This window comes from Thiomicrorhabdus sp. 6S3-12 (genome assembly GCF_017571475.1).
Classification (GTDB): domain Bacteria; phylum Pseudomonadota; class Gammaproteobacteria; order Thiomicrospirales; family Thiomicrospiraceae; genus Thiomicrorhabdus.
The window spans coordinates 115,343-173,013 of sequence record NZ_JAGETW010000006.1 but is presented as its reverse complement, the minus strand read 5'-3'; the positions used below and the strand labels follow the sequence as shown (position 1 = coordinate 173,013).

The following is a 57,671-nucleotide window of genomic DNA, read 5'->3' as shown; positions in this document are numbered from 1 at the left end:
CTTCAACAGAAGCTCGAAACTTCCTCTTTGAAGCATTAGTAGCTGCTAAATCACATAACCCTGAAAAAGGTATCGAAGCAATATTAGATGCGTTTACCGACACAGGAGTTTCTATAGAAAAAACAAAGATATGGATTGAGTGTAAAAGAATCTTTTCAAAGAAAAAGCTTCAGGCCAATATAAAAAAAGCTTCAAAACAATTAATAAGTCATATTGGTAGAAATATTGGAACAAGACATAAAGGTGTGGTCGCTATTGAAGTAACCAAGTTAATTAATCCAGCAAACGATATTCTTGTAGCCGAAAATGATTCAAAACTAAAGTCTTACATTGATCAAACTATGGACTCTTTCATCCAAGAAAACTCTGAAGTTTGGGAAACTATTTATAAAACTAAAAACAAAAAAATCATCGGAACAATAATTAAATTTTCATTCATGGCTAGCTCTGAATCCAGAAACCTTCTTGTTCACTCATCTCAATGGGGAGTAAATCCACGTCCAGGGATTTCTGATGACGATAAAAATTTGTTAATAAAACTAACCAATAAAATGAATGAACGTTAATAAATTTCAACCTAACATTACGCTTAACTTGACCTCGCTAACGAGCAGCCAGTTAGCTTAAACTTTAGATTTCAAATAAAATATGCAGTTACCATCAAATTACGTTCTCGACAGGGAGGCAATTAAATTAAATGCCTATCGACTTATTTGCCATTTTTATGCAAATAAAGAAATTGCCCGGCATTGCGATCCTGATACAAGAGATGATGCCATCGCAAAACTAGAAGATAACTATTTCTTTCGTGAAATCAGTAGACTCTTACTTGAGGTGGCAATATCTATTCGTGTGCTTGACGATCAAATGAAATGCCTTCCAAATGGTTCTGAGCTCCGATCTTCTTATGAGTCAGCTATGAAAGCTGTCAACAAACACTACCAGTGCATGATGTTTGATGAAATGAAACTCAGAGAAGTGTGCAATAAAATTATCCATGCAGATGTTGTCGAGCCTCATATCCAAGAAGCGAAAAATGGTGGTCATGAAATAGACCACCACAATTGGTTAGGGTGGTCGTATGCTACAGAAGAATCAGGAAACAAGGATATTCCAGAGCCAGAACCTATTAAGTGGAATCATCTTACAAACAATATTCGGCTTGGTGGAAGACATCACAATGAACAATGGTGGCACCTGCTTGAGGTTCCAACCTTTGTAGGAGCTATTGGTGAGCTATTGGCATAAAAAGCTAACATTAAAAACAGATTGTTAATTAAAAATATGGAAATAATTTAGGGCAGTACGCACTGCGGAGCAGAATCCGGGCGGCACTAACTTTAAAAGGGAGGTGCCTATGGAAAAACAACTGTTAACAAAAGCCGGTTTTGAAACCGCCCTGGTCATCACTGGATGGCTTGCATTTTTTAGTTCTTATTTGTTCCCTGAGTCTTTACCCACAGCAATAGCTCTTCAAACTGCCGCCAGGGTTCTGCCCTAAGTTATTTTCACTCAATGTTTAAAATTAACATAACAATACACTTAATGACCGAGCTAAAGCGTGGCCGGTTAGCTTAAATTTATTCAGACCGTCGCAAAACTGACCTAACCAAAGCCTTCTCAAAGTAGCTAATTCGAACCTTAATAAGGTTTGTATCCACGCCAACCAAAACCATTGAATAAAGGCTTTTGAAGAGTATGAAAGAATGAGGTATCCATCTAGATATCCCATTGTGATTCAATCGGATACCCTCCCCCACTTATATTAAACTCAAGCCTAAGCAATTGGCTTCTATATGACCCTATTCCCCAAATTCAGGGTAGAGCGCCATCAACCCTATATATACCTATCTCGTCCACTTAATAACACATCATCAAGGTCAACGGTTTAACCTCAACTGCTTTAAATTTGTTCGAAGGCTATATCACTAACGCAGATTAATTTTTTCTAGCTTTAAATTTGTAGCGATCATGTACTCTTGAGATACAGCAAGCCTATTCGTATTAATAAATTCTGCATGCGCATTCAAACTGTCCGATGTAGTTAAGGCCTTTTGACTCGAATACTTCATCGGATCAGACACTAGAGTTTTTTTATCGAGCCTATCTCTTAATTCCCCCAAGTCCGGCACTAACATTGAATCAAGGTCTTTGTGACCAATCGCGCTCAATCCAACAGGGTCAAAGTCAAACAAGCCAACCCTTTCACCTTTAAATAGCCCTATCAAGCTCACAGAACCTTTTAACGAGTAACATCCTGCCATCCCCCTAAATATCAGCATGGAATGATTAGAGAGCATTGATAACAGGTTTGAATAGTGAATAGCGTTTAAGAATACAGCTAAATTTTCAACAACAATCACTTCTTTCACATTGAGAGATAATGCCTCTTGCACAGTCAAATCTAAAGCTCTTCCTCGCGGCAAATTTTGATGATTTAGACTGTAATTCCGTTTCGGGAATAAGGCTAAAACATGTTCATGGGTGACAGCATTACTCGTTATCTTTTCGTTACCAACATACTTAGATGCTTCTATCCTATCGTCAAAATCGGATGAAAGACTTTCTATTGGAAAACCATTAGCTATAAGGTAACTCTCTAGGTATTCAATATCCTTTATGCCAAATGAGGCGATATTGCTTTTTACTGAGCCAATTCCGGTATCTTCACAAAAGCCTATCAACCACTTAGCCTTACTCTGATAGGACATCCTTTTTGCGATAATACTTTGAAGGGTTTTTAGCTGTTGTTGATTAAACATGTTGAACAGGCTTATTAGAAAATTGAGTCTTTACGTCTGAAACAATAAACACATCGGTTTTTTCACAAACAGGTTCTTTGATTAGCAATAACTTAAATTCATAGCTATCCATATCCTGTTCCAACTCCCCAAGCCAGTTAACCATTTCATACAACCATGAACGTACATCAACCAATGTAGAAAGAGAGCTCGTGGACTCCCAGTAATCTCTTAAAGAAATCTCAGAACCTCCACAATTAAACAGATATGCGACAAAAACTTGTTTTTCTTGCTCGAATTGAACTTCAAACAAATCCTCTGCTTGCTCTATCGGTTCATCTTCTTGATACGCAACATAGTCTTTATTCTGTTCTCTATTTTTAACCTGCTCTCTATTCAGCTTTAACTTAGAAGCAATATCTCTGAACCTGCTTTCTTCATATACCGATGGGGATATGGCATTAAAGTGCGCTACTGGAATAATACCGTTCAATTCAACCTTATGAAAAATCTGTGGCAAGCTGTTCACATCGACAAATTCCACATCTAATTCAATTGCCTTGTTCTGAATAGCTGTTAACAGGCGATTAAGCTTTTTGGTTCGGGCTTCGATTTTTCTGAATGATATATTGAGTTTTTGGATTTTTAGGATGACCGTTCGCAAATACCCACGCAAACGATTAAGCTTTTTATCCAATTCAACCATAACCACATCCATATCCGAATTAGGGTACGGCAGCAATCCGGTAAGGTTACTGAACTGAATCCGGCTTAAACGACCTAATATCGATTCTGTAATGGATAAATAATGCTGTGATAACCGTGTTTTGGCTTCAATGGTTTTGACGTTGCCAAATTCATTGCTTACCTGATAATCCGCCTCTCTGATTGCTACATTTAGTTTCGATTCTAGCTGTCGGATATGGCGGTAAATTTGGCGCTTATGATTCGTTACTGCATCATCATCATTACTCAATGAATCAAAGAAATTGGCGACGTAAAAAGAAAGCCTTTCCAGCCATTCAGCAATGTCGGGTGTTGTATCGGCTTCATATCGACTTGAACCAATCGCTTTTTTCAGAAGTTCATAGTTTTCACCCGGGTAAAAATAACCATCTTCAACCTCATCAACAACGCGGGCGTTTTTTAGCAACCCAATATTTCTAGGCAAGTCGGTTCTTTCTAGCGGATCTAATTCAACATAATCTAAGTCGGATAAAAACTGTGCATTTTGAGCTATCGCTTCCCCAAGCAACTTAATTTCGGATGGATTCATTAAGCCAACTCCAATGAACCTTGCTCATCTTCAACATCATCTAGCAATTCAGGCACTTGAATCTCTAGCACACGTTCTACTAGAGCTATATGGTACGCAAGCTTACCTGTATAGGTGTAGTGGCTACCAGAATCATCAGAAATAATAATCCCCTCGGACTCCATAAGATCAACAACCGTTCTCAATCGTTCACTATGCGTACTTCGGTTACTGGCCTTTTTGAAAAAAGCCTTGCTGGTTAGCTTTACAAGATCATTGGCAAGAGTATCATTGTTTTCGATGGTCGATAAAACACTCCCAAAATAGAAGTCATGCTCAATATCGGGATACTGGTCTTCACCACTAGCCTCCATAACCAGCTTCATAAACGACAAAAATGGTTCTGTCGTATTGAAAACGTGCTGTAGTTCCCTTCTTATAGCGGAGGCATCCGGCTTAAAGTTTAGGTCGTTATAAACGGCATACCAGTAGTCTTGGTATTCAGAATGCGCCAAAGTCATACCTTGATAATGCAGCGCATCATCTACACTTTCGCGCCCTATCTCAGTTTTCAAGTAAGCCACGGCATCGGGAGCTGTAACGGAACATAATACTTGCCCGTTGGTTAGCTGACGAATCATCAACGTATCATCACGCATAGTTTTATCCCTCCCGTACCGATTGAATATGGCTCAAGATAGCTTCTTGGGCTGAAATACGGCTCTTATCGCTAAACTTGTGAATTCCACCTTTTGTTTTAATCTCATAAAAGTGATTAAAAATTTCGACCACTTTAGGGTCTGCCTTTGGAGTAGCTCCGAAAAGCTGGACTTTTTCCTTCTCAAGAATCTTCATTAATTCATGGGTGTTATCAGGATGTATTCGGCTTAACTCGTCAACCGACCAAAGCAGTACAGCACTGTGATTTTTTTGGATTACGTTCTTAATCGCCACATAAAGTGAAATAAGGATTAAGAAACTCAATCCTTCACTTGAAATACCCTCAAGCTCTCGGTCATTTACCGCTTCTCGCCAACGGTCGGCATTGGAGTTTTTGACTCGTACCGATACTTCAATAAATTGCGATACGTCCAACCCTGATTTTTGTTCGGCAATATCCCTGACAGCATTGGCAATCACATCAAAATAGACATCTGATGGTGACTCATGCTCTGCTAATAACTTCGCTTCATTAAAGGCGCTGGCAGCTTTTGCCAATGACTTCCTAAACGGCAATCTTGATAAACTAGAGTGAATTTTAACTTCCAATTCATCAATGTTTTCAAATTTGGTTCCAGATTGATTGAATTGTCGGCTGATTTCACGGCCTTTTAAGGTGATTCTGCTTTCTGTTTCAGTTAGTTTTTCATCCAGACTCACCAACTCTTGTGACTTGGCGTTAAACACCTGCTTGATGGTGTCAATCTGCTCAACAAGTGTTCCGCTCATAAGGTGACTAAGAGAAATGGTTAAAACTTTCCAGTTCTTATCAGTATCTAGTTCGTCAAACCCCTCCTGAAGTAACAAGTCCTTACAAAGAGTAAATAACTCTGGATACTGCCTAAATCCGGTCATAACTCGTCTAAACAAATGCTTACCGTTATTATCGTGTTCACCAATATCGTGAAAAATAGATTTAACCTGTTTTTGAAGCCTGTCCGCGGGTGGGGGCGTGTCGTTATTTTCCTTGGCAGGAATGCTAGACAAATACCCGTCCAGTAGTTGGCGTAGTGTAATCACTTCATGGCTGGCAAGTTGTAGCGTCTTATTCAATTCTGTAAGCTTGGTGTTGTGTTCTTCAGACGCCTTTCTAAATTCTTCTGTAAGTTTTTGGTGTTCACCTACTGTTTTACTCAGATCAGATTGGGCTTTATTGAGCTTTGTTTCCCATTTTGACAAATAGATATACTCACCATCAATCCATGCAGAATAACGGTCATACTCTGCTTTTGCGTCTGTTGCTTCTTTTAACTTGTTCGATTGTTCCGCTATAGACTTTCTACAAGCGTCAATTTCTTCAACTCGTGCCCCTTGTTCAGTTAGGTCGTTACGTTTTTTTGTTTCCAGTTCTGCTATTCTCTGTTCTAGTTCTTGGCGTTGTTCAGATTCGTACTGGAGCAAGGATTCCTCTTTCAGTCTAATTCGCTCGAATGACTCATCTAACTTGCTTGTAGAATCCTGCTTGACCTTTTTCTTGGCTGATTCGTAATCACTTAATAGAGTGTCCTCTTTCTCTTGGCATTGTTTCAACAACACCTCTTGGTCACGTTTGCGTTGTTTGGCTTGTTCTTGTTGCTTACGGGTTTCGGTTTTAATATCGATTTCAGATTGGTTGAATCGTGTCTCTAGCTGTTCTATTTCTAGGTTAATCTGACCCAATTCAACCTCGGCAGCACTGAACTGGCGATAAAGGGTACTGGCTTCCTTATCCAACTCGGTGCGTTCTTGAGCAAACTGGGTAAGTTTGTCATGTGTTTGCTGCTTGTCTTGCTCTAGTTTGGATTGTTCACGCTCCAACTCTTCTCTATCTAAAACCTGTTGCGGAGGTAAGTGACTGGTATCAATATCAAAGCCAAGCAATCCGTTATCGTCACCATTGATTACTAGCTCTTCTTTAACAGGAGTCTTAAGAAGTTCCAACGTCAAGGCTCTTGATGCGACGCTGGCTTTTTCAGGGCTTAGATTCGCAATTTTGAAGAACAACATGGAATCTACATGACGAAGCGACTTCTTACAGTCTTCGATTGATGTACCAAGAGTACCCAAGTGTTCTTTCAGACGTTCTTGACTAGCTTTGTTTCTGTCTATTTTTACGGTATTGCTGTGGCGCTCATCCCGAATAGCTGAAAGCAACTCTAGGCGCTCGGATTTAGCAGCTTGTTTCTCAGCCAGATCGCTACTTATTTGCTTGTTATGAGTAATCAGGCGATCCAATTCAGAAGAGGATGGATAGGAAATTTGGTGCTCCAGCTTCCCAATCTCCACTTGAATATCGACCTTGGATCTGTTGTTCTGCAGTTGATTCTCTTGGAAACTGGTGCCCAAAACTTCAAGATCTCCCTGCTGTTTAGACTGAATGTCCAGCCGAACGGATTCCTCTTTGGACTTTTCGTCGGATAATCGCTCTTTCTCCGAATTAATACGCTCGTTAAACGACTCTTTTAATGCTTCTATCTGGCTTTGATACAGCCGGTCTATCTTATCGAACGCACCTTGTAGGCTATCTAATAGCTGATTTAGGGATTGGATCTCTGTAGTTAGCTCACCAACCTTCTCACCCTGTCTACGCTTATCTTCGATCCCTTGCTCTTGATAGGCCTGAAAATCAGTTATTAACTTGGTTACACGACTTTGAGCATCTAAAACATCACCTCTTAACTGGCTAAGAGTCTCGTTATATTGGCGATTGCGCTCATTGTATTTACTTTCGTAACTTGAGAAGTCTGTGATGCGAGTTTCTATTTCGCCCTTGATGCGAGATAGCAAAGATTCTTCTTCATTAAACCGACTTAAAGCCTGATGCTTTAATTGGCCCAAATCTCTTTCGAGGTTACTAATGGCACGACTAAGTACGGACAACTCCCTGACCTTCTCCTGATGGGTCAAAAAGCCTTTTGTTTGGCGAATAATTGTAGCTTGCTGTTGAAGTTCTTTAACACTAGTTTCTTTAGATAATTGCTCTTGCACACCACCGTCAAACACTTCAATTTCCTGTGCAATAAGTTCTTTGATTGATTGAAAACTAGGGCTACTACTGATAATGGATACCGCTACTTTTTCCGAGCCGGCAATTGACTCATTTTTTTCACATAATGAGAAACGTTGTTTTGCTTCATTAATGGTTCGTGCGTCATTTTGGCTTAACGGCAAACGTTTAGCCGACTGGATGATTTCGCGGTACTGGGCGGTGCTGAATCGTTTTTTATAAACCGAAACGCCATTATTGATTTGCAGATGGTTCCGAAGATTATCTACTTTCACAAAGCGGTTACGCTCATCTAGAAAAAGTTTGTCGCTAAATGCAGACTCACAAAACAGGTAATAAAGATTTTCACCATCGGGGGAGTGAGCCACAACCAACTTGCTTTGATTATTTTTCACATATTCAAAAACAATGTAGCTACTGTCAGTAGGAAGGTAGCGACCGATAAAGTTATCACTATGCTTCTTTGAAGCCTTCATAACATCTTTAGGACGCGCTCCAAAAAAAAGTAATGGGAGAATTAATGTGCTGGTTTTACCCGCGCCGTTGCCGCCTTGCAGGATTGCTCCACCGTCAACATCAAAGATGCGAATCTTACCGTTACCATTAGGCCAAGAGTTAACCAATATTACTTTTTTTAAGAAATTCACTTATTTGCTTCCTTTAAAAATAGCCACTCATCTTTAGACTCTTTCTAGAGCTCAAATCAGGTACTCGCCCCTCCCCAGAAGTTTAAGTCAAACTTTATCCTATATATTGATTAGACAATTTCACCAATTTTTTAAAGTATGCTTTTCAAACACATTTAAAGATGCGGTTATCAAAACATCATCAACTTTTACAAGCTTATAAGCTCCCGCTCTCTCTTCAACTTCCTGAAAGAGTGAACTCATACACATAATGTAAATATTCCTAGCTGAAGTACTATCTTTCTCTAGTTCAAGACCATTAGCCAAAGCAAACAGTAATATAGATATTGTATTAGGGCGTTCTCCGAATTCTTTTCCAGAGAATATGTTTGGTCTAGCGTTCCAAACATTTTCAATAAGATTGCTGGCAACTTTATCTTGCTCTCCATTAAACTGACTAAACGGATCATGAGCCACTAAAACTTTTGAAAGCAATTCTTCAGCTTGAGATTTTTTATACGCAGACTTAATAGAACCAAACATACCCTACCCCATCAGCATTATTTCTCATTTAGTATAACTTTAAAATTGAAAAAATAAGCAATTATGATTATTCTAAATAAATTAAAAAGAATTTGGATTGACTACTTCTACCCCGTCCGGACGATAATTTAACTATCTTTCGTATAAAGATTTATAGCGAAAATAACCGCCCCTACCGCCTTATTCTTTCGTTTTAAAGAGTTTTTAAAACCGCTTTCCTCTTCCTAAGAACGCGGGATAAATCTAGCTATTTACTAATAGATCTTTAAAGATTAGAATAGTCTATAACTTACTTAGTTTTTAATTAAGTACAGTAAAATCAACACGTTTGGCCGACGTAAGCAATAGGCATACCTCGCAGAGGCAACACTCAAGGCACTTAAAAGCCATGTAGCAAGAAGGGCAGCATTTCCATAGAATTAAAAGCTGTCTCCCAGTTATGCAATCCAAAGCTGGTGATTCTTGAATAAATTATTCAGGTATCACTATGTCTAAAAATACCCATCAAAATTTAAAAACAAGCTCAACAAACAACGACCTCCCAGACATTGTTGAGTCTGAGATTGAATTCCTGTTACCAAAGGAAGTCTCAGCCATTCTTCGTGTTACAGAAGATACTCTTAAAAACTCACGCTCTACAGGAACGCTCTTTGGCTTCCCTGCCCCTAAATTCATCCAAGCGGGAAAAAGAAAAATCCTATACAGAAAAGAAACTGTTATGGATTGGGCTCATGAACACTTAAAAGAAATAAAGATGGTTGGTGCAACCCCTGTTGACTCTGAGCTAAAGACGGGAGGTGATGCATGAAATTACAAATCCCAATTGGCAAAGGTGCAAAGAATCCAAACTTTGAAATTCAAAATCTCAGCTTTGAAGAATTTGCAGGTGCTTTCCAGAAAGAAAACTTGATTGAAGGTGTTGAAAAGAATAATCAACCTTGGTTTATGTGTACCCCTGACTGGACTGAAAAAATCAGACAGAAGCAATACATAAGCCCTGATGCTCAATACCATATGATCATCATTGATGCTGATAGCCCGCTGGAAGACGGAGGGAAAATGCCAAGCGTGTTAGAAGTCTATAAAGCATTACAGAAGCATGATATTAAAGGATTTGTATATAACTCCTATACAACTGATAAGGATAAATTCAGAATTGTAGTTCACTGCAAGCCTGTTCATCATTCACAGCTAGAATCGGCTACTAGAGGTTTATATGAACAGCTCAACCTTCCCTTAAAATGGGCGTATGAAAATAGTACATTGGCTAGAATTTGGTACTTTGGTGGTAGTAACAAACCAGATTCATATCAATTTGAATATCATGATGGTGAGATATGGGAGCCAACCTATATCAATGATCCCGCTGTGCAATCAATAGCCCCAAACCTAACTTCATCCAACGAACCCGCGAGGAGTGGTCAGGGAGAATTAAGCCCTGCCAACCAAATTCTAGCAGGCTCAGATTTGCATAATTCCATTAATAAGTTAGGGATGAAGTTAGCAAGAGAAGGATATAGTGAATCAGCGGCTCAAGCAATGATTGAAGGCTTGATGAACCAAAGCTCAAGACGTGGGGAGGATTCATGGCGGGAACGGTTTGATGATATTCAACGATCAGTATCAAGCGGGTTTGAGAAGATTAAGAAGCCTTTACCACTGCCTCGATATGAGATTCAAGCAAGTAATTTCCCTACTACACTCCTACCGACCAATATTGTTAAAGCAGCAGAGGCATTACACAAATTTACTTTTATGCCAATGTCTTATTGTGTCAGAGGAATGTTTCCCGTCATTGCTAGCGGTCATGGAAATAGTGTTTGGGTACAAGAAGACCATGGATTAATAATACCAGTTAATTCTATTGAGGTAATGACTGGAAGAACGGGATCCTACAAATCATCATTTTTCGATAATTTAGTTAAACCTTTAGTTGAGCGTGAACGAGACTTAAAGAAAAACTTTAGAGATGGCGTCCATGCTGCTGAATCAATGAAAAAAGCAACTAACAACAAAATCAAAGCTCTTGAAAATAACTTAGGGGAGGAAATCAGCAAAGGACACAATGATAAAGCTATTGAAAAAATTGCTTTAGAGATTGCTCGATTAAAAAATATGACATCTAAGGATATGCACGAACCTGTCTTATATATCCAAGAATCTACAGACCAAGGCATGGCCGAAGAGTGCCATAGGCAAGGGGGAAGCATCATGATTGCAACGGATGAAGGGGATGAAGTATTCAGCAATTTATTAGGTAGATTTGAAGCAAATCAAGCAAACATCAGTGATAGTTTTCTAATCAAGGCTTCTCAAGGCGGTACATATAGCAGAACAAGAAGCAAAGGTAATGCTGGGGGTAGTTTTAAAATTGATAGTGCTGTTGCTAATGGAATAATCCTTGTCCAGCCGGAAAAGTTAGCACCTTTTTATACTGATGAAAGAGTAAGGAGTAAAGGATTACTAGCACGTTTCAACATCACAAATGAACCAGATATGATTGGCCAAAGATTTATTGATGTTGAACGAGGTAATGGCCTCAACGTCGCTTCCATGACTGGCTATTACGATGTTGTTAATGACCTTCTTGATAGAAGACTTCAAGGAAAGGCTAGCCCGCTGGGTTGGTTGAGTGGTGATAAGGAAAGGATGGTTATGGAATTAGACAGTTCTGCTCAAAAACTGCGGAATGAAATATATAACCAGAATGAAAAGCTGCTTGCAGACAAAACAATTAATGAAGAGAGAAATAAAGCAACCAGTAGAATAGTTAAGGAAGCTGTAATTCTTCAGGCAATGGATGGCAACTATAGCAAGACTTTAAAGCCTCAATACCTTGAATCAGCTTATGAACTCGATAAATATTCACAAGAGATGAATGCAAGGACGACAAAAGCATATCAATCACATTCAGCGATAGAAAAAGCCAGAGATTTCTTACGATTGATAATATCAACTGACCAAAAACTTTCTTATTATCAACAAAATGGCATCAATTTAGGAGCGCTTAAGAAAACCCTCAAGGACAACAGCAAGTTACGAGGTCATGAAGATGAATTTATGCTCGTTCTAACTGAATATCAATGGGTGACATACACAAGCACCAAGAATGGTAGAGGAGTAAAGTTCCTTATCAACTTTAACCGCCGTGATGTGGTGATTGAGCTAAATAGTGATTTGAGAAATTGATTCTGTTTTGATTGTGTAGGAGAAATAGACCCGTTTAATCGGGGGGCTAAAATAAGGTTTTTAGAGAGAAAAAGTATATATCTATAAAATAGACTATCTTATATATACCTTATCCCCCCGATTAAATTTAAACCTCGAGTTATACACTAAAAAAACAATATCCCTCCAGAAAAAACGCGGGTATTTACCCCCCCCTCTTAACCCAACATAATCACACAACCTATTGATTTTATTACCTTTTATTAAAATTAAAGTTTTACTTATACTATAGAATTTAGTATAATTATCTTATAAATCAATAACTTACATTATTTTCAAGGTAAGTATTATGAATACCGGAAACACGTTAGCTAATGAAGTAAAAACATTAAATACTGCTGATGAAGTTCGTGCAGTAATGATTCAAGGTCTTTCTACCTTTGTTCATGATTACATATTGGTTCTTAAAGGAGAGAAGCAAGACTTTGCATGCCGCAATGCATTCGCGATTAATAATGCAATGGATTTAATCCAGCACTTATCCCGATCAGCCAGCGACCTTAAAAAACTGGAAGCAGAAAATACACAAGAAGTATTAAAAGCACTCAAAAGTGGAAAAATATCACTTCATGATGCCAAGTGGTTAATGGACATCCTTAAAACAGAATCTGACATTACCGATCTGAAAGAATTGGTAAATGCTTTGAATGCCGCAAACCCATCAATAAGTTGATAAAGAAAGATGAACAGAGCAGCAGCAATCAGCAAGGCAAGAAGCATCCTAAGTCAGAAGGCATCCAATCAGGCTATCAGCCTGTTAGTTGATAAGAATACCAAGACAGTCACATTTACTTTTTAAAGCCCACCTCTTACGCGGGCTTCACATTGCAATTAACTAATATCCACCGAATGAGTCCAGTGACCAATGTATAAAGGATAAACAACGATGACACAAACAATCAGAATTCCTGACTTCATCAGAGTTCCCCATATGCAAAAAGGGATATATGACATCCACCCTTTACTTAGAGGCTTCTCAGAAGAACAAGGATGGGTAATCCAGTACAACGCCCACATACACACCCCCAAGATGATTTGCTTCTTACTATATTGTGCGGGAATGCCATCTCTAACCAAAGAGCAGATTAATCAACTTAATGTATATCTGCCTATTGCACGAAAAATTTGGGTAGTAGAATTCAGGGAGGAACTGATGAAGGCTGGAATAGCTATTCCTAAAAGGCTAGACAAAGCACTTAATGATATGACTAATTATCCCGTAAGACTAGGTGATGGTTTAATGAAAGAAGAATTATTTCAAAAGTTTTGCTTGGATAATAATGATTAATCAGGGATACCTAGAAGAATACCTAAGCAGAAATAAAAAACGCCCGACTTAAAGGAAAACCCTTTAAAATCAGGCGCTTAGAATAATGGCGGTGGACTAGGGATTCGAACCCCAGGTAGGCTACTAACCTACAACGGTTTTCAAGACCGCCGCCTTCAACCACTCAGCCAGTCCACCTTGTCTTGATGGGTGCGTATTATAGAGTGCTTACGAAGATTTGCAAGGCAATTTTGTCATTTTTTACTAAAATATTTGGATATTTTTTTAAGTGCCGTCCGCCATGAAAAAAGACCTTAATAAAAACAGCCACTTAAGCTTTTCGGAACAGGTTTATCAATTACTGCTGGATGTTCCCAAAGGCAAGGTTACAACCTATGCCGCTCTGGCTCGTGCTCTTGATAGCCGTGCCTATCGGACTGTCGGCAGCGCCATGGCTAAGAACCGCCTGCCGTTGATTATTCCCTGCCATAGAGTGATCAAAAACAACGGAGAAATCGGCAATTATGCCTTGGGTAAAAAGACTAAAGAAAAGCTGCTTAAGCTGGAAGGAATCGATATTAAAGAGGGTAAAGTACAGGATCTGGAACAGGTACTGTTTGTTTTCGGCAAATAAAAAGCCCGACTGATTCTCAGCCGGGCTAATCATTTCATTCAAAAACCGCTACGGATTACAGTGTTTCAATTCCGCCCAAATAAGGACGAAGCGCCGCCGGCACTGTAATCGAACCGTCGGCATTCTGGTAGTTTTCCAGAATAGCAACCAACGTACGACCCACAGCCAGACCGGAACCGTTTAAGGTATGCACCAGTTGCGGCTTGCCTTTAGCACCACGGAAACGCGCTTTCAAACGACGCGCCTGGAAATCTTCGAAATTCGAGCAGGACGAGATTTCACGATAAGCTTCCTGCCCGGGCAACCAGACTTCCAGGTCGTAAGTTTTTGCCGACGAGAATCCGATATCACCGGTACACAGAGTGACGACACGGTATGGAAGCTCGAGCTTCTGCAAAATGCTTTCCGCCTGAGCGGTCAGTTCTTCCAGTGCTTCGTGCGATTTCTCCGGATGTACCAGTTGCACCAACTCGACCTTTTCGAACTGGTGCTGACGGATCAGACCGCGCGTATCGCGACCGTAGGATCCCGCTTCGGAACGGAAACACGGAGTGTGCGCGACACATTTACGCGGCAATTGATCCTCTTCGATAATTTCATCGCGGAACAGATTGGTTACCGGCACTTCGGCGGTCGGAATCAGATAAAGATCACGGTCGTTGGTATCATGCTCTTCGTTTTTGCTGATCTTATAAAGATCCGCTTCGAACTTCGGTAGCTGACCGGTTCCACGCAAACTGTCCTGATTGACCATAAACGGCACATAAACTTCTTCATAACCGGCATTGGCATGCTGATCGATCATAAATTGAATCAAAGCGCGTTGCAGGCGAGCCATAGAACCTTTCAGCACCGAGAAACGGGAAGAGGTGATTTTAACCGCCGCATCATTGTCGAACCAACCGCGTGCCTCGGCCAGATCGACATGGTCTTTGACATCGAAATCAAATTGACGCGGTTCACCCCATTTACGAATTTCGACATTATCGTCTTCAGAATTACCGACCGGAACCGATTCATGCGGAGTATTCGGAACACCCGCCAGAATATCATCCAGCTGCAGCTGAACTTCATCCGCCTTCTGTTCGGCTTGCTCAAGCTGGGTTTTAAGATCTTCAATTTCCGCCAAAAGCGGCGCAATATCCTGTCCTTGCGACTTTGCTTTACCGATCTCTTTGGAACGACTGTTTCGAAGTGCCTGTAGATCCTGGGCTTTAACCTGCCACTCTTTACGCTGCGCTTCCAGCGCTTCAATCTGCGCGACATCCAACTCATAGCCGCGGGTTTTCAGCTGTGCGGCGACATTCGCCAAATCACTTCTTAAACGTTTCGGATCTAACATTTATCTATCCTAAGTAAAATTTCAAACAAATCATTTTCAAACCGAATGCTTCCCAAAGCTTTCGCCGCTAGGAAGCCAAAAACTGTCTACCGCCGATTATGCCAAGCCAGACTGCGCTCAAGGTCAAAATCAGACTGAGCGCCATATTCGCCACTGCCTTGGTCATTTCGCCGACCTGAATATACTGCATCGTTTCATAAGAAAACGTCGAGAAGGTGGTAAAGGCACCCAAAAAACCAACCAGAATAAACGAACGCCATTCATTCGACAGCGACCATTTATCAATCAATAAGACGGCCAGCAAGCCCATGGCAAAGGATCCGGCAACATTTACGGCCAAGGTTCCCCAAGCGAAGTCCCGCCCGAACCAGAGATACACCTGATGCGAAACGGCAAAGCGTGCCACTGCACCGAGAGCACCGCCTGCGGCAATCGCCCACCAACTCCAAATACTCATAAGATCCCCTTTGCCGTTGATTCAGTTCAGTCTCGAAACCGGTTACCCTTCTCTATTTACGGCGTTTATAAATCGCTTGCTGATTGAGGTTTTGCAGATGCCTCATTTTAGCGGAAATTTTTATCTCCAAGCCTCTTTCTACAGGCTGGTAATAGCCTCGCTCTTCCATCTCTTCCGGGAAGTAACATTCGCCGGCGGCAAAGGCTTCCGGTTCATCGTGTGCATAACGATATTCCTTGCCGTAATCCAGTTCGGCCATTAACTTGGTCGGCGCATTGCGCAAATGCAACGGCACCTCGTAAGATCCGTGCTGTTTAATGTCTTTCAATGCCGCCTTATAAGCCATATAGACAGCGTTCGACTTCGGCGCTACCGCGAGATAGGTTGCCGCTTGCGCCAATGCCAGATCGCCTTCCGGTGAGCCGAGACGCTCATAAGCTTCGGCGGCATTAACTGCTACCTGGAGCGCCTTCGGATCGGCATTAGCAATCTCTTCGGAGGCCATGCGAATCAACCTGCGGGCCAGGTAACGCGGATCAACGCCGCCGTCCAACATACGGGTCAACCAATAAAGTGCCGCATTCGGATCGGAACCGCGCACCGACTTATGCAGGGCAGAAATCTGATCATAGAAAGCTTCGCCGCCTTTATCAAAACGTCTTAAGCCGCCTTGAATGACTTCTTTGGCATGAGCCATCTGAATATTAGCCTGCAGCCCATTATCTTTCGGTTGCCAGTCGACAAAATCAATTACCTGCTCGAGAAAGTTCAGCAGACGACGCGCATCGCCATCGCTGGCACCAATCATCATTTCCGCCGCTTTCGGCTCGATACTCAGTGAGACCTCTCTACTCTCCCCTTCGGCGGACATTTCTTCACTAAAGTCCTCCTGCAATCGGTACAGCCCCTTTTGCAGAACTTCCTGTAACTCCTCTTCATCCAGAGAACGCAAGACCAAAACCTTAGCGCGCGAGAGCAAAGCGTTATTCAATTCAAACGAAGGATTTTCCGTCGTCGCGCCGATAAACACAAAGGTTCCGTCTTCGACAAAAGGGAGAAAGGCATCCTGTTGCGCTTTATTGAAACGGTGCACTTCATCCACGAACAACAGAGTTCCCTGATTGAATTGCTCACGCTGCATCTTGGCCTGCTCAACTGCGGCACGAACCTCTTTAACGCCGTCAAGAACAGCCGAAAGATTGATAAACTGCAGATCGGACTGTTTAGCTAAAAGACGTGCCAAAGAAGTTTTACCGACTCCAGGTGGTCCCCAGAAAATCAGCGAATAGAGTTTTCCCGATTGCAGCATTCGCGTCAGCACGCGGTTTTTACCGAGCAGATGACTCTGACCGATATAATCATCCAGCGTCTGTGGTCGCAGACGATCGGATAAGGGTTGATACAAGGATTTACTGTTCACGCGGGTCACGATAGTTGACTTCAAAGTCCGTTCTGAACCGGCTCGCCGATCAGATCCGCGCCTTTCGGCAGAGTAAAGCGAAAGTTATCTTCGGCCAGCGGCTGATTGATCTGAATATTGCTGAAAACGATTTTGGTCACTTTGTCCGGCCCTTCATATAGCCAAGCTTCCGTCATTACGCCATCCTTCAGACCGATCTCGATGCTCTGGAAATAGGTCCCCTTTTTCGGCTCAAGGTTATACCAGTTCATCCCCAGACGCTCTCCGGCATCGATAATTTCAAATTTCTCTTCGATTCGTTCATCGTACAGCAACCAACTGAGTGGAATATCCGCTTGCACCTCGGCAATAGGACGTACGGTGACCTGCATCAGATCCTTATCCCAAACCCAAAGATTAGCCCCATCGACGACAATTTTCTGTCCGTCCTTCGGGGCATACTCCCAAACCAGCTTGCTCGGACGGGACAACTTAAAATGCCCTTTCTCGCTTTTCTGGTTGAACTGCAGATAATCCTCTTCCTGCAGCGTCTGAGAGAAATCCGCCTCAAAAGTTTTCAACTGATTGACAAAATCCTGCAACGGATGAGCATACGCCGGTACGGCAAGAAACGCCGCTCCGAATGCCAGGGTTTTCAGCAAGTGTTTTAACATCTAATCTTCCTAGAAATCTCGTTATTCGCGCAGATGGTCACCTCCGACCAATACTTCACGCTGGCCACTGGAGGTTTTCGAAGTTGAAATCAATCCGGAACGCTCCATCGCCTCGACAATTCGTGCCGAGCGATTATAACCAATCGAGAATTGGCGTTGAATCAGCGATACCGATACTTTGCGGTTTTCGATCGCAAAATTCACGATTTGGTCATACAGTGGGTCGTCTTCGGCGCTTTTCGGGCCGCCACTTTTGTCTGTTTCTTCCGGTTCCGCCGACTGAGTAATGGCCTGCAGATACTGCGGCTCGCCCTGAGATTTGACAAACTCGGCGACACGGATGACCTCTTCGTCACTCATAAAGGCACCGTGCACACGTTTCGGCGATCCCGATCCCGGCGCAAGATAAAGCATATCCCCCATCCCAAGAAGCTGCTCGGCGCCCCCCTGATCAAGAATGGTACGGGAATCGATTTTGGTATTGACCATAAAGGAGATACGCGTCGGAATATTCGCTTTAATCAGACCGGTAATAACATTCACAGACGGTCTCTGTGTTGCCAGAATCAAATGAATCCCGGCGGCACGCGCTTTCTGGGCAATACGGGCGATCAACTGCTCGACCTCTTTACCGACCACCATAATCATATCGGCAAATTCGTCGACCACCACCACTATATAAGGTAAAGGCGATAAGGTCGGCGGCGCTTCCGCTTTATCATGCCCGAAAGAGGCGGCCTGCTGATGCAGCGGATCGATAATCGGATTACCTTCATCGATCGCTTTCTGCACTTTCATATTGAAGCCGGCAATATTACGCACACCCATCTTAGCCATTAACTGATAACGGCGATCCATTTCAAAAACACACCAACGCAGCGCATTCGCCGCATCGTTCATATCGGTTACCACCGGTGTCAGCAGGTGCGGAATATCGTCATATACCGAAAGTTCAAGCATTTTCGGATCGATCATAATCAGACGGACTTCCTGAGGCGTGCTCTTATACAACATACTCAGGATCATACTGTTAACCCCGACCGACTTACCGGCACCCGTCGTCCCTGCGACCAGAAGGTGCGGCATGCGGGCAATATCCGCCACCACCGGTTTACCGGAAATATCTTTACCGATCGCGATACTCAACGGCGACTTCGACTTCAGGAATTCGCCCGAAGAGAGAACATCACGGAAACTGACGATCTCGCGCTTCTCGTTGGGAATTTCGATCCCGACTACCGATTTCCCGGGAATAACATCGACGACACGCACCGATTTAACGGAAAGAACGCGCGCCAGATCCTTGGCCAGGTTATTGATCTGAGAGACTTTGACCCCAGGAGCCGGCAGTATCTCGAAACGGGTCACAACCGGCCCCGGTTGCACCGACTCGACCGTTACCTTAACTCCGAACTCCGCCAGGCGCTGTTCCAGAAGTAAAGACAGATCGGTCAACTCTTCTTCACTGAAACCGTCTTCATCCGGTTCGTACGGATCCAGCAATTCCAAGGAAGGCAACTGCATATTATGTTGCTGATGATAAGCGCTCGGATCGCGATTATAGGACTTCACTTCTGGAGCTGAACCGTCTTCACGCCCAGGCTTGGTCGCATCCGCAGTCTGTTGTGCAGTATCCGCTGCGGAATGAGCCGCATTTGGCACGCTGGCATCGCTACCCTCTCCCTCTTCAATATAAGGGGTCAGTTCAAAATCGTCTGGAGACTGCGTCTCTGCTTGAGCAACTGCGGCACTGTCAGGCACAACCGGCATATCCCGCGACGGCACGGCCTGCTCAGAGGCACTTGCCTTCGGTGAAGAAACCGCAGAAACTTCGGCCGCTTTGGATTCGGGTCTGGGTTCAGGTCCGGATTTTGGCTTAAATTCGTTCTGCATATCAGGCTTCCGATCCGCTTGCGGTAGAGGATCATCCGGATTGATCGGCGGCATAACCTTATCTTCGACAATCGGATGCGCTGCCGGTTTCCCTCTGTTCTTCAGACCGCTCAAGGTATTAAACAATGCCGATTTGATGTTTTGCAGACGACCATTACTTGAGTCCGGTTTTTCCTGAGAGATTGCTGAGGTCGAAGCACTCGACTCGTTTCGCAGAATTTTAACGTTCTTAACCGACGAAGCATCCTCAGAACCGGAAACATCTGCGGCCATAGCGGCTTTTTCACGGGCAAAAGGCAACAACGCATCGCGTAAACGACAAATTAATTTCTGGCATTTTTCAGATTCATTGACTCGGTTCTGCCACTGCTGTTTGCTCCACTCGATAAGATTCAGTGTCAGGCGTCCCGTGACCTCAAGAATGGTCAGCCACGACTGACTCAATAGCAAACTAATGGAAATGGCGAAGGTTCCGAGCAAAATCAAAGTCGTTGCCAAAAGATCCAGAGACTCGACCAATTGGTTACTTAACACCTTGCCCCAGATGCCGCCCGGAGAGAACGGCAGTTCATTGGAAAAAACCTCCGGATGCAGAAAAAGGTTCGCCATCCCTGCTCCGGCACTGACCATCAGCAGAACCCCAAGCAGACTGAAAAAGAATCGATAAAAATCGATCTCGCCTTCATCCTCCCGTAACGGTAGGCGCAGAGTGAACCAGCCAGCGAGCAGAATTCCGACCGGGATGAGATAAGCAAATACACCGAATACCGCCAACAGGAAAGAAGAGATCCAGGCACCGGTTTTGCCCCCGTAATTCTGGATTTCACTGCTCATTGAGGAAGAATTGAATCCCGGATCGTCCTGATGGTAACCGACCAGAACAATGGTAAGAAAAACTGCAAACAGGATGCAGAAAATCAGAACAACATCTTTAAATACCCAGGAGTAAGACATGCCGACACCCGAAGGTTTGGCGTACTTCTCGGCCTCGCGTAGCGTATCGCTGAGTTCAGCCGTCATTCGATCCTGATCGGCAATACCATCCTGCATGCCTTCCTCCGTATCCCCGAGCGGCTTGTCTTTAACTTTCGCTTTCATGGCCGCACTCTTACGACGTGCGGCAGACATTTTAATCGCAGTACGACTGGTTTGATCTAATGGCACAGTATCTACTTTTACTTTCTCATCAAATGAACAATTTTTCGGGCAGATAACGCCCTGTCCGTTTTCCTGCAGAGTGAAACCAATAAATGGCAAACAACCGGTAAGACTCCTGTTGTGCTTCTTTTAGCATATCCGCACGAGGGCTTTTTTGATTGCGAAAAAGCGCACATCAGGGCCTTCATTTAATATGCGAAAAATTGCGCCGCAATTTTACAAATCGAATATCCAAAAAGCGGTTGTAAAAGCCGTCAGAAAACAGCAATAGGCCCCGGAAAACTGCTAAAATTCTAGCACATTAACCTTGGAAACCTGCGAATAACTCCTAATGTTTTCAGCTTCCGATGCTGGAAGCCCCGTACTCTTCGGAAATTTTAAGGCTGTGCGCAGTTTTCCTAAAGAGAAAAGTACCGAGATCACATGTAAAATGGCAATCCATACCATTTCATGATACAAATCACAGTTATCTTGGAATCGTTCAACAACCAAACGCATAAAATCTAAAGGAATTTCTATGTCAGCAAAACACTGTAAGCTTCTTATTTTAGGTTCAGGTCCTGCAGGCTATACCGCAGCGGTTTACGCTGCCCGCGCGAATCTTGAACCGGTGATGATTACCGGTATGCAGCAAGGCGGCCAGCTGACGACAACGACGGAAGTCGATAACTGGCCGGGTGACCCGGAAGGCCTTACCGGCCCGGATTTGATGGTACGCATGCAGAAGCATGCGGAACGTTTCGGCACGGAAATTCTTTTCGATCATATCCATACCGCTGAATTGACCCAGAAACCGTTTAAATTAATCGGTGACAGCGGAGAATACACTTGCGACGCACTGATTATCGCCACCGGCGCCACGGCAAAATACCTGGGCCTTGAATCCGAAGAAGCCTTTAAAGGTAAAGGGGTTTCCGCGTGCGCAACCTGCGACGGCTTCTTCTATCGCAATAAAAAAGTCGCTGTCGTCGGTGGCGGTAACACCGCTGTTGAAGAAGCGCTGTATCTTTCGAATATCGCTTCTGAAGTCACCGTCATTCACCGACGTGACCAGTTCTCGTCCGAAAAAATTCTTGCCAAACACCTGATGGAAAAAGCGGAAAATGGCAATGTCAAAATCGAATTCCATTCCGAACTGGAAGAAGTACTGGGCGACAATATGGGCGTCACCGGTCTACGCATTAAAAATAACCAAAGCGGTGAGAGCAAGGAACTTGATGTTGCCGGCGTCTTTATCGCCATCGGTCACACGCCGAACACCGGCATCTTCGAAGACCAGCTGGCAATGGAAAACGGCTACCTGAAAGTACAGAGCGGATTGCAGGGCAACGCGACCCAGACATCAATCGAAGGCGTCTTTGCCGCCGGTGACGTTATGGACCAGCATTATAAACAGGCGATCACCTCAGCGGGGGCCGGTTGTATGGCGGCACTGGACGCGGAAAAATATCTGGATAACCAGGAATAATTTCGAACCTGTTACAAGCCACCTTAAACGGTGGTTTTTTATTGTCTTCATTAAATTCGACACTCAAAAAAGGAATCGACATGCGTTTAACGATGACGGTTTTTGCCGCTTTCAGTTTCATTACTATGCCTTCTCTGGGCCAGGCCGACGAGCATACTCAGACTTCCACACCAGCGATTCAAGCGGAGTTGACCACCTTAGAACAGAAGGCGAGCTACACACTCGGCGTCGATCTCGCCAAAAACCTGGCCAAACAAGGTCTTAAAATCGACGCCCGAGCCCTGGCCATGGGTCTGGATGACGCTTTGCAGCAACGGCCGCTTGCTTTAACTCCGGAGGAGATGAATACAGCGGTCATGGAAGCCAAAAAAATAATGCAGGCCGAACAGGCTGCGCAAAGAAAAATCCAGGCGGAAAAGAATGCCTTGGCAGGAAATGAGTTCCGTCAGAAATACGCGGAGCAGGAAGGTGTATTGGTGACCGAAAGCGGTATCTTATACAAAGTTCTGCAACAGGGAGAAGGTCAGTCTCCAACACCTGAAGACAACATCTTCACGCACTACGAAGGAAAATTCATCAACGGAAAAGTCTTTGACAGCTCCTATAAGCGCGGACGAGCATTAAGAATCCGGGCATCCGACGTGATTAAGGGTTGGGGAGAAATTCTGCAGCGAATGAAACCGGGAGATAAATGGGAAGTGGTTATTCCGCCGGAACTGGCTTACGGCGAAAAAGGCGCCGGTGACATGATCGGCCCGAACGAAACACTGATTTTCACTATCGAACTGATCTCTTTCGGAAAATAGTAACCAGCACTCCGTCGGCAAAACCAACAGACCTCTTTAAGTCTTAGGATTTAAGGAGGTATTTTATGCATGAAAAACACACAAACAGCGATAGGCAATCTGTAGAGGAAATCAATTCGGTAAAGTTGAGAGTAAGAGCCGTGCGAAGAAAAAAAAGCCCCAAACAACTTACAAGAATTTATTTGGGGGGTTCCATATAAAGGGAACAATCTTAGCTCTTTTAGAGGAGTGTTGTAATGAAACAACGGTTGTCATAGTAATCGAATCCGAACCAGATATCAACATCCTCTAATATTAAAAAGTATGAATAAATTCTTAATGACTCAACAGATTATACATACTTAACTACATACATTTATCCCCACCTACACAACATCAATAAGTTATTTTTATAATAGATCAAGATTTCCTGACAATTCGCATCAATTCAGACAGTCTCTTGCATCCATGCTTTCGATGAGATAATAGGCCGGTTCTTCATACGGGTGACTGGCAAAAAAGGCCTGCAAAACCGCTTTAATCTTCTCCTGCACAACATAGACTTCAACCTTATATTCCGGCACGACTTCAAGACGTCCTTGACTGCCGATAAACGGCTGACTGCCTTGCAACGGTTCAAACTGCCCCTGTCCTCGAACCTGCCAAGCACAGTGGCGATAATCTCCCTGCACACCCGCGCCCGCATCAAAAATCGCCTGCTTAACCTCCTGAAGGTGCGATTCAGGAACATAAAAAGCAAAGTGGTAAAAAGCCATTTTATCTTCTCCCCTGTTTTCCAGAATTTGCCCAAACGCGGACTTTATTCACTACAATAGTGCCACCCAAAAGACAATGGAGACATTAAACACTATGCGAACCTTATTAGCGACTTATGCCGGTATTCTGATGTTAGGCATCGCCTCACTGCTGACCCAAAACCACTATTTCGCCAATATCGCCGGTTTTATCTCCGCGATCGGTTTTATGATTATCTTCTTTAAAGACCGGCCGGAAAATGAAAGCGATGCAGCCCAAAAAATGCGTCGTTACTGGTATATCGTATTTGCCACCGGCATCTTTTTCAGCCTGATTTTCGGCAGCTTCTGGAACACCCATATGGGGAATATGGAAGTCCGTTAAGGCCGGTAAAACAAAAAGCCCCGTATAAACGGGGCTTAAGGGGCTTAAGTTGAATCACTATAAAGTTTTCTTATTTTTAAAAGAGTTCAATCTCACCTTCATCCATCGACTCGGTATTCACTCGACTCATACGAGATTCCTCAATCATCTGACGTTTAGCATGAATTTTCTCGCGGAACTGATCAATACGCGCACGGTATTCTTCTTCGCTTTGCGCCGGTTGCAGTTGATTCTGTTCCAGGAATTCACCGATCTCTCTAGAGAATTGATTCAACTGTTCCAGATGATTCATCGTCTGCTCAACCAACTGTCGGACAATATCTTCAAATTGAAGGGAACGGACCGCATTGGAGACACTGGTTTCGATTTCGGTAATCATTCCGGAAACATCGCCCAGTTTTGACGAGATACCGTCGTTCATCGCCGACAGGTCGCCCAGCATACTACTGACTTTATGTTGCGAAGAAACGGCATGTTCCATATCTTTACTGGCGGTTTCGCTGACGATATTACGTACCTGATCAACCGTTGTTCGCGCTTTTTCCGCCTGTTTGCGGATCTGCTCGTTAAGGATATTGGAATTCAGCGACAGCTTGCGAACCTCGTCGGCGACCACGGCAAAACCGCGCCCTGCTTCACCGGCGCGTGCCGCTTCGATCGCCGCATTAAGCGCTAGAAGATTGGTCTGATCGGCAATCCCTTTGACATCTTCAAGCAGGTTAAAAATCGCCTCAATCTGTCCAACCATGTCATCGATTTTATCGACGGTCTCTTTACTACGCTCGGAAGCATTGGTCAGAAGGTCGATCAGGTACTGCAGTACCGATTTAATTTCTGAAGAGAACTTCTGAATCGACATCTGATTACTGCCCTCGCCGCCGAGATTGTCCAGCAGCGAAAGTACCAGTTCGTATTCCGCACGCGTCTGTTGATGCAAACCGGAAAAACTGCTGTTCAGCGTTTCAATCGCTTCGGCGACCAGATCCTTCACCTGAACCAGTTCGCCGCGCACCACTTCCACTTCGCGCTCGATTACCGCATCCACATCTTTCATCACCACCTGCAGAGTCTCATCCGCAGTAGTCGCTTTCAACACAGCCTCGGCAACCTGAGAAGAAGCGGACACCGATGTGCCTGCCGCTTCCTGCAACGCCTGGCGTCGACGTAGCGTTTTTAACTGCCGCTCCTCTTGCTTGGCAAGATTTGCCGCTACCAAAAACCAGCTTGCAGAGAGCGCAACAATCATCAGTACATTGACAACCGTGTTCTCAAACAAGCTTAAAACAATGGCCAATACGGTTACCGTCAAGGGTATCCAATAGGCTCTGGCTAAATCGAGCATGACATTTTTCCTTTTGTATCCGGCTTTAATAAGCGCCTTTTGTCAACGATCAAGATAAAGCACGGATTATGCCATTTAAAATTAAATGTTTTTTCTTAATAAGATCTCTGTGTATCGGCAAAAAGCACTGCATTGCAGACTTGCACTCTTGCATGCAGCGGCAACCCTAAGACAAATAACCGTCAATGAACCGTACCGCTTTAGCGTATGGCATTGCCGGTAAAGAGCGGCTAACGGCTTCCAAGCTCAAGAATTTTCTGCGCAATCTGCTCTAATGGCAAAACAAAATCGACCGCGCCGATTTTGACCGATTCGCCCGGCATTCCCCACACGACACTGGTTTTCTCATCCTGAGCGACCGTTTTAACGCCTAGTTCATGCAGGTCTTTAAGACCTTGAGCTCCGTCCGCGCCCATTCCGGTCAGAATCACTCCGACCGTCCCGGTTCCCACCGCCTGTTCAACGGAACGGAACATCACATCCACAGAGGGCTTATGACGGTTAACCGGCGGCCCGTCATTCAAGCGGCAAACCAGACGACTTCCCTCGCGCATAACCAAAAGATGCTTATCACCCGGCGCAATATACACATGGCCTTTTTCAATAGGCATTCCGTCTTCGGCATGATGTACCGTCATGGCCGCAATGCTGTCCATACGATTTGCGAAAGGTGCACTGAATGCAGCCGGAATATGCTGAGTAATCACGATAGGCGGCGAATCAGCTGGCAGGCGCAATAAAATTTCCTTAATCGCCTCGGTTCCACCGGTTGAAGAACCTAAAGCGATTAACTTAAAGCCTGTCGTGGTTCTGGAAACGGACGGAGTCTTTTTCGGCAAGACGGCGTCGGCGGTATATTTTTCCGGAGAGGAAACAGTTGCCACCGCCGGCTGACGCTGTTGATTAGAGACATAGCGCGCATACTGGCGTTCCAGCATGTAACGACTTACTTTAGATGCCGTCTTGACTTTGCGTCTGATCTCGAAAGCATAGTCCTCGAAAGTATGATGAAGATCGATTTTCGGCTTGGTAACAAAATCAACCGCTCCGAGATCCATCGCTTCAAAAGTTACGTCAGCACCCTTTTCGGTCAGTGTCGAAATCATGACAACCGGCAAGGGATGCAAACGCATCAGGTTTTTTAAAAAAGTCACACCGTCCATTTTCGGCATTTCCACGTCCAGCGTCAGCACATCCGGATGCAGCAGTTTGATTTTTTCGCGCGCGTCATACGGATCGGAAGCCGTTCCGACCACTTCGATTTCCGGGTCGGAACCGAGCATCTCGGTCAGCATTTTTCTGACCAGTTCGGAGTCATCGACAATCAATACTTTTACCGACATATGAAATTCCTTTTCAATTTTCTATCACGCCAAAAACCACTTAAATCCGTAAGTTATCAGCGGATTTTGCGATAAATCGTTTTTCCCAGCAATTCAAATCGATCACAGACGTTATACAGTGATTCCGAATGACCGACAAATAAGTAGCCGCCGTTCGGCAGACGATCTGCATAGCGGTCGAACAGACGCGCCTGAGTCGGTTTATCGAAATAGATAACCACATTACGGCAAAAGATCACATCGATTGCGTCGCGAATCGGCCAATCCGCCATCAGGTTCAGCTGGGAAAACTCGATAATGTCCTGCAGTTCTTTTTTCACCTTGGCAAACCCTTCTCGCGCACCGGTTCCCTTCATAAACCAACGCTTTTTACGATCCAGATCCATCCCTTTCAAACGATCGACATTATAGATACCATTGACCGCCGTCTGTACCACATTCGAATCCAGATCGGTCGCAATCACTTTGGCATCCCAACCGGCCGGCACCGTTTCCTTCAGAACAATGGCAATGGAATAAGGCTCTTCTCCGGTCGAGCAGCCCGCCGACCAGACCCGTATCTTACGTTTGTCGGCATTTTTCTCCAACAACTCGGGAATAACCGATTGCGCCAAATGTTCGAAATGATGGTTCTCGCGGAAAAAGAAGGTCAGATTGGTCGTAATCGCGTTGATCAGATGAACGAATTCTTCCTCACCCTGCTTCTCAACAAAGTCCAGATACTCTTTGAAGCTTTGTTTTTCCAAAAATCGAATTCGTTTCGCCAGCCGGTTATACACCAGATTCTTTTTGGATTCATTCAGATCGATCCCCGCAAAGTCGTAGACGATCTTTTTAATCTTATCGAATTCTTTATCGGTAAATACAAACTCGCGCTCATCCATGATATTTACCCGCCCTCTCAATTCCTGATTAACGGATTTTGCTCCGTTAACGTTGAATGGTATGCTTGCGAAAGGTTATTGGAGATCGCTTTTCGACAAGCTCTACATATCCAGCCGACCGCAAATGGCCGCTTAACGGGATAATTTTGACAAAAACCTTAAAATCCGGGGTTAATAATGCTCACAATCACCCACAATCTTAACTCAAGTCAACTTGCTCCGGACCTTCAGAAATCCCTGCTCGCCTCCCTTAAAACCGGGCAGATACTTAACGCTTCGATTGAAAAAATCAGCGGTCAGGAAGTGACCTTACGCGTAGGACAGAATGTATTCACTGCCAGCACAACAGTAGGCGGACTGCAGACAGGCGAGGTGCAACTCAGCGTCAAACAAACTCAACCTTCTCTGGTTCTGGCTATCGCCCAACGCCCACAATCAACAGTCTCTCCACAGGAAGTGATTCAGACGGCAATCCGTCAACATCTAGCTAATCAGCAACCTCTCGGCCAGATTAGCCAGCAACTGACACAACTCCTGAACCAGCTGCCCAGTCAGCTTCAGCCTCCGCTAGCCGCTTTACTCGAACTGCTACGCAAACCGCTTAGCGCGAATTCAGGCAACGATCTCAGAAACCAGCTCAATAACAGCGGGCTTTTCCTGGAGTCCAAACTGTTACAGGGAAAACCCGACAACAATGCCCTCAAGCAAGACCTCAAAGCACAACTGCTGCAATTCAAACAGCTGACCCAGCAAAGTAGCGGCGTACAGAACGCAGCAACCCAACTGGCCAGCAAATTAAGCGATCAGGCAATCAGCAAAATAACCCTCAATCAGCTGCAACTGTACCAGAACCCAGAGGTGATCGGTTTTGAATTCACGCCCCCGAACCCGCAAACCATCGACGATCAGCTGGAGTTCAGAAAAAAGCGTACGGACAAAGGCAATCGTTGGGAGGTTTTTGTCAATCTGCAGACCGCAGACGGTGAACTGAAAAGCAAAATCAGTTTTGATGCCGAAGAAAATTTATACTGCGGCATCTGGTGCCAAAACGATACGCTTGGCAAGAGAATCGAAAGCAAGATCCCGCAACTGCATGACTTATTAAAGACGTTGGATCTGCAAAGCGTCCATCTGCGACTCCTGCCCTCACCGCCGGAACAAAGTAAACAGGGGCAAAGAGTCGCCCTGATCGATATTCATATCTGAGTACGGTCAGCCTCCGGCGTAATTTGTGGCAAATCAAGTCGTCTGATAAATTTTCATTCAGTTCCGTTATACCCCTAGACCTTTAGTGGGTAATCGGTTAATTTACCCTAAATCCCATTACTAAAAGAGTTTTGCGCATGGAAAACGCGGAAAAAAACCTGGACGATATTCAGGAACAGATTGATCAAAGCCATTCCGATGATGATCAGGTTTTAAGTTTTGTTCTGGGGAATGAAGAATATGGCGTCGATATCCTGAGAGTACAGGAAATCAAAGGCTGGGAAAAAACCACCGACATTCCGAACACACCCGACTATGTCATGGGTGTCATCAACCTTCGTGGCGCAGTTGTGCCGATCGTCGATCTCCGAGTCCGCTTCGGGCTGGACAACATCACCTATAACGACTCGACCGTCGTGGTGATTGTTCGCGCCGAAGACACCAACGGCAGTCACAAGATTATCGGAATGGTGGTTGACGGCGTCTCGGATGTACACTCGGTCAGCCAGCAGACGCTGCAGGCGGCCCCGTCGATGTCAGGCACGATCAATACGGAATACGTCAAAGGATTGGCGACAGTGGGGGATAAGATGGTCATTATCCTGCATATCGACCAGTTGATTAACGACGGCATTCTATCGGCGATAAAAAAATCGCTTAATATTGAATAGGCCTTGTTTTAAGGCCCGTATCATACGACAATAAAAATCATTTGATTGAAAGCAAAAAGAGAGATTAGGATGTCAAAAATCTTAGCAGTGGATGATTCAAAATCAATGAGACAGATGGTTAGCATGTCCCTGAAATCGGCCGGACACGACGTCACGGAAGCGGAAGACGGTTTAGCAGCACTGGATATTGCCAAACAGAACCAATTCGATCTCGTAGTCACTGATATCAATATGCCGAATATGAATGGCATTGAATTAATCACCGCCTTGCGCGCAATGCCGAACTACAAGTTCACACCAATTCTGTGTCTGACAACGGAATCCTCCGGCGACATGAAAACCAAAGGTAAGGAAGCGGGTGCAACCGGCTGGATCGTTAAACCTTTCAGCCCTGAAAAACTGCTTTCGGTTATCGGACGCGTCCTTTAACCCCCTACCGGTTGCGAAACTGCCATTTAATTGACCTGACAAAGGATTTAATGATGAGTTCTACCATTACTTTGAACGACAGTCTGATCATTAACCAGATTGAAGAACAGTTTGCGCAACTGAACGCCCAGTTCAATGAGGCGGAAAACGATATTATTATCGATGCTGCGGCTGTCGATACGATTGACACTGCCGGACTGCAATCCTTGCTGATGCTGATTCAAACCGCTGAAACCAACGGGAAAAGCATTCGCTGGGAATCGCCATCAGAAACCCTGGTTACTTCCGCCGATAAATTAGGCTTAAGTGCGATCCTGCGCTTGAACGCCTAAACACCACTACTTTTCCTCAGCCGTACCGGCTCAGCAATGCCCTCCTCCCAAAATACGCCACCGCAAACCCAGGCGGTTTCTCTGCAATACGACGGAGACGGCGCGCCGAAAGTGACTGCCAAAGGCCAAGGCTATATTGCCGAAGAGATTATTCAGACCGCAAAAGAACACCATATTCCGATCCAGCAGGACAGCGAACTGGTCGCTCTGCTCGGTCAGGTTCAGTTGGATCAGGAAATTCCGGAAAAGCTCTATGCGGCAGTAGCACAGGTTCTTCTGTTTGCATATGAAGTCAGCGGCAAAGAACTGCCGCATAAGCCGGAAGATTTATAGCGAAGTCGTGACGAATTTATTCGTGATTGGCAAAAATGGTATCGACATCAACCAGAATAATGACACTATCCTGATAATGGGCAATCCCTTGAATATGACGTGAAGCATTATCTTTTGTCGATGACAGCGCTTCGAACTTCTTCTCGGGAATATCTTTGACTTCCATCACAAAGTCCACCAGCATCCCAACCGTCCGCTCATCATCCAGTTCGACAATAATAATCCGCGACAGATCATCAATCTCTTTCGGCATCATATCGAACATAATCCGCGTATCGACTACGGTAACAATCACCCCGCGTACGTTGATTACGCCTAAAACCTGACGGTTTGCCCCAGGAACGGATCTGATCTGTCCTACGCGCAAGACTTCACGAATCTTGCTCACTTGTATTCCGTAAGTCTCATTTTCAAGAGCAAACATCACACAACGGACGCTCGGCCCCATAAAGTCTTCTTCATCCATATCGTTCATGATCGAGACATTATTAACGAGTCCTCTACTACCGCTAACTTGCATAAATCACCTCAAATTATTTATGACTAATACTGGAAGCGCTGAATCACACCGGGGAGATCCAGAATCAATGCAATATTACCGTTACCGGTAATGGTCGCTCCGGCATAACCGGAAAGTTTCTTCAACATAACCCCTAAAGGTTTGATCACGACCTCTTCCTGCCCGTTTACCTGATCGACGACCAGTCCCGCTCTCTGATTTCCGATGGAAACAATTACGACTTTATCGTCGTCATAACTTTCTTTGCTGCTTCCCGGCGACAACCATTCATCCAAGAAAAACAACGGAATACTTTTATCGCGCAACCGCACCATTCTCTGACCGTCGATTTTATTGGTCTTTGAAGCGTCGTAATCGAAAATTTCCTGCACGCTGGTTAACGGAATGGCATAGCTGTCTTCGCCGAATGCAACCATTAGCGTCGGCAGAATGGCCAAGGTCAAAGGTACTCTGATACTGATTTGCGTTCCCTGACCAAGAACCGAGTGAATATCGATACTGCCGTTGAGCTTGGTGATCATATTCTTGACCACATCCATACCGACTCCGCGGCCGGAAATATCGCTGATCTGCTCGGCCGTCGAGAAACCGGCGGAAAGAATCAGTTCAAATGCAGATTTATCATCCAGCTGATTCGCTGCCACTTCATCCATCAATCCTTTTTCGACCGCTTTACGGCGCAATACATCCGGATCCATCCCCTTTCCGTCGTCGGTAATCGACAGCAGAATATGATCGCCTTCCTGTTCCGCAGCCAGAATCACCTGCCCGGTTTCCGGCTTGCCGGCAGCAATGCGATCCTGAGGCATTTCAACGCCATGATCCACCGAGTTACGAACCAAGTGAACCAAAGGATCGGCCAGAGCTTCGACCAGATTCTTATCCAGATCGGTTTCCTCACCCTTGAGCTCGAGATCGATCTTTTTGCCGAGCTTTCGTGCCAGGTCGCGAACAACACGCGGAAAACGGCCAAATACTTTTTTAACCGGCTGCATTCGGGTTTTCATCACCGAAGCCTGCAAGTCAGTAGTGACATGATCCAGATTCCCCACCGCGTTCGAAATCTCTTCCGAACTGCCGCTGCTGCCGCGCAAAGTCAGAAGACGATTACGCACCAGAACCAGTTCCCCGACAAGATTCATGATCTCATCCAGTCGACGAGTATCGACGCGAACGGTAGATTCGGGATTACTCTTGGCCGGAGGTTTCGGAGCCGAAGCGCTGTTACTCTTCGGTGCCGCGGCTTGTGTTGCTCGGGCTGCGGGAGCGGCCGGAGCAGAAGCCGGTTGCGCGCTTTTCACCGGAGGAACCTCAAACGCATCATCTTCATGCAACATCAGATCGCGCTGATTCAGCAGGGCTTCAAATTCGTCGTCGGTAATTTCTCCGTCAGGATCCACTCCTTCGGGCAATTTCAGTTCGACAGTTGATGAAGCGGCTTGCGCCGCTGGGGATTGCTGGAGCTGGTCACGCTGATTTAACAGAGCTTCAAACTCATCATCGGTAATATCGCCGTCGGGATCCACACCTTCTGGCAATACAAGACTGACATCTGCAGATTGCGATGACGCGTTCGACTGGTCCCCATCACTGAGCAGGAAATCACGCTGGTTTAACAGCGCTTCAAATTCATCGTCGGTAATTTCGCCGTCCGGATCTACCCCTTCAGGAAGCTGCAAAGAGACATCTTTAACCGGCTCAGCGGCCTGCGGAACAGGCTGTTCAAGTACCGGCTCGGCAGCCGTACCTTTAGTCAACTGATCAAGCTCGGCCAATAACTGCGGATCGTTTTCCGGAAGATCACGCTCACCGGCATTCAAAGCTTCAATGGAATCGGAAATGACGTCAAACGCCCGTAGAATAACATCTGCCGCAACGGCATCGTAGGAAACATCGCCATTGCGGATCTTATCAAAGACGTTCTCCGCTCTGTGGCAAACTTCGACCAGCGGCGTAATTCCGAGGAAACCAGCACCGCCTTTGACCGTATGAAAACCGCGAAAAACGGCATTAAGCAAATCCGCATCGGTCGGAGACTGTTCAAGCTCCACCAGCTGTTCGTTCAACTGGTCAACCAACTCAGATGCTTCGACCAAAAAGTCGCTTAAAATTTCTTCATCCACGATCATACCCTCTGTTAAAACTTGAGAAGCGCGGCAAACCGGTTACGCTGTTCGCGCTGCGCTCTTCCATTGCCTGAAAACCGGCAATAATTTCTTATTAGGAATGAAACAGCAATCAATATGCCAAACAGAGTTTTTAAGACTAAATACCAAGATCACTCAGTAGATCGTCCACGTCGTCCTGTGAAGCAAGCGCGTCCTTTTTGGATTCACGTGTGACATTCGGACCGATCCCCTTCTCAAGTTCCTGCTCCGATTTCGGTTTATCAGGAATCGCATTATAGTCGTGACCGGCGTCCTGAATCAGAGCGATCAAGCTCTGTTCAAGCGAAGAGATAATCAAAATCACCCGGTTCAGAACCTGTCCGGTCAGATCCTGAAAAGATTGCGCCAGCATAATGTTATTCAATTCGTCTTGCAGCTTCTGCAGCGCGACCGCAATGTCGCTCGACGGATTTTGTCCCATAATCTGTTCGATCAGAGCCAGACTGTTTTCGGCACTGGTCAATGTCTTGTTACTGGCCTCCTCGACCGTATCGAGAACATACTGCAAACGCTCGGCGGCATCCGGAATATCGTGCTTGGTCTGCATCAGAAGCGGTAAATGATCCAGCTCGTCCAGAGTCTGGTGCAGGTCACGGGTAAGAGAGGAAACTTCCTCATACATGGATTTGTCATCTTGAGCGGCGAGTTGTTGGGTCAATACACGGGCAGTCGCCTGATCACCCGATTCCAGCGCTTTAACCAGGTCTTTGGCCAAAACGAGTTGGGGATTATTCTGGGAGGCTTGAGTCATCAATTAAATTCCTGAGGGTTATGGAAAGAACAGCAAACAACCCGCATTGAGCCTGGAAAGGACAGGCTCGATCTGTATATTTATTATAAGAATTATTAAGCTTGCTGACGCTGAGCAACGCGCTCGAAGATTTTCTGGATTTTTTCGTTAAGAGTCGCTGCCGTAAAAGGCTTGACAATATAACCGTCAACACCGGCCTGAGCCGCTTCCAGAATCTGTGAGCGCTTGGCTTCGGCGGTAATCAGAAGAAAAGGGGTATCTTTTAACTGCGCATCGGCACGAACTCGGCGTAGCAGCTCGATTCCAGTCATCTCCGGCATATTCCAGTCACTGACAATAAAATCGTACTTACCGGACTGGATCATCGGCCATGCGGTCGCGCCGTCATCCGCTTCGTCAAACTTGCTAAAACCAAGCTCTTTAAGCAAATTCTTGACGATTCGACGCATTGTCGAAAAATCGTCAACAACCAAAATATTCATATCTCGATTAATTTGCATCTGCTTTCCTTACTTTCGTTTATATTCCATAAAAATTTTGCTGATTCTATCACAGCCAGGCATCCATACGTGCACGGATCCGTTTTATCGCCTGCGAATGAATCTGACTGACCCGAGATTCGCTGACATCCAAAACCTGCCCGATCTCTTTGAGGTTCAACTCCTCGTCGTAATACAGAGCCATTACCAGCTTCTCTTTTTCCGGGAGATTCTCAATCTCTTCGGCCAGTGCCTGCTGGAAATTGTCATTAGCCAGCTCCTGAAGCGGCGTCTGGCCGTTGCCGACCATGCGGTCTTCCGCAAGCTCGTCATGATCTGGCTGATCTATCGACAGCAACTGAGCCGAATTGGTGTCGTACAAAGCCTTGTGATACTCTTCAAGACTCATCTCCAGCTCTTCAGCCACTTCATGATCATGTGCTTCGCGACCAAGACGCGATTCAACCACATTAATCGCTTCGCTGATCTCACGCGATTTACGGTGCACCGAACGCGGCGTCCAGTCCCCCTTACGGATTTCATCGAGCATAGCACCGCGAATACGGATGCCGGCATAGGTTTCGAAACTGGCGCCGTGATTATCGCTGAACTTCTGCAACGCCTCAATCAGCCCGATAATTCCCGACTGAATCAAGTCATCGACCTGGACACTGTCAGGCAAACGACCCTTGAGATGGTAAGCAATGCGTTTCACCAGAGGAAGATAATCCTCAAGGTTTTTCACCTTCGGTTGAGCTTGCTTCTGTACCTGTTCGTAGATGTGCGCCCCGGTCATGATCGGTTAACTTCCCTGAAATAGGTTCTCGACAAAAAACTGTAAATAACCGCTGGCATCTTTGGAAATCGGCCAGCGCTCAACACTGCGCGCCATAGATTCAAAAGATTTCGCGGCCAGACTGTTCGGACGGTATAACGTCACCGGAATCTGCTTCTGAACGGCATCTTTTAACGAGTAATCAAAAGGCACCGCGCCGAAGTAATCCAGCGATACATCTAAAAACTGTTCCGTCACTCGGGTTAATTTATCAAACAATTGCTTACCGTGTTCCGGTGTTCGAGCCATATTCGCCAACAGACGGAAACGCGACACCTTGTAATCGCGGTTAAGCACCTTAATTAAAGCATAGGCATCGGTAATCGAAGCCGGTTCGTCGGTAACCACAACAATCACTTCTTGCGCAGCGCGGCAGAAGCTGACAACACTGTCGGCAATCCCGGCGGCCGTATCGATCAGCAAGATATCCAAATCATCGGCCAACTCGCTGAAAGCGTTGATAATCCCGGCATTTTCCATCGCATTCAACTGCGCCATCCGTTTGACACCGGAAGCAGCCGGAATAATTTTAAGGCCGCCAGGACCTTCCTGAATGACTTCACGCAGCGTTTTCTGGCCATCAAGCACATGCGACAGGTTATATTCGGTATGCAGTCCGAGCATGATATCAACATTCGCCAAGCCCATATCCGCATCCATCAGCAACACCCGGTTGCCCATTTTGCTCAGAGAAATTCCCAGATTAACGGATACATTCGTTTTACCGACACCACCCTTTCCACTGGCGACGGCAATCACTCGAATCGGTTTTTGTGTGCCTGCTGCTCTCTGCATAGTCGATTGATTCGGCTGCTGTGCCTCTTTCTCCTGCGTTTGATTTGCCTTGTGCTGTGTGTGCAGATTTCTTAAACCTGCCGCCTGATCATTGAGCATTCGAGATCTCCTTAGCCATTCCCAAACGGAAGCTTTGCTCATCAATATTCTGTTTATTCTGTTGTCCGAGAACGATCGCACGATCGATCAAATCCCGCGGACGGATCATTTCCAAGTCTTCCGGGACTCTCTGCCCGGTACTCAAATAACCGATCGGCAGATTGGATTCCAATAATACCGTCAACACATTCCCCAATTGCGTCGCCTCGTCGAGTTTCGTCAGGATACATCCTTTGAGTACGACCTCTCCGAACGAGCGGACAATGTCGCGCATAACACTTAGCTGTGTCGCAGCCGACATCACTAAATAATTTCTTACCATATTGACGCCGTGATGTCCGGACGTCAGTTGACGGGAAAGCTGCAGATCTTTCTGACTCATCCCGGCGGTATCGATCAGCACCAGCTTTTTATTAGCCAGAGAAGTCAGCAAGCTGTATAACTCACCCTGAGTATTCGCCAAATGCACCGGAACCTGAATCAGGTCGGCAAACAGTTTCAACTGCGCCTGAGCACCGATCTTATAACTATCGGTTGTCACCAAAGCGATATCGGCCGGACTGTGGCGCATGACAAATCGGCTCGCCAGCTTGGCAATCGTGGTCGTTTTACCGACCCCGGTAGGTCCGACCAGCGCGACAATCCCGCCGCGGTCCAGAAGATCCCGTTCGTCCGAAGTGATCTTCTGTTCCAGTAAACCCAGAATGGATGACCATTCCAAAGAATTCTGCTCACTCGCTTTCGCAATCAGATTCTGGCTCAACTCCCAACCGAAGCCGAGTTCCATCAGGCGCTTCAATAAGGCGATTTTTTCAGGGTTGGCCAGCTCTTCCTGCCCCCAGGCCAGACTGGAAACCTGATTTTCCAGAAGACTGCGAACTTGTTTGAGTTCCTCTGCCATCTTCTGCAGCTCAGGCGCTTGCATCGCAGAGGGATTATGTCCGTCGAAGGCGACCTGCGATCGCTCACTCGAAGAATTACGCGAACTTTCCGTATAGTATCCGGAAGATTCAGGGCGTTCTTTTTCCGCCTGCTGATAAGCCATCGCTTCCGGATCAAGGGCTGCCACTATTTCGACACCCTCAGCGGTCTCTTTTGTCGACAAAATGACAGCGTCGTCCCCATGTGCGGCACGGACTGCATTCATCGCCTGACGCATGCTAGGCGCAAAATAGCGTTTTATATGCATCTATCCTCCCTGTCCCACATTCGCGACCACACTGATCTGTCGATTTTCCGGCACTTCTGAATATGCCAGAATCACCAGACTCGGCAAGCTATAACGGAAAAGGCGCGCCAACTGGGCGCGAATCTGCGGCGCAACCAGTAGAACCGGCGTCTGTCCTTTCACTTCAATTTTCTGCGATTCCTCTTTGAGGGTGCCGTGCAGACGTTCCGCAAGACCCGGCTCAACCGCTAACTGCCCCTCAGGAGCACCTTGAGTCGCTTGCAGCAATATCTGTTCCAGACTTGGATCTAATGTAATCACTTTAAGCTCGCCTTCGTTCCCCACCAGCTGCTGAATGATCGATCTGCCGAGTGCAGTACGCACCGCCATGGTTAATTCCGCAGCATCTTTACTGATGTCCGACTTACTGGTCAAAGTTTCCAGAATCGTACGCATATCGCGGATAGGAACCTTCTCCTGCAAAAGGTTCTGCAATACTTTCACCAGCGTCGCCAGAGAAAGTTTATCTGGAATCAATTCGGACACCAGTTTCGGCGATGACTGTTTCAGCTTGTCCAAAAGCTGCTGGACTTCATCATGGCCAAGCAACTCATACGAATAGTCCTGAATCAACTGACTGACATGGGTTGCAACTACCGTACTGGCATCCACGACAGTATACCCCAATGCCTGAGCCTGATCCTGATTCTCCGGCACAACCCAAACTGCGTCCAGTCCGAAAGCGGGATCTTTCGTCTTGATACCGTCAATCTCGCCAAAAACCTGACCCGGATTAATCGCCAGCTCCTTGTCCGGAAAAATCTCCCCCTCTCCGGATTCTACGCCCATCAGCATAATCCGATACTGATTCGGCTTCAGGTCGAGATTATCCCGGATATGTACCGGCGGGACCAGAAAGCCGAGTTCTTGAGAGACTTTACGGCGCACCCCTTTAATACGGTCCAGCAACTGGCCGTTCTGACTCTGATCGACCATCGGGATCAAGCGATAACCGACTTCCAACCCGAGCACATCGACGGCCTGTACGTCATCCCAACTGAGGTCTTTGGGTTTTTCCGTTTCTTCGTTCTGCGGAGCCGCGCCTTCGACCGGCTTGGCCGCCTCTTCCTCCTGTTTCTTATGAATCAGATAGGCTCCGGCACCGGCAACACCGGCAAAGGTCAGGAAGGCTGCATTCGGCATTCCCGGAATCAAGCCCATAAAACCGATTACACCGGCAGTCGTTCCCAAGGCTTTCGGGTTGGAAAACATCTGCATTTGCATCTGTTCGCCCATATCTTTTTTATCGCCGCCGGTAACGCGGGTAACGATAATAGCGGTCGCCGTCGACAACAACAGCGCCGGAATTTGCGCCACCAGACCGTCACCCAATGTCAGAATAGTATAGATTTCGGCCGCTTCACCGAAGCTCAGCTGATGCTGCCCGACCCCGATGGCAAAACCGCCGATCAGGTTGATAAACAGAATAACCAGACCGGCAACCGCGTCGCCGCGCACAAATTTACTGGCACCATCCATGGAGCCGTAGAATTCCGCTTCGGTGGCAATTTCGGCACGGCGCAGTTGCGCTTCTTCCTGAGTGATCAACCCGGCGTTCAGATCCGCATCAATCGCCATCTGTTTACCCGGCATGGAATCCAATGTAAAACGTGCGCTAACCTCGGCGACACGCCCGGCACCCTTGGTAATAACCACAAAGTTAATGACAACCAGAATGGCAAAAACGACCAGACCTACCGCATAGTTCCCACCGATAACGAATTCCCCGAAGGCCTCGATGACATTACCGGCTGCGTTACCGCCCTGATGACCTTCCAGCAGAATGACGCGGGTAGAGGCTATATTCAACGAAAGTCGGAAAAGGGTCGCGACCAAAATGATGGTCGGGAAAATGGCAAAATCCAGCGGGCGCTTTGCATACAGGGTTACGATCAGAACTACCAGCGACAGCGCGATATTGAATGTGAAAAAGATATCCAGCATAAAAGGCGGCAACGGAATCGTAACCATCCCCAGCAAAGCCAGCACGGCAAAAGGCACGGCGATGCTTTTGCTCCACCCCTGCTTGATACTGTTCAATATCTGACTGAAATCCATTTATTTAATCCAAACACCTATGTCGCTTGAGCGCAGCAACCTCTACGCCAATATTTATTCGGTGCGCACGTTTTCCGGAATCGGCAGATTCTGAAAATCAACATCCTGTGCGCTACCGTGTTCTTTCAGCTGGAATACATACGCCAGCACCGCCGCAACCGCCTTAAAGAGATCATAAGGAATCGGTTGATCGACTTCGGCATTATAGTACAAAGCCCTTGCCAGTGGTTGGGCCTCTACCACCATAATATTATGCTCCTGAGCGATCGTTCTGATCTGGGCGGCCATAAAGTCACTGCCGATGGCAACCACCACTGGTTCACTCATATTTTCAGGGTCATATTTCAATGCAACGGCAAAGTGCGTCGGGTTGGTAATGACAACGTCCGCTTCCGGCACCTTCTGCATCATACGCCGTTGAGACATCTCTCTCTGTACCTGACGAATCCGCCCTTTGACTTCCGGATTCCCTTCCTGCTGCTTGAACTCTTCCTTGACTTCCTGCTTGGTCATTTTCAATTGGCGATTATGATTCCAGAGCTGGAAAGGAACATCAATCAGTGCAACCAGCAGAAGCGAGAGACTGACAAAAATAAACGCCTCAACAATGATCTTTCCGGAGTGCGCCAGCGCGAAATCTTTCGGCTCGACGCCCAGCCCCAGCACTTCCGAAAAAATCATATACAGAAAAGCCGTCGCCATACTGATCACGAGCAAAAACTTAGCCAAAGCCTTGAAAAGCTCCATCAGAGCTTGTGCGGAGAATATCCGCTTAATGCCTTTGATCGGATTGAGCTTGGAAAACGACGGCGCCATAGCCTTGGTACTGAACGCCCAACCGCCGAGCAGCATCGGAGAGACAATAGCAATGAACAGCATCAGCAGCAGGAAAGGCAGGATCATCAAAATGCCTTCGATCATAATGGCGATAATCAGATCGGCCAGCTTTTTCTGATCGAAAGCGACATCACGCGAAAAACTCAAACCTCGCGTGAGAAGCGTTTCAAAATCGTTCATCATCTGAGCGCCATACAGATACAGAAAGACAGCGGCGCTCAACGTCATCAACAGCGTCGTTAACTCTTTAGAACGCGGAATCTGCCCCTTCTCCCGCGCTTCGCGGAGTTTTTTCTCGGAGGGTTCTTCAGATTTTTCCGTTCCGTCTTCGTTTTCCGCCATGTCTCAGCTCGCCCCTAAGGAGAAGTCAATTGCAAATGGGTCAGCGTCTCGATCGCCCGGTGTACCAGCTCCTGCAAGTGCGGGAGTATGACCGGAGTTGTCAAAGTCAACATCACTAGACCGGCCAACAAGGTGACTGGGAAGCCCACTGCAAAAATATTCAACGCCGGCGCCGCTCGAGTCACTACGCCGAAAGCGACATTCACCAGCAACAGCGCCGTAATAGCAGGTAAAGCAATCAATACGCCAGCAGAAAACATATAACTGCCGAACTCAAAAATCAAGCGCAGGCTTTCCTGATTGAGAAACTCCACACCTATCGGCAGATATTCAAAACTGTCCACAACTACGTGCAACACCAGAATATGACCATTTAACGCCAGAAACAGCAAAGTGACGATAATAACGAAATACTGCGAGACCACCGGCGTGCTGACGCCGCTGGTCGGATCCGTCATCTGCGCAAACGCTAAACCCATCCCCATGGCAATTAAATGACCGGCGACAACAAACGCCTGAAAAATAACCAGAAAAATCACGCCCATCGCCAGTCCGATCAGGACCTGTTGCAGGATGAACAGAACCCCTTTCCAGGTAAATGGATCCACCGGCGGCGGAACGGCAATGGAAGGTGCCGCGGCAATGGTAATAAACAGTGCAAGAATCACTTTCGTGCGTGTGGTAACGGCACGATTCCCGTACAGCGGAATAAGCGACAACATTGCCCCTATGCGCACAAAAGGATAGAAATAGAGCCCTACCCACTGCAGGAATTCGGTATAAGAGAAACTCATGCGCCGTGACTCGACATAGGCAAGCGGCCTAACCGATATAGGCCGGAATATTGAGAATCAATTCGCGGGTGAAAGAGACAATCGTTGTCAACATCCAAGGCCCGATAATAACCAAAGCCAAAGCGACAACCGCCAGTTTCGGAATGAAACTCAAGGTCATTTCGTTGATCTGAGTGGCTGCCTGAAACATCCCCACCAGAAGACCGATAATCAATGCCGGAACCAGAAGCGGAGCAGCCAGCATTGCTGTCACTTCCAGCATCCGCTGGCCCAGAGTCAAAACGAATTCCTGTTCCATCAAATACCTCCCGGCACGACAAAGCTATTGGCCAGCGTTCCGACGACCAGCGCCCAGCCGTCAATCAGCACAAACAGCATCAATTTAAAGGGAAGAGAAATAATCATCGGCGACAGCATCATCATCCCCATAGACATCAGCAAGCTCGAAACCACCAGATCAATAATCAGAAACGGGATAAACAGCATGAAACCGATCTGGAAAGCGGTTTTCAATTCCGAAGTCATAAACGCTGGAATCAAGACTTTAAACGGCACCGACTGCGGATCGGTCAATGTGACTCCGGCCATCTCGGCAAACATTCCCAAATCGTCTTCACGTGTCTGCTGCAGCATAAATTCATGCATCGGTTTGGAGCCGATTTCCACCGCTTCCTTAAACTGAATCTGCTCATCCAGATACGGCGACACGGCGGTGTCGTAAATTTTATCGAAGACCGGCGCCATAATAAACAGGGTCAGAAACAGCGCCAGACCGATCAGAACCTGATTGGAAGGCGTCTGCATGGTGCCAAGCGCCTGACGCAAAAGCGCCAAAACAATGACTATGCGCATAAACGAAGTGGTCGCAATCAATGCCGCCGGCAAGAGTGTCAGACCGGTCATCAACAACAGAATCTGCAGCGTCAGGGTATAGTCCTGATTGCCGGCGGCATCGGTTTCAACGGTAAATGCAGGTATACCCGGCTCGGCCCAACTGATAGCCGGAACAAAAAGTAACAGCAGCGGTAAAAATCGAATCACGAACGCCCCTCCTGCTTATCCGACTGCGGCGTCGAAGGCGTATTTACATCCGCGTTCGGCGTTTTCGACTTTGGCTGCATTGCTTCCTGCAAGCGCTGCGAGAAAGCACCGCCGGCAAAATTAGACAACGGCTTATGCTCGACTTCAACCGGCTCAGAAAGCTGATGTAACTTACTGATTTTACTGGTGGTCACCCCGACAACAATCTGCTCTTTTCCGGCTTGTAATAACAGAATGCGCTCGCGTGGCCCGACGGAAAGTGCGCCCAGAACACGTAGATTCCCTTCGGCAACGCCAGGAAAACGCCCGTAACGGCGTAGAAGCCAGGCGGCAGCAAAAATAATCAACAGAATAAAAATCAGCGACAGAAGAATCTGAGAAAAATAATCACCCGGCTGGGGAACGGCTTCGCCTAAGGTGACTTGGGCAGATGCTTTATCGGCGTTCTCAGCCAAAGCAAAAGAGGAAAAGAGCATTAAGAGAGCGGCCGCTCTCTGAAGAAAACGCCCAGCAGCAGAATGAGTTGTTGCCTGAAACATGAACAAGCCCTTGTATTTAGCTTTCAAAGTCTACGGTACGAAGCATATCATCATACCGTTCTTCGGACTACTTGAGCTTGCGAATTCTTTCTTGTGGGCTGACAACGTCGGTCAAACGAACCCCGAATTTATCGTTGATCACCACGACTTCACCATGCGCGATCAAAGTGCCGTTCACCAGCAGATCAAGCGGTTCACCGGCAAGACGATCCATTTCGATCACCGATCCCTGAGTATAAGACAACAGGTTGCGGATCGACACTTTGGCACGACCGATTTCCAGCTGCAAAGTAACCGGGACATCCAGAAGAACATCCAGATCAACTTTATTTTTCCCTGAAGCGGAACTATCGGCAATATCCTCAAAATCGGCTTTGCTGGCATTCGCCTGCTCGTTGAGAGCATCTCCCCAAGCGCTCATATCGTCGGCAGCGGAATCCCCATCGGCACTACCTTCCGCTTCGGCCTGTTCCGATAAAGCTTCATCCCATGCGCTTAGATCATCTTGTTCACTCACCGTACCACTCCTTCACATTCTCAATAGTTCGATCCTGATAAGCTGGATGATGCAATATCTGTTCCACCTTGACCGCTTTTTTATCTTTACTACGCCCAAGTTTTCCACGCATGATCGCGATATCCTCGGCTTTAATGGAAACCTGTTCCGGCATCTCGATCGGAATAATATCGCCAGTCTTCATCTTCATCAGGTCGTCAAAACTCATGACCACATCCAACAGGTTGACACTCAAATCGACTTCGATATTTTTCGCCTCTTCCTTGAGCGTACGCGACCAGCGATTATCGCTTTCACCCTGCAGGTTCTGCATCCCTTCTTCAAGTTTATCGCGAACCGGTTCCAGCATGGCATAAGGCATCACGATATCAACCCGTCCCTCAACACCTTCAAAACGGATATTGATCGGACTGACGACAATCATATCGGTCGGATCGACAATACCGGCAAATTTCGGATTCATCTCCGAGTGCATATACTCGATTTCGATATCCATTACCGGCCCCCAGGCCTTGCGCAGATTGTCCGAGATAATATCCAGAATACTGCGCACCATACTCATCTCAACCGGAGTATATTCGCGCCCCTCGATTTTGAAAGGCAACAGACCGGTTCCGCCGAAATAGATATCCACAGCAGTGAATACCAGTTTCGAATCGAGTGTAAACAGGGAGACGCCATTCAAAGGATTGACGCGATAAATATTGAGGCTGGTCGGGACAAACAGATTGCGCAGATAATCGATCATTTTAATGATCTTCACTTCCGACGCCGTCACCTCGACACTGGCCATAATCATTTCATTGAAGTGGCGCTGAAAACCGCGCGCAAAACGCTCATTGATAATATCCAATGCCGGCAGACGGCCGCGCACAATGCGCTCCTGGTTGGTAAAGTCGTAAACTTTGGCACCAACCGCTTCCGAGCCATCGTCGCTTTCGGTTTCGATATCGCCGCCGCCCATCCCTTTTAACAGGGCATCGACTTCATCTTGGCTTAAAATATCATCCATGAGACTGTTCCATAGTGTTTGCCGTCATCAACACATTCAGTTACTGCATAACAAAACGTGTCATATAGACATCTTCAACCAGATCCGGATAGATATTACTCTTTTCCAGAACCTGACGCGCCACGTCCAGAAGTTCCGCACGTAACTTATCCGGGCCTTCCGCTTGAATCAGATCGTTATAATGCTGATTACGCAACAGGCGTTGAATATCGTTCTTCAGAATTGGTCGCAGATGCTCCATATCCTCAACCACCTGAGGGTAATAGGTCATAAACTGTAAATCGACCGCCAGATATTTGGCCTTGCCGTCACCGTTGAAATTAACGACGAACTTATCCATCACAAAATAGACCGGCGGCGCTTCAGGAGCCGGTGGATCATACTGCTTGTACTTTGGCGAATAGGTCTTTGCGTGCCCTTTCGGCTCTTCCCCGTGCTCCGCCGAAGCGTGCATCTCTTCGGTTGCACCATTCGCACCGGTATTCCCCTGAGAATTCAGCAATAAATAAGCCATGACGCCAATTCCGACCAGCAACAGGATAACGATAACCAGCAGGATAATAATCAATCCTTTGCCACCGCCTTTTTTCTCTTCTTTTACTTCCTCTTCGGCCATGCTCTATCCCCTTTAAGTCAAACTTTTGTCAATCAATTCGGTCAATCAAGGCTGTTGAAATATCATCTGATCCTGAAGATCTTCGACCTGCGGTGCCTCACTCAGGCTACGCAACTTCTCTTCCGCCTCTTTATTGAGAACTATAATACTGATCCGGCGATTACGCGGATTATACGGATTCTCCTTATCAAAAGGCACCGTATCCGACATACCGACAACCTGAGCAATATGTGCGGCGTCGACCCCACCCTCGATCAGTAATCTGCGAGCGGCATTGGCCCGGTCGGCGGAAAGTTCCCAGTTGGTATATTCCGAACTCGAATGATAGCCCGATGAATCGGTATGTCCGGCAATACTGATTTTCTTATCGGTATTCGACAGAACCGATCCGACCTCTTTCAATAATTTAGCGGCATAATCTTTCGGCAGATCGACCCCGGTTCCGAACATCGGACGTTTGCGATCATCGAGAATCTGTACTTGCAAACCGTTCGGCGTGATCTCGATCTTAAGCTGTTCTTTAAGCTGATTGAGCACATCGTTTTCAGTGATTTTATTTTCAAGTTCCAGCTTCATCGCTTCCATCTGAGCCAACTCTTCCGCTTTACCCGAACCGTCTTCCTCACCCTCTTTCCCCTTAGGCGCATCCTTGAAGCCACCCATATCGATCATGGCGTCGGACGTCTGTCCTGCTTCTTTGGATTCAACCAGCGTAGAAGGCGAAGCTTCGATCACGGTCGGATCACGGAAAAATTCCGCCATCGCTTTCATCTCTTCGTCATTGGTTCCGCCAAGCACCCACAGCATCAGAAAGAATGCCATAGCGGCAGTCATAAAATCGGCAAACGCAATTTTCCATGCCCCGCCATGAGCCACATGCGGACATTTGTTTAAGCGTTTGATAATAATGGATTGTTCGTCACTCATGCTCTGTTCCTAACAATCTGCCGATCGAGTTTATTTCTGACTCTGCAGATATTCATCCAGTTCCTGGAAACTTGGACGATCATGTCCCGGTGCTGCCTTACGCCCGAATTCGACAGCAACCTGTGGTGCATAGCCGTTCAAATTCGCCATAAGACAGGTTTTGATCACGTGAAAGAAAGCCCCCTCGGCATCGGCACGGTTTGCCAGCTCAGAAGAAATCGGAGCAACAAAGCCGTAAGCAACCAGAATCCCCAGAAAGGTCCCGACCAGAGCAACCGACATATGATGGGCAATTTCCATCGGACCGGCATCAAGATAGGTCATGGTCACCACAATCCCCAAAACCGCAGCAACGATACCGAATGCCGGCAAAGCCTCGGCGACTTTGCCGATAGCACCACTGGGCATCATCGCTTCATGATGATGCGCATCCAGTTCCAATATCATCAGGTCTTCAAGCTGATATGGATTACTGGCGCCACTGACCATCAATCGTAAATAATCACAGATAAAATCAACCGCATGGTGATTTTTAACCACATTCGGCGCACTGTTGAACAGCTCGCTGGAATGAGGCTCTTCAATATCCGCCTCAATCGCCATTAACCCTTCGCGGCGCGCTTTATTGAAAATTTTAAACATCAGTCCAAGCAGTTCAAGAAACAGCTCCTTATTGTAAGGAGACGGTTTTGCCAACCCCAAAGCACCGGAAAAACCTGCTTTGATTACCCATCCGGGGTTGGCGATGATATAGGCACCCAGTGCACCACCACAAATAATCAAGACTTCCAGCGGTTGTACCAGGATGCCGAAACTGCCGTGCGGGAGATATCCCCCCAACAGCGTCCCTACGACCACTAAAGTACCAGCAATTGCTTTCATTATTAATTCTTCCTGTCTCTTAACTCTTTACAGCAAACCGCTGTCCAGAATTTGACACCTTGAACGGCTATTTTCTCTCGTTTCAATCACTCTGCAAGACTCGGGCCAACTCACTCTGTGCGCCTTTCAGCTGCTCAAGATTCTGGTCGATTTCCGACAGAATTCGACTGACCTGACTGGCCTCGTTCTGAGTTGCTCCCACGCGTCCCTGGCCACTTTCCATAACCTGAACCGCATTACGGGCCCGCTGTTGCAGCTCTTCGATAATACTTTGAATTTCGGTCGTCGCCTGCTGCGTTTTCCCGGCCAATATGCGTACTTCATCGGCTACCACGGCGAAACCGCGTCCATGTTCACCGGCACGCGCCGCTTCAATTGCCGCATTCAATGCCAGAAGATTGGTCTGTTCCGCGATATCACGGATCAGAACCAACACCGTACCGATATTACTGGAATCCTCTTCCAGCTGCTTAATTACCGTTGAAGCATGCTCGACTTCGTCCGTCAAACCGGAAACTTCGGAAATAACCTGCTGCGCCGAACCCATTCCCTGCTGAGAGCCCTCGGACAATTCAGCGACCAGCGCGGAAAGTCTCTGCGACAATCCAGCCAGTTCGGCACGGTCATACGGTTCCGGCTGCTGAACGGCAGGAACGGAACTCATCTCCTGTTGCTGAGCATAACAGGCCGCGAGCGTTTCATTTAACTCTTCCATCTGCTGTTCGAGCTCCTGCGCTCTGGACTGCGCACTCGAAGCCTCAATCATCTGTTTGGTAACCGCATCCGAAGCAGACTGCAGCAAATTATTCAACGCAGTGACCAATCGAGGATCACTGCTTTCGGATTTGATTTCCACCGTAAAATCTTCTCCACGACTGATTTTACGAACCTGCTCGACCAGTTCTTCCTGGTCACAGCTTCCGGGCTTATTACACCAGAAGAGGTAAACCAAAGCGCCGACAATCACGGCGCTGACCAGAGCTACCAGAGCGACAAAACCGATCGTCGGTATACCGGCAATCTCTGACCCAGCCTGAGCGGAACCGGCGAGCATCAACAAACCACTAAAAGTCACAAAGCGCATTTTCATATTCTGCTCCTAGGCATAAAAGTCGACAAGACTGTCGGAAGACAGTACCTCTGCGAGCGGCTCATCATTCTCCGATACAACGCCGCCTGCAGACTGTTTAAAATTTCCTGACGATTGCGTCAGCTCTTCTTGATCGGCCTGTTGGTCGGCAAAAGAGTCGCCGCTGTTCACATCCACCGAAGCCAGGTTCACTCCGGCTTGCTCCATCATTTCGCGTAAACGCGGGATGGATGCATCGATCGCTTCGCGAGTTGCTCCGTTTTGCGCGACAACACTCAGCTGAACCTGCTGATCACGATCAAAATGCAATTTAATCTGAATCGGTCCGAGTTTTTCCGGGTTCAGCGTAATCTGCGCCTGCTGAACCTGAGCATTAAGCATATAACTCACTCTCTGACCGAAAGCCTGTCCCCATTGAGGGTGCTTCACAGGCAGCGGAATTGTCTGCATAGAAGGCGGCAAAGTGGCACGTCGCTCCCCACTCAATCCTTCGGCGCTATTACCGCCATCCATAAGAACGGAGGCTCTTTGCAAGGCTTCATCCGCCGCCCGGGTCTGCGCCTGCTGACGTGCACCGACATCCTGATCCATTCGTTGCTGGCTCATCTGTGCAGACAGATTTTGTCCGAATTGACTGGACTGCTGCCCCTGTTGTTGAGACGTCTGACCGCCTGCCGCTCCACCCTGACTTCCGGACGCGCCCTGTTCACCACCTGCAGAAACCTGAGTCGACCAGTTCGCGGTTTGCGCACTGGCCGAGGTTGAACCACCGGCAGCCGAAGACGCCGCCGCTGTTTGCGTCACGCCAGCCGCGGAAGCCGACATAGTTGACTGCGCACTATGGCTGGTTTCAACCGCATTCTGAGCGCTTTGCATTGACTGCACAACGACATCGTCAATATCATCGGCACGCTTGTGTTCTGAGGTTAATCCGTCCGCAGAATCCGTCGCAGCGTCAACAGAAGCCTGAACGCCCGTTTTAACGGCTGACGACGAATTTTCATCCATCCCCGTAATTACCGCTTCTGGGTGCAACTGCTCGCTCAAGTCCGCTTCACTCTGTTCATTAGAGTCACTAGAGTCTAAGGATGCCAAATTCACTGGCGCATCGCCGTTGAGAACGGCGTCCGAAGTCTCATCCGCTTGTTCGTCAATTGGCCCGAGATTCAACTCGGCAAGGTCTTGCTGCGGCTCGGCTCGCCCATTATCCTTGTTTGCCGTCGGGCGTACAGTATTTGAGTCAACTTTTTCGTCACTTAAACGATTTTTCTGCTGGATATTCGACGAAACGTCAATCAGAGGCTTGTTCGTCTCGGCATTTTGTTCATTTAACGATGTTCCAAGCGAAACATCAGAATCCGTTTTCAAAGTGTCAGCAGAAGCTTTAAATCCTATAACAATCTCGGTTTCAATACCGGCTTCCACAGTCAGAGAATCGATATTCTTCTGTAGCTGAGCAACAATCTCTTCCTCGCTCATATTCGAAAAAATATCCGTTCCCAAATCGGCATTAATCCGCTCTTTCGGCAAGTCCGCCAACGCAGGGTAAGCCTTCTGCAGGCGGTTCGACAACGCATGCACTACCTGGCTCGGTTGGTTTCCTGACTGCTGCAGACTTCGCAACCACCCTTGAGGCAATTGTCCGAATGATTCTGCATCCGAAGGAGCGTCAGCTTCAGCACTCATAAGCTCAGGTGTTCGTTCAGCAGAAGATTCTGCTTCACCTGTCAGGGAGTCCACGGTCAGGCTCGCAGTAGAGACAGGAGAAACTGCATCTTGCATTCCACGCTCAAAACTCTCAGCTACCTCATCGCCTTTATCCAACAAGCGACGAATTGCCATGGAAACCGAATCAACCGGGTCCCCCTCTTCAGTAGCCGACAAAGCGTTAGCAACCCCCTGAAATGCTTCTGGACTTTCAGCATTCAATGACTTTTCGGACTGTTTTTCCGTCCATCCGGAAATTGATCCGATCTGCTCTTTCAAGCTTTCGAAAAGTTCGGGAAAGGCGGTTTTATCCTGCGAATGTGGCAATTCTTGCCCTTCGGCGGCAGACCCTTTCAAAGCGGCAACCGCACTGATAGCGGCACTTCTCTCTTGCGTGTGTTCAAGCACTAACATTGTTATATCTCTCTGCTTGTCAGTTTTACCAAGTGCTCAGCAACTACCATGCCTATTTTTAGATTACTTTGAAATTACTTCAGTGATGAGAGTGCGCGTTTTGAAAGGCTTGCTGGGAAGCAAGTTCATCAAGCATTTTCTGTTCTTGACGACTAAGACGGGAATCCATCTGTTTAAGTTTTTTGTCATACAATGATTGCAGAGCCTTCATTCGAGCTCTTTTTTCGCGCCAGGCATCCAGCGCTTTTTCAACCATTTCCTGTTTTTCAGTTACCTGCTGAGTCTGTACAGCAATGGCCTGATGCAACTTTTCACCGAAAGCCTGATGCGTGCGTAACTCGATCACCCCCATCGCCGCTCTAGCCGTCGGTGCCTGAGCATACTCATCGGTGTACGCTTTTAGCGACTCAAGCTGCTGCTGGGCATTCTGGAACTGTTCCTGCATATACGCAACGGTTTTACCGGCGTTGTCCATCTCGATTTCCGCCAACTCAACCAGTTTATGCCATCTCTGCAAGTTACTCACCATTCAGCCTCCAAACCCGTCAACCCAAAGCGCGCTTAAGCGCATTCAATGAGTGCTCAAACGGAAACTGCTCTTTAATCGCCTGCGCCAGGAATCCGTTCAAAGCCTCCTGCTTATCGATCGACTCGTCAATCAGCGTATCGGATCCCCGTCTATAGGCCCCGACATGAATCAGATCCTGATTCTGCTGGTAAGCGGAATACAGCTGTTTGAATCTTCTTGCCAAGGCGATCTGTTCATCCGAAACAATTTCAACCATAACACGACTGACGGAAGATTCGATATCAATGGCCGGATAACGGCCGCTATCGGCAACCTCCCGCGATAGAACGATATGTCCGTCAAGCACGCCTCGAGCCGAATCGACAACCGGATCGGATTGATCATCCCCTTCCGCCAATACCGTATAGATTGCGGTAATAGACCCTCCGCCATCACTGCCATTACCGGCTCTTTCGACCAGTTGCGGCAGCTTGGCAAATACCGATGGCGGATACCCCTTGCTAGCAGGCGGTTCCCCTACTGCCAACGCAATTTCCCTCTGAGCCTGGGCAAATCGGGTAAGCGAATCCATCAGCAACAAGACGTTTTTTCCCTGATCCCGGAAATACTCGGCAATCGAAGTCGCCAGCATGGCGCCATGCAGACGCATCAACGGCGGATCATCGGCCGGAGTGGCGACTACGACAGATCGTTTAAGACCTTCTTCACCCAGGTTGTTACGGACGAAATCGTTAACTTCTCGCCCCCTTTCGCCGACCAGACCGACTACGACCACATCCGCATTGGTAAAACGCGTCATCATACCGAGCAGAACACTTTTACCGACACCGGTACCAGCCATCAGACCGACCCTTTGCCCCTGCCCAAGAGTTAAAAGCGCGTTAATCGCTTTAATACCGACATCCAGCGGTTCGGAGATAGGACGCCGGCTCAAAGGATTGATCTTCTTACCGCTCAACGAGACGTAACGCTCGACTTCGATAGGGCCTTTACCGTCCAAAGGCTTGGCAGAACCGTCCACAACCCGACCGAGAAGCGCCGGCCCGACTCCGACTTTAATACCGCCCTCGACCGGCACAACCTTGGCATTCGGCGCGAGGCCGTGAATACTGCCGATCGCCATTAAATACAGACGGTCGTTATGAAAGCCGACGACTTCGGCCTCGACCGGAGGTTCGTTACCGTTAAAAATCTGACAGCGGGATCCGATAGCCGCATAGGTGCCAATGACTTCCAGCGTCATTCCGACCATACGGACCAGGCGTCCTGCGACCTGCAAGGAAGGTTTTTGCCAGTGCATCTGGCGGAGTGTTTGCAGCTTATCTTCCAGCCCTGAATTCAGAGTTTCACCAAACTGGTCGATCTCTTTGGCACTAGGTGACGTTTGCGGATTGTCCTGACGATCTTGCGGCATCCTCATCCTCCCAGTTCTGAACCTCCGAATCCGCCGCTTGTGCGGAAGGCTCCGAGTTCCCCTCGTTGCTTCCCTTACTTTCAGACTCGATTTCTTCGGTCGGCAAGGCTTCAGCTTCACCATCCCACGGCATACTATCAAGAGAATCTTCACCGGTTTCCGCGGAAATTTCCTGATCATTCAGCATTTTGGCATTGGCGGCCAGCTGCTCCTGCAGACTGACAAAACGCTTCTGCCAACAGTTATGCACGGAACTGTCGTTCTGTTTGACCAGACAACTTCCCGGCCGGATCTTGGGATCCGCACTGAGTCGCCATTGCTGCCCCCACTGCGGTTGAATCTCTTCAAGAAACGCCAAATCGTCCGGGTTCAAAAAAACCTCGATCGCTTCATCCGACTCCGGAAGCGCCTGAATAGACTCTTGAACGACTTGATTCAGCCATTCGGAATTTTTCGGTAAGTGTTCGTTAAGCAGTTGTTCGGCGAGAAATGAGGAAAAAGCAACAATTTCATCAAACAGCTTCTGTCGCATCTGTTGTTGAGGCGCCTGCAGACTTTGCAAAAGACGGTTCGCCGTTTCGATTTTAGGGAACAGAAATTCCCGCGTTTCCGAATAGGCCTGCGATTTGCCGGTCGCCAGCCCTTCCTCCTGACCGACTTTAAATCCGGCTTCATACCCTTCCTGGTAAGCCGAATCGTAAACCTCTTTTTGCAAAATCTCACTGCGCTTCTGCAATTCCGGCTGAATCTTGCGTTCAACCTCCTGCATGATCGTTTGCTGTTTGAGCGCTTCCTGCTCCTGTTCAACTTCTTCAAAGTCGCTCAGAGACCAAGGGGTTATTGCCTCTCTCGGAACCTTGGCAGACAACTCCTCTTCGGAGATCAACTGTCCCTGTATCAGAGGTTGCACAAGTTGCTTGGCATTCTGGGCGTCATCATGAGAACCGGACATTTACACGAACTCCTCCCCGGCGCCCGGCATCATAATCTTCTCTTCTTCCGCCAGACGTCGGACAATCTGGATAATCGTTCTCTGTGCATCTTCTACCGCGCTGAGCTTGACTGGTGCGCCGGTTTCCAGGTCATCACGAATAATTTCTGCCTGACGTTTAGAGACATTGGACAGGAATTTCTCGCGCAACTTATTGTCCGCACCTTTAAGCGCAACAATCAGTACATCGCTTGGAATTTCGCCAACCAGAGTCTGAATACCACGGTCGTCGATACCGTTAATATCGTCGAAGACGAACATTTTGTCCTGAATCGCACGACTGACATCTTCATGCTCGACCGAAATATCATCCAGAATACGCGTATCCACACCGCCGCCGACCAGGTTAAGAATTTCCGCAGCACGCTTCTCACCGCCGATAGCCGCCAGCTTACCGCCTTCTCCATCACCTGAGGCCGCTTCAAGGACTCTATTCAAATCAAACAATGCGCGTGGCTGAATTGTAGACAGGGTTGCAATACGGTAGATAACTTCTGCCTGAAAACGTTCAGGTATTCCGCGCAGCACTTCGGCAGCCTGATCGGAGTCGAAATACGACAATACGATCGCCACCACCTGAGGGTGTTCGTTACGCAACATATTGGCGATGGTTGAAGGATGCATCCATTTCAATGCCTCCAGTCCTTTCACCTGATCGCCCAGCATCGTGGCGTCAAGCATGCTGCCGGCCCCCTCACCCAATGCATCCGCCATAAGTGACTGCGCATATTCGCTCGGATCCACACCCAGTGCATCTTCACCCAACTCGTTAAGGAAAGAGCGCATGACATAATGAATGTCACTGTGGCTGACGCTTTCGACGGAGGTCATCGCAGACCCCAACTGCTGAACTTCCCGCGGATTCAGGTGCCCCAATACTTTGGCTGCAGTCTCCTTGCCCAAAGCAAGCAGAAATATGGAGGCCATTTCAATACTGGGGATATCTCTTTGAGGTACTTTTTCCTCAATCTGAGCGTTATCATCTGCCATCTCTAGTACCTGTATTTATCCATTGACGCAGCACATGAGCCGCCACTTTCGGGTCGTTTTCGACAATCGAGCGAACCTTCTCGAGAAGTTCGTGTTCAGCCTGCGATTCCGCTTCTACCGAAGCCGCCGTCTTCTCGACTTCCTCATTCATCTGCTCAAGCGCTTTGGAAATCTCGTCCGCATTTTCAAGCTCTTCGGCATCTTCTGCCACTTCTTCCGGATACTCCAAAATCTGCTCTTCGCGTTTCGACAGATCTCTCAGAAGAGGTCGGATAACACCGAGAATAATGATCAATACTGCCAGACCTGCAAGGAACTGTTTAACAAAATCCCAGAACCAGGCTTCCTGCCAGATCGGCGTGGTTTCGACCGGCTCTTCCGGCGTCACCGCAAATGACGCGTTAACCACCGTCAGAGTGTCGCCACGAGCTTCGTCTAAAGCCACGGTATCACTTACCAGCTGACGATAACGGAGAAGTTCATCGTCGGTCATGGCAACACGCTCTACCAGACCTTCATCATTTAAAGCCGTCTTGTCATCCAGCACCACGGCGACGGAAAGACGACGAATGCTGCCGACCGAATTCTTGATATGGCTGATGGTACGATCCAGCTCATAGTTACGGGTTTTCTTTTCACTGGAGCTTTTGAGATTCGGATCACCTTCCGGCGAATACCCCTCTTCCGGTGCCAGACCGGCGCGCGGAGGCTGATTGGTCAAAGCGCCGGGGATACCGGTCGGGCCGTTGTCACGGTTAATTTCGCGAATTTCCTGCTCCGAACGGATCGCATCCGGATCGGGCTGGTAGTTCTCACGCGTCTGCTCTTCCTGAGTAAAATCCAATTCGGCTGTTACCTGAGCACGAACCTTATGAACCCCACCAACGATCGGCGCCAAAAGATCGACAATTCGGTTGGAAAGCGTCTGTTCAACCTGACGGGTATAGTCCAGCTGCTTCATGCTCATATGCAGCATGCTGTTACTGCTTCGGGTTTCGTCAGTGAGAAGATTTCCGTTCTGATCGACGACCGTTACATCGGTCGGTTCCATATTCGGAATACTGGATGAGACCAGGTAGACAATGGAGCTGACCTGCTCTTCATTCAGAGAGCGGCCGGGATAGAGCTTGACTGCAACCGATGCCGACGGCTTCTGTTGCTTACGAACAAACACCGAACGTTTCGGCAAACCGAGCATAACCCGGGCCGATTTAACGGCATTAATACTGGCTACCGATTTGGCCAGCTCGCCTTCAAGCGCACGATGGTATTGAGTTGTTTCCTTGAACTGGGAGATCCCGAACCCCTGTTCGACATCCAGCAGCTGATAGCCGCTGGCGGCCTGCTTGGGAAATCCGGCCGCGGCCAGTTTCAAGCGCAGTGAATGCACCTGATCCGACGGCACCAGAATGCCACCGCTATTGGTATCGATTTTGTACTGAACGGCATCCTGCTCCAGCGACTGAACGATCTCGTTCATATCCTGAGGATCGATACTGCCGAAGAGCAATGTATAAGGTTTGGCCTGAGACCACATAACGATCCCGACGACCAGCGCCAGAACCGCAGCCAAGGCAACCACCAATCCCACTTGTTTGGCAATCGGAAGGGAAGTCAGATTATTAATAAACGTCGACCCCGCCGAAGGCGGCGTGTCCAGAGGATTATTAATGGTTGCTTGAGGTTCTGCCATAGGACAATCTTTTCTTTAATGACGGGCTATCGGAATTTACAGAGCATAATTAAATCGGCATCTGAGTAATTTCTTTATAAGCGTCGACCAGTTTATTACGAACCTGAGTCATCGCTTGAAACGACAGACTGGCTTTCTGCGCCTGTAACATGACTTCCGAAAGTTCGACACCCGGGTCGCCACGTTCGAAAGATTCTTTCATCTCTTTGGATAGATTCTGCTGCTCGTTGACCGCTTCGATCGAGCTATTGAGTAATTGGGCAAAATTTTCCGGTTTACCGGCAGCCTCAACAGACTGAATCCCCTGCAAAGGATCAACCGGCTTCGATTGTGCCTGCGCCGCCAAAGAGCGCATCTGCAACATTAAACTTTGCGTATCCACTGTACTCATTTTTCGCTCGTCTCCGTAATAGCCCGTTTCGATCAAAATATTCTTTTGCAGAAAACGAGCAAAGCTTGTGCCACTTGCCGAGTTTTATTCAGAATCCTGGCTGGCATTATAGCCTTTTCACCCAATTCAACCTTAATTTAATCAAGGGAAACGCAAGGGCTTAGCCATTTTTATGGTTCTACCGCGTTTATAGCCCGATATTCAAGGAACTTCAACCCCCTGCTCCTTAAGTTTGGCTATTTTATAACGCAGGGTTCGCGGACTGATATTGAGGGCTTCGGCAGTTTTTTGACGGTGCCCGGAAAACTGCTTTAGGGTTTGCAATATCAGTTGCATTTCACGCGCTTTAAGGTCAACGGGCAAGGCTTCTTCGAAAAAGCTGGTTTCGGTAAATTCCGCTTCATCATTACGCACAGCCTCCTCCTGCAGAGGCGTCGCAGTCTCATTATTTTCGGCTTCTCGAAGCTGTTCCGAAGAGGCTCCATACGCACTCTCCGGTGAAACCGTTTCACTTTCGCCTTTCAGACTTAAGGTTATATCCATTCCGTCATCCAACAGAATGTCGCTCTCTTTAATGGTATCTCCGGACATCATCAACAGAGCGCGCTGAATGACATTATCCAGCTCACGAATATTACCCGGCCAGCCGTATTGCAGTAGACGCTTCATGGCCGGCGCGGAAATCATCGGTTGCACACGACTCAAACCGCAGTGACGCTGTATAAGACGCTCGGCAATCGCGGCAATATCTTTCGGACGCTCTTTAAGCGTCGGAAGACGCATCGGAAAGACGTTCAAGCGGTAATACAAGTCTTCGCGGAAACCGCCCTCACGAATGGCGTTTTTCATATCGATATTGGAGGCACTCAACACACGAACATCCAACTGCAGCGGCTTAGTGCTACCGATACGCTCCACTTCTCTTTCCTGTAGCACACGCAGCAATTTAGCCTGCAGATCGGCTTTCATCTCGCCGATTTCATCAAGAAACAAAGTTCCGCCCTGCGCCTGCTCAAACTTCCCCGGCATGGCTTTATAAGCGCCGGTAAAAGCGCCTTTCTCATAACCGAACAGCGTGGCTTCGAGCATATTTTCCGGGATGGCGGCACAGTTTATGGCGACAAACGGCTGTCGCGCACGTCCCGACTGAGCATGA

57 protein-coding genes and 1 tRNA gene (2 of these 58 running past the window's edge) are annotated in these 57,671 nt (G+C 47.2%); 16 read left to right on the top strand and 42 right to left on the bottom strand.

The window, feature by feature from the left end:
- The 3 genes from J3999_RS08670 to J3999_RS08660 form a co-directional block, all read left to right on the top strand.
- On the top strand, nucleotides 1–566 hold the 3' portion of the coding sequence (locus tag J3999_RS08670) for a hypothetical protein (protein ID WP_208127504.1). The gene continues 331 nt to the left of window position 1, outside the view; only the last 566 of its 897 coding nucleotides appear in the window; the start codon falls outside the window, past its left edge; the stop codon is at nucleotides 564–566.
- Between the two features lie 82 nt (nucleotides 567–648).
- Entirely contained in the window at nucleotides 649–1,248 is a 600-nt protein-coding gene (locus J3999_RS08665) for a hypothetical protein (protein ID WP_208127503.1), read from the top strand.
- A 109-nt stretch (nucleotides 1,249–1,357) separates the two neighbouring features.
- Nucleotides 1,358–1,501 (top strand): hypothetical protein, encoded by a 144-nt coding sequence (locus J3999_RS08660; RefSeq protein ID WP_208127502.1) that lies wholly within the window; start codon nucleotides 1,358–1,360, stop codon nucleotides 1,499–1,501.
- A 427-nt stretch (nucleotides 1,502–1,928) separates the two neighbouring features.
- Here the strand turns inward: J3999_RS08660 and J3999_RS08655 are convergent, their stop codons facing one another.
- The 5 genes from J3999_RS08655 to J3999_RS08635 form a co-directional block, all read right to left on the bottom strand.
- Nucleotides 1,929–2,762 (bottom strand): hypothetical protein, encoded by an 834-nt coding sequence (locus tag J3999_RS08655; RefSeq protein ID WP_208127501.1) that lies wholly within the window; start codon nucleotides 2,760–2,762, stop codon nucleotides 1,929–1,931.
- Entirely contained in the window at nucleotides 2,755–4,017 is a 1,263-nt protein-coding gene (locus J3999_RS08650; RefSeq protein WP_208127500.1) for a hypothetical protein, read from the bottom strand. Before J3999_RS08650 ends, J3999_RS08655 begins: the two co-directional genes overlap by 8 nt.
- Nucleotides 4,017–4,655, bottom strand: a complete 639-nt coding sequence (locus J3999_RS08645; protein ID WP_208127499.1) for a hypothetical protein — start codon at nucleotides 4,653–4,655, stop codon at nucleotides 4,017–4,019. The genes J3999_RS08650 and J3999_RS08645 overlap by 1 nt, the downstream gene beginning before the upstream one ends.
- Before the next feature lie 4 nt (nucleotides 4,656–4,659).
- The gene (locus J3999_RS08640; RefSeq protein WP_208127498.1) at nucleotides 4,660–8,349 is read right to left on the bottom strand and encodes an ATP-binding protein; all 3,690 of its coding nucleotides are present in this window, start codon (nucleotides 8,347–8,349) and stop codon (nucleotides 4,660–4,662) included.
- Between the two features lie 120 nt (nucleotides 8,350–8,469).
- Complete coding sequence (locus tag J3999_RS08635) at nucleotides 8,470–8,871, bottom strand: hypothetical protein (protein ID WP_208127497.1); 402 nt, start codon at nucleotides 8,869–8,871, stop codon at nucleotides 8,470–8,472.
- Nucleotides 8,872–9,358: 487 nt separating this feature from the next.
- Between J3999_RS08635 and J3999_RS08630 the strand changes: the two genes are divergently transcribed.
- From J3999_RS08630 to J3999_RS08615, 4 genes are all read left to right on the top strand, one after another.
- Complete coding sequence (locus J3999_RS08630) at nucleotides 9,359–9,679, top strand: AlpA family transcriptional regulator (protein WP_208127496.1); 321 nt, start codon at nucleotides 9,359–9,361, stop codon at nucleotides 9,677–9,679.
- Nucleotides 9,676–12,060 (top strand): DUF3987 domain-containing protein, encoded by a 2,385-nt coding sequence (locus J3999_RS08625; RefSeq protein ID WP_208127495.1) that lies wholly within the window; start codon nucleotides 9,676–9,678, stop codon nucleotides 12,058–12,060. The genes J3999_RS08630 and J3999_RS08625 overlap by 4 nt, the downstream gene beginning before the upstream one ends.
- Nucleotides 12,061–12,388: 328 nt before the next feature.
- Nucleotides 12,389–12,772, top strand: a complete 384-nt coding sequence (locus J3999_RS08620) for a hypothetical protein (RefSeq protein WP_208127494.1) — start codon at nucleotides 12,389–12,391, stop codon at nucleotides 12,770–12,772.
- Between the two features lie 213 nt (nucleotides 12,773–12,985).
- Complete coding sequence (locus J3999_RS08615; RefSeq protein ID WP_208127493.1) at nucleotides 12,986–13,387, top strand: hypothetical protein; 402 nt, start codon at nucleotides 12,986–12,988, stop codon at nucleotides 13,385–13,387.
- A gap of 86 nt (nucleotides 13,388–13,473) precedes the next feature.
- Here J3999_RS08615 and J3999_RS08610 read toward each other — a convergent pair.
- A tRNA-Ser gene (locus tag J3999_RS08610) sits at nucleotides 13,474–13,564 on the bottom strand.
- Nucleotides 13,565–13,667: 103 nt separating this feature from the next.
- Here J3999_RS08610 and J3999_RS08605 point away from each other — a divergent pair.
- Entirely contained in the window at nucleotides 13,668–14,000 is a 333-nt protein-coding gene (locus J3999_RS08605; protein ID WP_208127492.1) for a methylated-DNA--[protein]-cysteine S-methyltransferase, read from the top strand.
- A gap of 55 nt (nucleotides 14,001–14,055) precedes the next feature.
- On the opposite strand, the gene serS is transcribed toward J3999_RS08605, so the two are convergent.
- From serS to J3999_RS08580, 5 genes are all read right to left on the bottom strand, one after another.
- Nucleotides 14,056–15,342, bottom strand: a complete 1,287-nt coding sequence (gene serS / locus J3999_RS08600; protein ID WP_208127491.1) for a serine--tRNA ligase — start codon at nucleotides 15,340–15,342, stop codon at nucleotides 14,056–14,058.
- Between the two features lie 67 nt (nucleotides 15,343–15,409).
- The gene (crcB, locus tag J3999_RS08595) at nucleotides 15,410–15,799 is read right to left on the bottom strand and encodes a fluoride efflux transporter CrcB (RefSeq protein ID WP_208127490.1); all 390 of its coding nucleotides are present in this window, start codon (nucleotides 15,797–15,799) and stop codon (nucleotides 15,410–15,412) included.
- A gap of 52 nt (nucleotides 15,800–15,851) precedes the next feature.
- A complete protein-coding gene (locus J3999_RS08590; RefSeq protein WP_243755396.1) occupies nucleotides 15,852–17,243 on the bottom strand; it encodes a replication-associated recombination protein A in 1,392 nt (463 codons plus the stop codon).
- Nucleotides 17,240–17,872 (bottom strand): outer-membrane lipoprotein carrier protein LolA, encoded by a 633-nt coding sequence (locus J3999_RS08585; RefSeq protein ID WP_208127489.1) that lies wholly within the window; start codon nucleotides 17,870–17,872, stop codon nucleotides 17,240–17,242. The genes J3999_RS08590 and J3999_RS08585 overlap by 4 nt, the downstream gene beginning before the upstream one ends.
- 21 nt (nucleotides 17,873–17,893) lie before the next feature.
- Nucleotides 17,894–20,929 (bottom strand): DNA translocase FtsK, encoded by a 3,036-nt coding sequence (locus tag J3999_RS08580; RefSeq protein WP_208127488.1) that lies wholly within the window; start codon nucleotides 20,927–20,929, stop codon nucleotides 17,894–17,896.
- Between the two features lie 511 nt (nucleotides 20,930–21,440).
- Between J3999_RS08580 and trxB the strand changes: the two genes are divergently transcribed.
- On the top strand, nucleotides 21,441–22,391 hold the full coding sequence (gene trxB / locus J3999_RS08575; protein ID WP_208127487.1) for a thioredoxin-disulfide reductase: 951 nt from the start codon (nucleotides 21,441–21,443) through the stop codon (nucleotides 22,389–22,391).
- A gap of 80 nt (nucleotides 22,392–22,471) precedes the next feature.
- Complete coding sequence (locus J3999_RS08570; RefSeq protein ID WP_208127486.1) at nucleotides 22,472–23,197, top strand: FKBP-type peptidyl-prolyl cis-trans isomerase; 726 nt, start codon at nucleotides 22,472–22,474, stop codon at nucleotides 23,195–23,197.
- 422 nt (nucleotides 23,198–23,619) lie between these two features.
- Here J3999_RS08570 and J3999_RS08565 read toward each other — a convergent pair whose 3' ends face one another.
- Nucleotides 23,620–23,952 (bottom strand): NGG1p interacting factor NIF3, encoded by a 333-nt coding sequence (locus J3999_RS08565; RefSeq protein ID WP_208127485.1) that lies wholly within the window; start codon nucleotides 23,950–23,952, stop codon nucleotides 23,620–23,622.
- 94 nt (nucleotides 23,953–24,046) lie between these two features.
- Between J3999_RS08565 and J3999_RS08560 the strand changes: the two genes are divergently transcribed.
- Entirely contained in the window at nucleotides 24,047–24,316 is a 270-nt protein-coding gene (locus J3999_RS08560; RefSeq protein ID WP_208127484.1) for a hypothetical protein, read from the top strand.
- Between the two features lie 76 nt (nucleotides 24,317–24,392).
- Here the strand turns inward: J3999_RS08560 and J3999_RS08555 are convergent, their stop codons facing one another.
- The 3 genes from J3999_RS08555 to J3999_RS08545 form a co-directional block, all read right to left on the bottom strand.
- Nucleotides 24,393–25,658 (bottom strand): methyl-accepting chemotaxis protein, encoded by a 1,266-nt coding sequence (locus tag J3999_RS08555; protein ID WP_243755395.1) that lies wholly within the window; start codon nucleotides 25,656–25,658, stop codon nucleotides 24,393–24,395.
- Between the two features lie 230 nt (nucleotides 25,659–25,888).
- Nucleotides 25,889–27,001, bottom strand: a complete 1,113-nt coding sequence (locus J3999_RS08550; RefSeq protein ID WP_208127483.1) for a chemotaxis response regulator protein-glutamate methylesterase — start codon at nucleotides 26,999–27,001, stop codon at nucleotides 25,889–25,891.
- A 56-nt stretch (nucleotides 27,002–27,057) separates the two neighbouring features.
- Complete coding sequence (locus J3999_RS08545) at nucleotides 27,058–27,885, bottom strand: protein-glutamate O-methyltransferase CheR (protein WP_208127482.1); 828 nt, start codon at nucleotides 27,883–27,885, stop codon at nucleotides 27,058–27,060.
- 177 nt (nucleotides 27,886–28,062) lie between these two features.
- Here J3999_RS08545 and J3999_RS08540 point away from each other — a divergent pair, with 177 nt between their 5' ends.
- From J3999_RS08540 to J3999_RS08520, 5 genes are all read left to right on the top strand, one after another.
- Entirely contained in the window at nucleotides 28,063–29,091 is a 1,029-nt protein-coding gene (locus J3999_RS08540) for a hypothetical protein (RefSeq protein ID WP_208127481.1), read from the top strand.
- A gap of 137 nt (nucleotides 29,092–29,228) precedes the next feature.
- The gene (locus tag J3999_RS08535) at nucleotides 29,229–29,762 is read left to right on the top strand and encodes a chemotaxis protein CheW (RefSeq protein ID WP_173285424.1); all 534 of its coding nucleotides are present in this window, start codon (nucleotides 29,229–29,231) and stop codon (nucleotides 29,760–29,762) included.
- Nucleotides 29,763–29,831: 69 nt separating this feature from the next.
- Nucleotides 29,832–30,191: a response regulator gene (locus J3999_RS08530; RefSeq protein ID WP_173285426.1), complete on the top strand. Its 360-nt coding sequence runs from the start codon at nucleotides 29,832–29,834 to the stop codon at nucleotides 30,189–30,191.
- A gap of 53 nt (nucleotides 30,192–30,244) precedes the next feature.
- Entirely contained in the window at nucleotides 30,245–30,523 is a 279-nt protein-coding gene (locus J3999_RS08525; RefSeq protein ID WP_208127480.1) for a lipid asymmetry maintenance protein MlaB, read from the top strand.
- 36 nt (nucleotides 30,524–30,559) lie between these two features.
- Nucleotides 30,560–30,856 (top strand): EscU/YscU/HrcU family type III secretion system export apparatus switch protein, encoded by a 297-nt coding sequence (locus tag J3999_RS08520; protein WP_208127479.1) that lies wholly within the window; start codon nucleotides 30,560–30,562, stop codon nucleotides 30,854–30,856.
- Nucleotides 30,857–30,872: 16 nt separating this feature from the next.
- Here the strand turns inward: J3999_RS08520 and J3999_RS08515 are convergent, their stop codons facing one another.
- From J3999_RS08515 to J3999_RS08385, 27 genes are all read right to left on the bottom strand, one after another.
- Nucleotides 30,873–31,376 (bottom strand): chemotaxis protein CheW, encoded by a 504-nt coding sequence (locus J3999_RS08515; RefSeq protein WP_208127478.1) that lies wholly within the window; start codon nucleotides 31,374–31,376, stop codon nucleotides 30,873–30,875.
- A 23-nt stretch (nucleotides 31,377–31,399) separates the two neighbouring features.
- Nucleotides 31,400–33,499, bottom strand: a complete 2,100-nt coding sequence (locus J3999_RS08510; RefSeq protein ID WP_371811876.1) for a chemotaxis protein CheA — start codon at nucleotides 33,497–33,499, stop codon at nucleotides 31,400–31,402.
- 142 nt (nucleotides 33,500–33,641) lie between these two features.
- The gene (locus J3999_RS08505; protein WP_208127476.1) at nucleotides 33,642–34,295 is read right to left on the bottom strand and encodes a protein phosphatase CheZ; all 654 of its coding nucleotides are present in this window, start codon (nucleotides 34,293–34,295) and stop codon (nucleotides 33,642–33,644) included.
- Between the two features lie 95 nt (nucleotides 34,296–34,390).
- Nucleotides 34,391–34,777, bottom strand: a complete 387-nt coding sequence (locus J3999_RS08500; protein ID WP_202984561.1) for a chemotaxis response regulator CheY — start codon at nucleotides 34,775–34,777, stop codon at nucleotides 34,391–34,393.
- A 67-nt stretch (nucleotides 34,778–34,844) separates the two neighbouring features.
- Nucleotides 34,845–35,570, bottom strand: coding sequence for an RNA polymerase sigma factor FliA (locus J3999_RS08495; RefSeq protein WP_208127475.1), 726 nt, complete (start codon nucleotides 35,568–35,570; stop codon nucleotides 34,845–34,847).
- A gap of 6 nt (nucleotides 35,571–35,576) precedes the next feature.
- On the bottom strand, nucleotides 35,577–36,503 hold the full coding sequence (locus J3999_RS08490; protein ID WP_208127474.1) for a MinD/ParA family protein: 927 nt from the start codon (nucleotides 36,501–36,503) through the stop codon (nucleotides 35,577–35,579).
- Entirely contained in the window at nucleotides 36,493–37,692 is a 1,200-nt protein-coding gene (flhF, locus tag J3999_RS08485) for a flagellar biosynthesis protein FlhF (protein WP_208127473.1), read from the bottom strand. The genes J3999_RS08490 and flhF overlap by 11 nt, the downstream gene beginning before the upstream one ends.
- Entirely contained in the window at nucleotides 37,693–39,789 is a 2,097-nt protein-coding gene (gene flhA, locus J3999_RS08480; RefSeq protein ID WP_208127472.1) for a flagellar biosynthesis protein FlhA, read from the bottom strand. It lies immediately after the preceding gene.
- Nucleotides 39,790–39,843: 54 nt separating this feature from the next.
- A complete protein-coding gene (flhB, locus tag J3999_RS08475) occupies nucleotides 39,844–40,968 on the bottom strand; it encodes a flagellar biosynthesis protein FlhB (RefSeq protein WP_208127471.1) in 1,125 nt (374 codons plus the stop codon).
- A gap of 14 nt (nucleotides 40,969–40,982) precedes the next feature.
- Nucleotides 40,983–41,762: a flagellar biosynthetic protein FliR gene (fliR, locus tag J3999_RS08470; RefSeq protein ID WP_208127470.1), complete on the bottom strand. Its 780-nt coding sequence runs from the start codon at nucleotides 41,760–41,762 to the stop codon at nucleotides 40,983–40,985.
- A 28-nt stretch (nucleotides 41,763–41,790) separates the two neighbouring features.
- A complete protein-coding gene (gene fliQ, locus J3999_RS08465) occupies nucleotides 41,791–42,060 on the bottom strand; it encodes a flagellar biosynthesis protein FliQ (RefSeq protein WP_173285451.1) in 270 nt (89 codons plus the stop codon).
- Nucleotides 42,060–42,803: a flagellar type III secretion system pore protein FliP gene (gene fliP, locus J3999_RS08460; protein ID WP_371811875.1), complete on the bottom strand. Its 744-nt coding sequence runs from the start codon at nucleotides 42,801–42,803 to the stop codon at nucleotides 42,060–42,062. Before fliP ends, fliQ begins: the two co-directional genes overlap by 1 nt.
- Nucleotides 42,800–43,342, bottom strand: a complete 543-nt coding sequence (gene fliO, locus J3999_RS08455) for a flagellar biosynthetic protein FliO (RefSeq protein WP_208127469.1) — start codon at nucleotides 43,340–43,342, stop codon at nucleotides 42,800–42,802. The genes fliP and fliO overlap by 4 nt, the downstream gene beginning before the upstream one ends.
- A 67-nt stretch (nucleotides 43,343–43,409) precedes the next feature.
- A complete protein-coding gene (fliN, locus tag J3999_RS08450) occupies nucleotides 43,410–43,859 on the bottom strand; it encodes a flagellar motor switch protein FliN (protein ID WP_208127468.1) in 450 nt (149 codons plus the stop codon).
- On the bottom strand, nucleotides 43,852–44,871 hold the full coding sequence (gene fliM / locus J3999_RS08445; RefSeq protein ID WP_208127467.1) for a flagellar motor switch protein FliM: 1,020 nt from the start codon (nucleotides 44,869–44,871) through the stop codon (nucleotides 43,852–43,854). The genes fliN and fliM overlap by 8 nt, the downstream gene beginning before the upstream one ends.
- A gap of 40 nt (nucleotides 44,872–44,911) precedes the next feature.
- Nucleotides 44,912–45,487 carry a flagellar basal body-associated protein FliL gene (gene fliL / locus J3999_RS08440; protein ID WP_208127466.1) on the bottom strand — a complete coding sequence of 192 codons (576 nt, stop codon included), beginning with the start codon at nucleotides 45,485–45,487 and terminating at the stop codon, nucleotides 44,912–44,914.
- A 45-nt stretch (nucleotides 45,488–45,532) separates the two neighbouring features.
- Nucleotides 45,533–46,414 carry a flagellar motor protein MotB gene (motB, locus tag J3999_RS08435; RefSeq protein WP_208127465.1) on the bottom strand — a complete coding sequence of 294 codons (882 nt, stop codon included), beginning with the start codon at nucleotides 46,412–46,414 and terminating at the stop codon, nucleotides 45,533–45,535.
- A gap of 30 nt (nucleotides 46,415–46,444) precedes the next feature.
- Nucleotides 46,445–47,296 (bottom strand): flagellar motor stator protein MotA, encoded by an 852-nt coding sequence (motA, locus tag J3999_RS08430; protein ID WP_208127464.1) that lies wholly within the window; start codon nucleotides 47,294–47,296, stop codon nucleotides 46,445–46,447.
- Between the two features lie 82 nt (nucleotides 47,297–47,378).
- Entirely contained in the window at nucleotides 47,379–48,386 is a 1,008-nt protein-coding gene (locus J3999_RS08425; protein ID WP_371811874.1) for a methyl-accepting chemotaxis protein, read from the bottom strand.
- A gap of 9 nt (nucleotides 48,387–48,395) precedes the next feature.
- On the bottom strand, nucleotides 48,396–50,507 hold the full coding sequence (locus tag J3999_RS08420) for a flagellar hook-length control protein FliK (protein WP_208127463.1): 2,112 nt from the start codon (nucleotides 50,505–50,507) through the stop codon (nucleotides 48,396–48,398).
- 79 nt (nucleotides 50,508–50,586) lie between these two features.
- On the bottom strand, nucleotides 50,587–51,036 hold the full coding sequence (gene fliJ / locus J3999_RS08415) for a flagellar export protein FliJ (RefSeq protein WP_208127462.1): 450 nt from the start codon (nucleotides 51,034–51,036) through the stop codon (nucleotides 50,587–50,589).
- A 16-nt stretch (nucleotides 51,037–51,052) separates the two neighbouring features.
- Nucleotides 51,053–52,336 carry a flagellar protein export ATPase FliI gene (gene fliI / locus J3999_RS08410; protein WP_243755407.1) on the bottom strand — a complete coding sequence of 428 codons (1,284 nt, stop codon included), beginning with the start codon at nucleotides 52,334–52,336 and terminating at the stop codon, nucleotides 51,053–51,055.
- A 73-nt stretch (nucleotides 52,337–52,409) separates the two neighbouring features.
- The gene (locus J3999_RS08405) at nucleotides 52,410–53,402 is read right to left on the bottom strand and encodes a FliH/SctL family protein (RefSeq protein ID WP_208127460.1); all 993 of its coding nucleotides are present in this window, start codon (nucleotides 53,400–53,402) and stop codon (nucleotides 52,410–52,412) included.
- A complete protein-coding gene (gene fliG / locus J3999_RS08400; RefSeq protein WP_173285475.1) occupies nucleotides 53,403–54,431 on the bottom strand; it encodes a flagellar motor switch protein FliG in 1,029 nt (342 codons plus the stop codon). It abuts the gene before it with no gap.
- A complete protein-coding gene (gene fliF / locus J3999_RS08395) occupies nucleotides 54,421–56,124 on the bottom strand; it encodes a flagellar basal-body MS-ring/collar protein FliF (RefSeq protein WP_208127459.1) in 1,704 nt (567 codons plus the stop codon). The genes fliG and fliF overlap by 11 nt, the downstream gene beginning before the upstream one ends.
- A gap of 49 nt (nucleotides 56,125–56,173) precedes the next feature.
- Complete coding sequence (gene fliE, locus J3999_RS08390) at nucleotides 56,174–56,515, bottom strand: flagellar hook-basal body complex protein FliE (RefSeq protein ID WP_173285477.1); 342 nt, start codon at nucleotides 56,513–56,515, stop codon at nucleotides 56,174–56,176.
- A 201-nt stretch (nucleotides 56,516–56,716) separates the two neighbouring features.
- Nucleotides 56,717–57,671: the 3' portion of a sigma-54 dependent transcriptional regulator gene (locus J3999_RS08385; RefSeq protein ID WP_208127458.1), read on the bottom strand. It continues 506 nt past the right edge of the window; 955 of the gene's 1,461 nt are visible here — the last part of the coding sequence; its start codon lies beyond the right edge, outside the window; its stop codon occupies nucleotides 56,717–56,719.

Excerpts from the sequence above, each read along its gene's own strand:
- J3999_RS08555 (WP_243755395.1), bottom strand. The coding sequence starts at position 25,658 with ATGCTCGATTTAGCCAGAGCCTATTGGATACCCTTGACGGTAACCGTA.
- J3999_RS08615 (WP_208127493.1), top strand. The coding sequence starts at position 12,986 with ATGACACAAACAATCAGAATTCCTGACTTCATCAGAGTTCCCCATATG.
- J3999_RS08645 (WP_208127499.1), bottom strand. The coding sequence starts at position 4,655 with ATGCGTGATGATACGTTGATGATTCGTCAGCTAACCAACGGGCAAGTA.
- J3999_RS08500 (WP_202984561.1), bottom strand. The coding sequence starts at position 34,777 with ATGAATATTTTGGTTGTTGACGATTTTTCGACAATGCGTCGAATCGTC.
- fliJ (WP_208127462.1), bottom strand. The coding sequence starts at position 51,036 with ATGGTGAGTAACTTGCAGAGATGGCATAAACTGGTTGAGTTGGCGGAA.
- flhB (WP_208127471.1), bottom strand. The coding sequence starts at position 40,968 with ATGGCGGAAAACGAAGACGGAACGGAAAAATCTGAAGAACCCTCCGAG.
- fliI (WP_243755407.1), bottom strand. The coding sequence starts at position 52,336 with ATGCACTGGCAAAAACCTTCCTTGCAGGTCGCAGGACGCCTGGTCCGT.
- J3999_RS08425 (WP_371811874.1), bottom strand. The coding sequence starts at position 48,386 with ATGAAAATGCGCTTTGTGACTTTTAGTGGTTTGTTGATGCTCGCCGGT.
- flhA (WP_208127472.1), bottom strand. The coding sequence starts at position 39,789 with ATGGATTTCAGTCAGATATTGAACAGTATCAAGCAGGGGTGGAGCAAA.
- J3999_RS08520 (WP_208127479.1), top strand. The coding sequence starts at position 30,560 with ATGCCCTCCTCCCAAAATACGCCACCGCAAACCCAGGCGGTTTCTCTG.
- J3999_RS08405 (WP_208127460.1), bottom strand. The coding sequence starts at position 53,402 with ATGTCCGGTTCTCATGATGACGCCCAGAATGCCAAGCAACTTGTGCAA.
- fliE (WP_173285477.1), bottom strand. The coding sequence starts at position 56,515 with ATGAGTACAGTGGATACGCAAAGTTTAATGTTGCAGATGCGCTCTTTG.
- crcB (WP_208127490.1), bottom strand. The coding sequence starts at position 15,799 with ATGAGTATTTGGAGTTGGTGGGCGATTGCCGCAGGCGGTGCTCTCGGT.
- J3999_RS08420 (WP_208127463.1), bottom strand. The coding sequence starts at position 50,507 with ATGTTAGTGCTTGAACACACGCAAGAGAGAAGTGCCGCTATCAGTGCG.
- J3999_RS08620 (WP_208127494.1), top strand. The coding sequence starts at position 12,389 with ATGAATACCGGAAACACGTTAGCTAATGAAGTAAAAACATTAAATACT.
- J3999_RS08630 (WP_208127496.1), top strand. The coding sequence starts at position 9,359 with ATGTCTAAAAATACCCATCAAAATTTAAAAACAAGCTCAACAAACAAC.
- J3999_RS08505 (WP_208127476.1), bottom strand. The coding sequence starts at position 34,295 with ATGACTCAAGCCTCCCAGAATAATCCCCAACTCGTTTTGGCCAAAGAC.
- fliQ (WP_173285451.1), bottom strand. The coding sequence starts at position 42,060 with ATGGAACAGGAATTCGTTTTGACTCTGGGCCAGCGGATGCTGGAAGTG.
- trxB (WP_208127487.1), top strand. The coding sequence starts at position 21,441 with ATGTCAGCAAAACACTGTAAGCTTCTTATTTTAGGTTCAGGTCCTGCA.
- J3999_RS08495 (WP_208127475.1), bottom strand. The coding sequence starts at position 35,570 with ATGACCGGGGCGCACATCTACGAACAGGTACAGAAGCAAGCTCAACCG.
- fliL (WP_208127466.1), bottom strand. The coding sequence starts at position 45,487 with ATGGCCGAAGAGGAAGTAAAAGAAGAGAAAAAAGGCGGTGGCAAAGGA.
- J3999_RS08550 (WP_208127483.1), bottom strand. The coding sequence starts at position 27,001 with ATGTCGGTAAAAGTATTGATTGTCGATGACTCCGAACTGGTCAGAAAA.
- J3999_RS08560 (WP_208127484.1), top strand. The coding sequence starts at position 24,047 with ATGCGAACCTTATTAGCGACTTATGCCGGTATTCTGATGTTAGGCATC.
- J3999_RS08525 (WP_208127480.1), top strand. The coding sequence starts at position 30,245 with ATGAGTTCTACCATTACTTTGAACGACAGTCTGATCATTAACCAGATT.
- J3999_RS08565 (WP_208127485.1), bottom strand. The coding sequence starts at position 23,952 with ATGGCTTTTTACCACTTTGCTTTTTATGTTCCTGAATCGCACCTTCAG.
- J3999_RS08635 (WP_208127497.1), bottom strand. The coding sequence starts at position 8,871 with ATGTTTGGTTCTATTAAGTCTGCGTATAAAAAATCTCAAGCTGAAGAA.
- fliG (WP_173285475.1), bottom strand. The coding sequence starts at position 54,431 with ATGGCAGATGATAACGCTCAGATTGAGGAAAAAGTACCTCAAAGAGAT.
- J3999_RS08535 (WP_173285424.1), top strand. The coding sequence starts at position 29,229 with ATGGAAAACGCGGAAAAAAACCTGGACGATATTCAGGAACAGATTGAT.
- serS (WP_208127491.1), bottom strand. The coding sequence starts at position 15,342 with ATGTTAGATCCGAAACGTTTAAGAAGTGATTTGGCGAATGTCGCCGCA.
- J3999_RS08545 (WP_208127482.1), bottom strand. The coding sequence starts at position 27,885 with ATGGATGAGCGCGAGTTTGTATTTACCGATAAAGAATTCGATAAGATT.
- fliF (WP_208127459.1), bottom strand. The coding sequence starts at position 56,124 with ATGGCAGAACCTCAAGCAACCATTAATAATCCTCTGGACACGCCGCCT.
- motB (WP_208127465.1), bottom strand. The coding sequence starts at position 46,414 with ATGAGTGACGAACAATCCATTATTATCAAACGCTTAAACAAATGTCCG.
- J3999_RS08665 (WP_208127503.1), top strand. The coding sequence starts at position 649 with ATGCAGTTACCATCAAATTACGTTCTCGACAGGGAGGCAATTAAATTA.
- flhF (WP_208127473.1), bottom strand. The coding sequence starts at position 37,692 with ATGCATATAAAACGCTATTTTGCGCCTAGCATGCGTCAGGCGATGAAT.
- J3999_RS08660 (WP_208127502.1), top strand. The coding sequence starts at position 1,358 with ATGGAAAAACAACTGTTAACAAAAGCCGGTTTTGAAACCGCCCTGGTC.
- J3999_RS08540 (WP_208127481.1), top strand. The coding sequence starts at position 28,063 with ATGCTCACAATCACCCACAATCTTAACTCAAGTCAACTTGCTCCGGAC.
- J3999_RS08605 (WP_208127492.1), top strand. The coding sequence starts at position 13,668 with ATGAAAAAAGACCTTAATAAAAACAGCCACTTAAGCTTTTCGGAACAG.
- J3999_RS08515 (WP_208127478.1), bottom strand. The coding sequence starts at position 31,376 with ATGCAAGTTAGCGGTAGTAGAGGACTCGTTAATAATGTCTCGATCATG.
- J3999_RS08570 (WP_208127486.1), top strand. The coding sequence starts at position 22,472 with ATGCGTTTAACGATGACGGTTTTTGCCGCTTTCAGTTTCATTACTATG.
- J3999_RS08650 (WP_208127500.1), bottom strand. The coding sequence starts at position 4,017 with ATGAATCCATCCGAAATTAAGTTGCTTGGGGAAGCGATAGCTCAAAAT.
- fliR (WP_208127470.1), bottom strand. The coding sequence starts at position 41,762 with ATGAGTTTCTCTTATACCGAATTCCTGCAGTGGGTAGGGCTCTATTTC.
- J3999_RS08490 (WP_208127474.1), bottom strand. The coding sequence starts at position 36,503 with ATGCTCAATGATCAGGCGGCAGGTTTAAGAAATCTGCACACACAGCAC.
- J3999_RS08625 (WP_208127495.1), top strand. The coding sequence starts at position 9,676 with ATGAAATTACAAATCCCAATTGGCAAAGGTGCAAAGAATCCAAACTTT.
- fliM (WP_208127467.1), bottom strand. The coding sequence starts at position 44,871 with ATGGATGATATTTTAAGCCAAGATGAAGTCGATGCCCTGTTAAAAGGG.
- fliO (WP_208127469.1), bottom strand. The coding sequence starts at position 43,342 with ATGTTTCAGGCAACAACTCATTCTGCTGCTGGGCGTTTTCTTCAGAGA.
- J3999_RS08530 (WP_173285426.1), top strand. The coding sequence starts at position 29,832 with ATGTCAAAAATCTTAGCAGTGGATGATTCAAAATCAATGAGACAGATG.
- motA (WP_208127464.1), bottom strand. The coding sequence starts at position 47,296 with ATGAAAGCAATTGCTGGTACTTTAGTGGTCGTAGGGACGCTGTTGGGG.
- J3999_RS08655 (WP_208127501.1), bottom strand. The coding sequence starts at position 2,762 with ATGTTTAATCAACAACAGCTAAAAACCCTTCAAAGTATTATCGCAAAA.
- J3999_RS08585 (WP_208127489.1), bottom strand. The coding sequence starts at position 17,872 with ATGTTAAAACACTTGCTGAAAACCCTGGCATTCGGAGCGGCGTTTCTT.